A 57671-nucleotide genomic window follows, 5' to 3' on the forward strand; every position below is an offset into this window, starting at 1 on the left:
CCGGCGACTGGCTGACCGTCGACGACACCTTCCAGGTCACCGCCGTCCCGGACGGATGGCTCTACGCCGTCGGTGATGTCAATCACCGCGCCCTGATGACGCACCAGGGCAAGTACCAGGCCCGGATCGCCGGCGCCGTGATCGGAGCCCGCACCCACGGTGAGCCGGTGGACGACAGCCGATGGAGCGCACACGTCGCCACCGCCGACAGCGAAGCCGTACCGCAGGTGATCTTCACCGACCCCGAGGTCGCCGCCGTCGGCCTGACCACACAGGACGCGGAGCGCACCGGACGCCAGGTCACCGTGGTCGACCACGACTTCTCCTCCGTCGCCGGCGCACAGCAGTACGTCAAGGGATACCGCGGCAAAGCCCGCATGCTGATCGACACCGACCGCGGCACCATCGCCGGCGTCACCTTCGTCGGTCCCGGTGTCGCCGAACTGCTCCACTCGGCAACGATCGCCGTCACCAGCGAGGTGCCGGTCGAACGACTCTGGCACGCCGTCCCCGCATTCCCCACCATCAGCGAAGTCTGGCTACGGCTGCTGGAAACCCACCGCGGGTAGGCGAGGGTGCCGCCATCAGCGGCAGAAGACGTTGCCCGAGAAGCAGGCGCAGGCCGTCGTCGACGAGGTACGCGGCAAGGGAGCAAAGACCGTCGCCTTCCAGTCCGACCAGGCGGACACGAGCAGGGCGCCGGCGCTGATCGACGACGTGATCGCGCACTTCGGCGGCCTGGACATCCTCGTCAACAACGCGGCGATCTCCGTGGAGCAGGGCCGCACGGTGGACGACCCGGACGCCGACACCGCCGCACTGGACCGGATGCACGCCACCAACTACCTCGGCGTGATCGCCGTCATCCGGGCAGCCTCCCGAGTGCTGAGCGCGGGCGGCCGCATCATCACGGTGAGTTCCGGACTGGCCTCCCGGGTCGGTGTCCCGGGCCTTGCCGACTACTCGGCGACCAAGTCAGGGATCGAGAGGTACACCATGGGGGTCGTACGGGACCTCGGGCCCCGGGACATCACGGCCAACGTCGTGGAGGCCGGACTGATGGAGAGCGGCATGGAACCGCCGGACCCCGAGGTCCTCAAGGCCATAGTCAGCTCGCTGTCCCTGCAGCGCGTTGGCCACCCCGACGAAATCGCCGCGGCGATCGCCTTCCTGGCGAGCCCCGCCGCCTCATACGTCACGGGCTCGGTGCTGGACGCCCACGGCGGCTACAACGCGTGACCGCCCAATGATCACGATGGCACGCGGATGGTAGGCAACACCGAGGTCGGGTGTCGGTGAAGGCCTGGGTGACGCGGTTTGCGTGCGGGCGCGGTGACCTTGTCAAGAAAGCGGTGGGGCCACCGCGTACACCCAACCGGCTCCGTCGCACAGCACGACGGTGTCGTTCACGACCAGCGGCGCGCACAGGCCGAAAACCTCCGGCCTCGACGACCACAGCGGTGCTCCCGTACCGGCGTCGAGCGCGGTCACCGTCCAGGTGCCGCACACATATACGACACCGTCCGCCACCGCGAGGCCTTGGCCCGCGTCGCCGACCTCCGTGCGCCAACCCTGCTGTCCGGTCGCCGGGTCCAGCGTAAACGCCGTGCCGCCTGCCGCTGTTGCGTACAGCACTCCCGCATCCACGATCGGGGCACTGCCCACGTACCCGTCGGTGTCGGCGTGCCACAGGGTCTGGCCGGACGCGGCATCGAATGCTCGTACGCCCAGCGCGCCGCCGGACTCCGACTGGCTCATGCCGATGAACACCCGTCCTTGCACGATCGTCGGGGCCGTGACCACCGCGCCGGTGGTGTCCGCCGTCCATCGACGCGTCCCCGTGGACGCGCAGACGGCATGAACCCCGCCGGTGCGGCTCACATAGAAGACGCCGTCGGCGAAGCGTGGCTCGGCAGCGGGAAATCCATCGAGCGCGGCATGCCAGCGGTCCTCTCCGGTCGCAGCGTCAAACGCGCGCAGGGTGGTGGGGCCGGCGCCTGCGCAGATCATCCCGTTCGCGTATGTCGCGCCGTGGAACCCGCCTTCGGGTGCGGGCGGCCGCCGCCAGCGCACGCTACCGGTCTCCGCGTCGACGGCGAGCAGATCCCCACCGGCCGCGAAGACCGTGCGGTCGACAACCACGGGCGTGCAGTCGGCGATATCGTCGGTTTCGCATTCCCACAACAGATGTCCGGTGGCGGGATCCAGCGCGAACAAGGATGCGCCGCCGACGTACACCTTCCCATGCCCGGACGAGGGCGTCACCGCGTTGGTGCCGTAGCTCTCGAACGACCAGCGCACGGTGCCTTGGGGCAGAGACACAGAGGAACTCCCTATCGGTATCGGTGACGTGCGCTCTATTCGGCCACCTCGCCCGCCTCCGCAGCCCGCGGCGAGAGCGCCCACCCCACCGAGCACGCCCAGCAGCAACCTCCGCCGGGACAGGGCACGCTTCGCCGCATGCGCGCGGGCCGAATCGGCGGAATACGCAGACCCGGCACTCGCGGCAGGCTCAAAAGGGGTCACGGCCGCCGACCGTATCAAGCCGGTCCCGACACGGCCGACGGCCGGGTACGACTGGGCAAACTGGGCGTACGGGCCTTCCTCGAAGGGGCGGCTGCAGATCAGCTCCCAGCCATCGTGGTACAGGTCGACCTCCCCTTCTCCGAACCCCTCCAGCTTCAGGTCTCCTCGGTCAGCGGGTCCCGTCGTCAAACCGGATGACCGCGCTGACCAGCGGCACGTTCCGCAGCGGACTGACCTCGTAGGACGGGACGATCGAACGGGCGTGGCGAACGAGTTCCTCTTCCCGGGCGTTCAGGCTGAAGTATGCGGAGATCTCGTCGTGCGCGGGCTCGACGCCGGCTCCGTCTTCCTCCGCCTCTGGCGCGGTGGCCGTCGCTGGGGAGGCGCGGCGGCCCCCGCGAAGAGGTGGGGGCAGTCGGTGTCATGGGTGACCGCCGCGGCGAGGAGGGCGTCCAGCGCCGCCTTGAGGGGGTCGGGGGGAGCATCGAAAAGTGCGGCGAAGGCGGCGGCCTGGGCAAGCCGGGGGTTCCATCGTCGGACCGTGGAACGAGTGCTTCGGAGAGCGCGGCGTCCCGCAGCCTTCGTGGGTTGTCCAGCGGCGGTGAGTAGGTCTCGCCCCGGTCGAGCTCGGCCAGGCCGCGCGCTTCCCGTGGTGGGGGAAACGGCAACGCGCCCGGCCGCGACAGGGCGGAGCGCACGTCGGCAGGCATCTGCTGCCACCAGCAGGGCCCTCGTCGTAACTCATGGGGTTGCCGAGCATGACGGCGGCAAGGACTTCCGAAGTTGCTGACGGTGACCGTGATGAAGTCGGCACCGGCTGTTGCGGCCACGGAGATGGTGATCCGCCCGTGGTAGCTGGCTTCTTGGACACCTCGCCCATAATCGCCCCGCTGGGACCACACCCAGTGGGGCGATTCCACTTCCGCCCTCGGCACCTTGAATGCCGCCCCCGTCGGCAATTTCAGCGTCGCCCAACAGCCCCACGCGCAGGTGACCACGTCGGCCCCTTGGCAGGCTTCTTCAGCCGGCTGAACAGCGTAGGAGCGGACAGGGCGAAGGAGGTGCCGTCGACCGGTCATGACATCGCAAGCGCCGCTCCAGTGGTAGATGGCCTAGCCCCGCCGTCTCGGTTGAGATGAGGCCGGAAGCGGGGAGGAGTGACGAAAGTGCCTTCTGGGCTGGGACGATGAACCTTGTCGAGGAGTTCTGTCGGTCCAAGTGGAAGGCACTTTGTAGGTGCAGGGTATCGAGAACACGAGCTGCGCGATCGACTCGATCCTCCGGCGGGCGTAGGGTGCGGCGGCGCGGGCACCCTCGCATAGGCTGGCCGTCTCATCCGACGCGCCGCGACGAGGATCAGCCCATGCGCAGCAGCACCAGGATCCGCCTGATCGAGCCCGCCGACGCCGCCCCGATAGCCGCGCATCGGGTGCGGGACTTCGAGGCTTTCCGGCCGTGGGAACCGGCCCAGCCGGCCGACTTCTTCACCCCGGAGGGCCAGGCGGAGCGGATCGACAGTCTGCTGGCCGGATACCGGGCCGGCTCGGTCTGGCCGGGCGTGGTGCTCGCCGACGACCAGGTGATCGGGCAGGTCACCGTCGGAGGCATCCTGCCGCAGCCGCACCTGCGCCGCGGCTCCGTCGGATACTGGATCGCCAGCGTCGCCCAGAATCAAGGGCACGCCGGGCACGCCGTCGGGCTTGTACTCCGGGTGATGACGGACGAACTCGGGTTGCACCGCGCCGAGGCGTCCACCAATCTGGAGAATCTGCCGTCGCAGCGGGTGCTGCGCCGCAACGGGTTCAGCCCGTACGGCGTCGCGCACTCCTCGATCTTTCTCGACGGGAGCTGGCGGGACGGGCTGCTGTGGGAGCGGGTCCTCGGCGACTAACCTCGCCGTTTCGGTTGAGATGAGGCCGGAAGCGGGGAGGAAATACGAAAGTGCCTTCTGAGCTGGGACGATGAACCTTGTCGAGGGGTTCTGTCGGTCCAAGCGGAAGGCGCTTTCTGCGTGCAGGGTCCTGGCCCTGGACGAGCGGATCGAGGACGACGACCGGAGATCCGCGCGACTTTCCGGGCCGACGACCGCGCCGAGATCACGCGCCCCTTCCGGGGCGGGATCGACGACCACCGCACGGTCTACGGGGCTTGCACCGGGCCGGTCCGGTCCCAGCCGGGGATCAGCTCCTCCCGGTGGACGTCCTCGCCATGGACCTGCTCGCCGCAGGTCTCGCAGACCGTGTGAGTGACGAGCTCGTGGTCCCGGTGACGGATCCGGCCGGGCGGCGCTGTGACGGCCCAGCGGTCGCCCCAGCCGATGAGCTCGCGGGTGATGCCCCCCAGATCGCGCCCCGCCTCCGTCAGGTAGTAGCCGCTGTAGCGGCCGTCGTCCGGCAGCGGGCGCCGTTCGAGGACGCCGCTCTCCACCAGCGCCTTCAGGCGCGCCGCCAGGCGGTCCGTGGGGGCGCCGGTATTCCTGGCGATCTGCCGGAACCGGTGGTTGCCGAGCATGACCTCGCGGATCGCCGGCAGGGCCCATCGGTCGCCGACGATCTGCAGGGCGGCGGAGAGCGAGCAAGGGCGTCCGGCCATGTCCTGGGGATCGATGCGCGTGGTCATTGCCCCATTATGGCCCGACAGGGTTTGATTTCCAAATCACCCTGTGCTTGGCTTGCGCCATGGCTTCCATGCTTCGATTTTCAAAGCACCCTCGAACGGCCGCCGCAGTCGTCCTGGTGGCCGTCTTCATGACCAACCTGGATCTGCTGATCGTCAACGTGGCGCTTCCGGCCATGGGAGAGGACCTCTCCGGGGGCGGCAGGGGCGCCAGCCTCGGTTCGCTGTCCTGGGTCCTCAACGCCTACACGATCACCTTCGCCGCGCTGCTGGTGGTGGCCGGGCGTGCCGGTGACCGCATAGGCCAGCGGCCGGTCTTCCTCACCGGGATCGCCGTCTTCACCCTCGCGTCGCTGGGGTGTGCCCTGGCCCCGAACCTGGAGACCCTCGTCGTGGCCCGCGTGGTGCAGGCCATCGGGGCGTCCGCCCAGATTCCAACGTCCCTGGCCCTGCTGCTGGCGACGGTGCCGGCCGAGCGCCGCACCCAGGCCACCCGAAGCTGGGCTGCGGTCGGCGGACTCGCCGCAGCCGCCGGGCCCGTCGCCGGCGGCCTCCTGACCGAGGTGGACTGGAGGTGGGTCTTCGCCGTCAACCTGCCCATCGGCATCGTGGCGCTCGTCGCCGGCCGATCGGTCCTGCCGAAGCTGACCGCACGGGAGGCCGGACCGCTTCCCGACCTCCTCGGCGCCCTGCTGGTCATCTTCTCGGTCGCGGCGCTGTCCGGGGCGCTGGTACAGGCACCCGACTGGGGCTGGACGAGCGGCAGGTTCGTACTGCTCCTGGTCGTTGCCGTGATCAGCGGCGCCGCGTTCGTTCTCAGGTCCCTGCGGCACCCCCGCCCGCTGTTCGAGCTGGACCTGATGCGGCTGCCGCGCTTCGGAGCGGCGAACGCGGGCAGCCTCGTGTTCGGCGTCGCCTTCGCAATCATGCTGCTGTCGAACGTGTTGTGGTGCCAGGAGGTCTGGCACTGGAGCGCACTGCGCACCGGTCTCGCCCTGGTCCCCGGTCCCGCCCTCGTGCCGGTCGTCACCATTCTGACCGCCCGCGCCGCGCAGCGCTTCGGGCAGGGGCCGCTGATCGCCGCGGGCGGGTTGCTGTTCGCCGGCGGCATGGTCTGGTTCGCGTGCTTCGCGTCCGTCACACCGGACTATCTGCGTGGCCTGCTGCCCAACCAGCTGCTGACCGGTGCGGGTGTCGGTCTGGCCCTGGGCACACTGGTGGCCGCCGGTGTGCACGCCGTGCCGGGACACCGTGCGGCAACAGGGTCAGCGCTGGTCAACTCCGTCCGCCAGATCTCGACCACGGTCGGCGTCGCCGTCCTGGTCGCGGTGGTCGGCTCCCACGTCGATTCCGCCCCACTTCACGACTTCCGGATCGTCTGGTGGGTAGCCGCCGTACTGGGCCTGGCGACGTCGGCGTTCGGTGTGCACCTCAGCCGTGGCGGCGGCTCGGGCCGGACGGCGTCCGCCGCGTCGAAGGAGCCCGAGGCGGATGCGCAGGCTCTGACGGACGCGTCCTGACCGACCCTTCCCTTCGTTCTGCGGCAGCTGGGCCAGTACCGACGTTCGGACACGACGGGCGTCAGGAGGTCACGGAGCAGGACGATACGTCGGCCGGGCTCGACGGGAATCTTCCACACCCGCTCGACCTCCGGCAACGGCGCGGGGAGCGGGTCCACGGCAAGGCCGCCTTTGGTGAGTTCGGCTGCGAGGGAAAGGAGTTCGGCGAAGATGCCGGCGGTGGTCACCGAACCCTGGCTCCTGCCCATGATGTTCAGGTCGGCCGCGCGCAGCAGGAACGAGGGCAGGGTGATCTCCTGGCCGGCGATCGAGCCGATCTGACCCAGGCCAGGGGCTTGGAGCGGTCGGGGCGGGCGCTCAGCAGGGCGGGCATGGCCTGCTGGTGGGCCGGCCCCACAGGTGGTCGAGGACGATGTCGACGCCTCGTCGGCGCCGAGGTCCGCGAGCAGGTCGAGACGTTGCGGGCCGCGGGCCGCGCCGCTCACGCGGGCGGCGCCGAGGTTCTTGACGATCTGTACTCGACTCCATGGCCTCGTGGCGCAGAGATACGACAAGCTCGCGGCCGGCCAGCAAGTGCGGGGCCGTGCCGGCGAGTTCTTCCAGCGCGGCACGTACCGCCTCGGTGACCAGCTCCAGCCGGCCGATGGGACATCCGCCTGGGCCAACGACGCGTACCCGTACACGGTTCGCCACCGCTTCGCGAGAAGCTTGTCAGTTCCATTGGACGGCAAAAGGCAAAGGCAAGGAGAGCCCTCTCCTTGCCACTCTCAAGATATAGCGCGCTGGGGGGCTTGCCGCAAGACCCCGGGGGTGGCGCAGAATCGTCGGCCGATGCCACAACCTGTGGAAATGGGGGCGCGACGTGCGTGTGTTGTTGTCGAGGTATGGGGGACGCGGTGACGTCGAACCAGTGGTGGTGCCGGCAGTGCAGTTGCGGGTGCTCGGCGCGGGGGTGCGGGGGTGCGCTGCGCACGACTGGGCGCAGCGGCCGGCCGACTCGTCAGAGGGAAAGCAACCAGGGATAGAGGACGTGCTCGACAAGAGGTTCGACGGAGTTGGAGGCGCCGGTGATTCGATCGGCCACCGCAGTGCAACGGAGCACGGCTGCCTCGGAGGTGTCGCAGTGACTGAGCGGTACGTGTTGGATCTTCAAGAGGTTGACGAGATGCAGGTCGCCGTCGTTGGCGGCAAGGGCGCGCACCTGGGCGGGCTGTCGCGGATCGAAGGCATCCGCGTGCCGGGTGGCTTCTGCGTGACGACGGACGCCTTCCGGCGGATCATGGCGGAAGCGTCGTCGATCGACGATCGGCTCGATCAGTTGTCGCGCTTGAACCCGGACGACCAGGAGGCGATCGGCACGCTCAGCGCGGAGATTCGTCGGACCATCGAAGGAATGGCCATCCCGGGCGATCTCGCGGCGGCGATCACCCGCGCGCTCGCCCAGCTCGGCGAGCAAGCCGCCTACGCCGTCCGATCCAGTGCGACGGCAGAGGACCTGCCGACGGCCTCCTTTGCCGGCCAGCAGGACACGTATTTGAACGTCGTGGGGCCGGCGGCGATCCTCCAGCACGTCAGCCGGTGCTGGGCCTCGCTGTTCACGGAGCGGGCCGTGACCTACCGCCAGCGGAACGGCATCGACCACCGTACGGTCCACATGGCCGTGGTCGTGCAGCAGATGGTCTTCCCGCATGCGGCCGGCATCCTGTTCACGGCCGACCCCGTCACGGGCAACCGGAAGGTCGCCACCGTGGACGCCGGCTTCGGCCTCGGCGAGGCCCTGGTCTCCGGCCTGGTGAACCCTGACGTCTTCAAGGTGCGACACGGCGAAGTCGTCGCCAAGGCGATCGCCGCCAAACAGCGTGCCGTTCACGCCCTACCGGCCGGCGGTACGCAGGAAGTGGCGATCGACTCGCAGCGGCAGGAGCAGCCGGCGCTGACGGATGCGCAGGTCGTGCGGCTCGTGCAGCTCGGGCGGCGGATCGAAGCGCACTTCGGCCGCCCGCAGGACATCGAATGGTGCCTGGTCGATGATGGCTTCCAGATCGTTCAGAGCCGGCCGATCACGACGCTGTTCCCCATCCCCGAGACCGGCGACCAGGAGAATCACGTCTACGTCTCCGTTGGTCATGGGCAGATGATGACCGACCCCATGAAGCCTCTGGGGCTCTCCGTGTGGCAGCTGACGGCCATGGTGCCGATGCACGAGGCCGGCGGGAGGCTGTTCGTCGACGTCACCCGGCGCCTGGCCTCGCCCGCGAGCCGCGCCGGCCTCCTGGACGCCATGGGGAGAGCCGATCCGCTGATCAGGGACGCTCTGGAGACCGTCCTCGACCGCGACGATTTCGCCCCGTCGCTCCCGGACGCGGGTCCCGGCGGGCCGCCAGCCGGTGCGTCCGCCCCGATCGAGACCGATCCGGCCATCGTCACCGAGCTGATCGAGCGCAGCCAGGTGTCCATCGCCGCCCTGGAGCGCGACATCCGGACGAAGACCGGACCGGCGCTGTTCGACTTCCTGCTGGAGGCCTTCGAGGAGCACAAGCGAGTCCTCGGTGATCCGCTGAACCTCCAGGCGATCATGGCAGGGATGGAGGCCACGTGGTGGCTCAACGACAAGCTGCAGGAGTGGCTGGGCGAGAAGAACGCGGCTGACACGCTGACGCTGTCCGCCCCCGACAACGTCACGTCGGAGATGGGACTGGCGCTGCTCGACGTCGCGGACGTGATCCGCCCGCAGCCGGAGGTGGTGGCGTTCCTGCAGGGCGTCGAGTACGTCGAGGACGATGCCTTCCTGGACGAGCTGGCGAAGCTCGCGGGCGGGACCGAAGCGCGCGACGCCATAGAGGCCTACCTCGACCGGTACGGCATGCGCTGCGTCGGCGAGATCGACATCACGAGGCCACGTTGGCGCGAGCGCCCCACCACGCTCGTGCCCGTGATCCTCGACAACGTCAGGAACTTCGAGCCGGGCGCCGCCGAGCGGCGCTTCGAGCAAGGGCGGCAGAAGGCTCAGAAGAAGGAACAGGACGTGCTGTCACGCTTGCGGGCCCTGCCGGACGGGGACCAGAAAGCCGACGAGGCCAAGCGGATGATCGACCGGGTCAGAACCTTCATCGGGTACCGGGAGTACCCGAAGTACGGCATCGTCAGCCGCTCCTTCGTCTACAAGCAGGCCCTGCTGGAAGAGGCCGAACGCCTCGTGCAGGCCAACGTGCTTCCTGAGAAGGACGACATTTTCTACCTCACGTTCCAGGAACTCCACGACGTCGTGCGCTCGAACCAGGTAGATGACCAGCTCATCCAGCAGCGCAAGGACTCCTTCCGGTCGTACCACGCGCTCACACCGCCCCGGGTGCTCACATCGGATGGTGAGGCCGTCACCGGGGCGTACCGGCGCGACGACGTGCCGGCCGGCGCCCTGATCGGCCTACCGGTTTCCGCCGGGACCATCGAGGGAAGGGCCCGCGTCATCCTTGACATGGCGGAGGCCGTTCTCGAAGCGGGCGACATCCTGGTCACGACCTTCACGGACCCCAGCTGGTCGCCGCTGTTCGTCGGAGTCGCGGGCCTGGTGACGGAGGTGGGCGGCCTGATGACCCATGGCGCAGTGATCGCCCGGGAGTACGGCTTGCCGACCGTCGTGGGCGTGGAGCAGGCCACCAGGCTGATCCGGGACGGGCAGCGGATCCGCGTGCACGGAACCGACGGGTACGTCGAGATCCTGCCTTGACCGACCACACCGAGAAGCCCCATCCGTAGCGTCCGACCAAACAACGCCAAGCAGTTGATGACCAGCCCACGACCGCCGCCCGCAACGCGCACACGACCCGTAGCTGTGCTTCACCTGGGAAGTGCCTGTTCCGCTACCACGTACAGGACCCTCAGCACATCCTATCGTTGCAGCTCAGAGGCACTTTCTACGTTCTCGATCACCTACCGGACAGCGCCCCTCGTGAAAGCCCGAGGCGAGCAGCTGGACGACAAGCGCGGCAGCGATAGCCAGGTCCTCGATCAGCCAGGACAGCGGACCGCTGCCGAACGGCCAGCCGCTGGTGGCCATCTGAACCCAGCCGCCACCCGATTCATCGGTTCCCGCGCGCCACCATCAGCTGCAATCGTCACCGCCCCTCCTCGGTCGGGTCGAAGTAGTACGGCCGGCCCGACATCGTCCACGGTCCCTGACTGACGGCCGTCCTCTGCTCCGGCAGGGGGGATTCCGCGAGCCACGGTGTCTCTCCATCCGCATCGGGACGGCCGGTCTGGGATTCTGAACTGCCGGGACTGGTGGGGACTGGTGCGGCGGGCTGATGCGGGTCCACGGACTCGATGATCCCGGTGATTGAGGGGTGCGTGTGCGCGGCTTCCAGCAGTTGGGCGGCGCCTCGGACGGCTGCGGTGTGCGGGGCGGGCACGGGCTTGACAGGGGCGTGCAACTGGCCGGCGAGTCGGTGGGTGATGTCGGGGCGCAGAGCGCCCCCGCCGGCCAGGAGTGCACCTCGCTGGAGGGCGTCGAGCGTGTGAGTGGTGTGGTCCTGTTCCAGCATCGTGGTCACCATCGCGACTACTGCGTCGGTGATCTGCGCGGGTGGGGTGAGGTTGTCCAGGTCGCTGGTGCCCAGGGCGGTATGGCGGGCGTCGGTCACTGCGCCATCGGTGAGGAGCGTGACCTCAGTGAGGTGGGCGCCGATGTCGATGACAAGCTGGGGACGGGCCAGGTCGGCGCCCGTGGCCAGCGCGACGGCTCGCGCGGTGGGGATGGTCAGCACGGCGTGCGGCCGCAGCACCTGGACGGCGATGCGGGCCTCGGTCCGGAAGGCGACTCCTCCGAGTACGGGGGCGGTCAGGACGATCAGGCGGCGGCCGAAGCGGGGCAGGCGGTGACCGAGCAGGCGATCGAGCATCCGGGCGGTTCCCGGGGTGTGGACGATGGTGCCGCGCTGGATGGGGTGGATCGCGCCGTCGCCGGGGAAGGTCACCGTGGGCGCGTCAAGGATCGTTCTCCGGCTGGACATCCAGGCCCGGGTGCGGGCGCTGCCGAGGTCGAGGGCGATGCCGAAGCTCTGGCGGTACAAGGGCCAGGGCCGCGGCGGGGCGGTCACGGCGCCGGGTCGGGCTGTGGTGGTCATCGTCCTGCCTCCCTGACCTGCTGGCAGCGGGCGCAGTAGCGGGCTTGCGGCACGATCATCAAACGCTCGCGGGCGATGGGCCTACGGCACAGGTGGCAGGCGCCGTAGCGGCCCTGGTCCATGCGTTCGAGGGCCGCTACGACGTCGGCGAGGACCATGCGGGCGGAGGCGGCGAGCTTGACCCGTACCTCGAACTGGGAGGCGGCCTGCCGGTCGAGGAGCGCGTACGTGCGAGGCGCGGCGGCGGCTGCGATCTGCTGCAGCTGCTCCTGGCGGAACAGGCGCTGCTCGTGCAGGTTGTCGCGTAGCGCCGCGAGGTCCTCGATGGACAGGGTCGTGTTGCGGTCGCCGATGATCTGATGGTTCACCACTTCACCCCTTGGGCAGGGCGGGAGACGGAGACTGGGCGGGCAGTTGTCAGGCTGCGGTGAGCTGGCAGGGGACGCAGAACCGCGTGTAGGGCAGGATTTCCAGGCGCTCGACCGGGATGGGCGTGGAGCAGCCCAGGCAGATTCCGTAGCTTCCGTCCTCGACGCGGGTGAACGCGGCCTCGATCTCCTTGAGAACCCGCTCGATGGTGTCTTTCTGCGCCGACATCATCTCCTCCGCGCCCTGCCGGGCCTCGCCGACGGCACGCAGTTGCGTCAGTCGGGAGTTGCGTTCGTGCTCGAGACGCTGGCGGGCCTCGTGCGCCGTCAGACGCTCGGGACGAACTCCGATGCGGGGCGTATCAAGCGACATGATGGGTCCTTCCTTCACACAAGAGGGTGTACGGGGACGGGGTGTGATGGGGCGGGGTGCGGCTCGGGGCGATGGCCGGGATCACGGTCGGTGTGTCATGCCCCCACCGTGAGCGATACGCCGCGTAAATCCCATCGGGCGCGATACCCATCTGCGGCAGATCGCAGGGCCCATCCGCGGTGTGGGCAGTCCAAGGTCAGGAAATGGGCATTGGAGCCCATCGACGAGTGGAGCGCCTGACGGGCAGGCTGGAGGCAGGCCGGTCAAGATCAGTGGCCGCAGCTCACGCTTGGGGTGCGCGGTGACCGACAGTAGAGGCAAAGCCGTGTCACGAAGGAAGGCGTCATCCCGGTGTCCCTGTTCTGGCGGATCTTTGCGCTCAATGCGATGGTGCTGGGTACCGCCACCGCGCTGCTGCTGTGGGCTCCGGTGACCGTCTCGGTTCCGGTCCTGCTGACCGAGGCGGTCATCCTCGTGGCCGGCCTTGTGGTCATGCTGGTCGCCAACGCGGCCCTGCTTCGGATCGGGCTGGGCCCCCTGGACCGGCTGACGAAGCTGATGACCACCGTCGACCTCCTGCGCCCCGGCCAGCGGCTGCCTGCGCACGGCCGCAGCGAGATCGCCGAAGTGGTCCGCACCTTCAACGCCATGCTCGAGAGGCTGGAGCAGGAACGGGCCACCAGCAGCGCCCGCGCCCTGCTCGCGCAGGAAGCCGAACGGCGCCGCATTGCCCAGGAACTCCACGACGAAGTCGGTCAGAGCATGACCGCGATCCTGCTCGCGCTGAAACGGGCCTCCGACGAGGCCGAGGCGAACGAACCACTGCGTGACGAGCTGCAGCAGGCCCAGGAGATCACCCGGGAGAGCCTGGACGAGGTCCGCCGCCTGGTGCGCCGGCTCCGTCCGAGCGTGTTGGACGATCTCGGCCTGATCAGCGCCCTGACCTCGCTGACCACCGAATTCGCCACCCACACCGAACTGCGCGTGCTGCGCCAGTTCGACCCCGACCTGCCCGCCCTGGATCAGCAGACGGAACTGGTGCTGTACCGGGTCGCCCAGGAGGCCCTGACCAATGTGGCCCGCCACGCCGAAGCAGACCGGGTCGAGGTAAGCCTGCGCCACGCCAAGGGCGTGGTGGTCCTGTCCGTCACTGACGACGGCCGCGGAACAGGAGTCGCGCCCGAAGGCGCAGGAATCCGCGGCATGCGCGAGCGGGCCCTGCTCACCGGGGCCACGTTGGACATCACCTCCCAGCCGAAGGCCGGTACACAGGTCCGGCTGACCGTGCCCGTCCCCAGAAAGCCATGACCATGACCCAGACGCCTACGATCCGTATCCTCCTCGCCGACGATCATGCGCTGGTGCGGCGGGGTGTGCGGCTCATCCTCGATCGCGAACCAGACCTTGAGGTCATCGCCGAGGCCGGGGACGGCGCGGAGGCCATCGCCCTGGCCCGCACCCACGACGTCGACCTCGCCGTACTGGACATCGCCATGCCCCGCATGACCGGTCTGCAGGCCGCACGGGAACTCCTCGCGCTCAAGCCGGACGTACGCGTGCTGATGCTGACGATGCACGACAACGAGCAGTACTTCTTCCAGGCGCTGAAGGCAGGCGCCAGCGGATACGTGCTGAAGTCCGTGGCCGACCGCGACCTGGTCGCCGCCTGCCGGGCCGCCATGCGCGACGAGCCCTTCCTCTACCCGGGCGCGGTCACCGCCCTCATCCGCAACTACCTCGACCGCGTCCGCCAGGGCGAGGAACCCCCCGACCAGGTCCTGACGCCTCGAGAAGAGGAGGTGCTCAAGCTCGTGGCCGAAGGCCACTCCTCCAAGGAGATCGCCGAGATCCTCTTCATCAGCATCAAGACCGTCCACCGACACCGGGCGAACCTCCTGCAGAAACTCGGCCTGCGGGACCGACTGGAGCTCACCCGCTACGCCATCCGGGCCGGCCTCATCGAACCCTGACCCTTCCTGACCGCCTCAAGGTCCAGCTGCCCACTCCCCAGCCGAGACCTTGAGGCTTCACGGCCCGCCGCCGGCCGGCCATACCGACACGCACCGAAATGAGAGGGACGGGCATGGCACGCTCCACGCACACCGTCCCGCGCACCGGTGGCTTCGGCCCGGCAGCGGTGATCGCTGTCCTGCTCGGCGTCCTCACCGCCCTGCTCATCCCACCGGCACACGGCAGCACATGCCCTCATGCACCGCACGGTGCGGTACTCGCTTCCGGGGCGCTGCAGGCCGGCAGCGGACCTTACGCGGACGACGGACACTCCGCCATGGGCAGCGCCGCGTCCCGAAGCCACCGCGACACCACCGGCGAACAACCTGCTCCGCCGGCCCCCGCCAGCCTCGCCCCATGCTGCACAGCCGACAGTCCACCGCAGTCCGCCTCCTCACCGCTGCCGGCGCTGCGCCTGCCCACCTCCACACAGCCATCGGACTGTCACCCGATGCGTGCACCACCTCCACCGCCAGGCACCTGAAACACACCCTTCTCTCCCTATTCCTGACCGCCGCCACTGACCTGGCCGCGGTGTGCCTGCCGGAGGCCCGCTTTGAACCGATCCCTGCGCATCAGAGGGCTGTTCGCCCTCGCTGCCGTTGCCCTGTCCCTGTACATCGCGCTCACCGTGCCCGTCCAACTTGGGCTTGATCTGCGCGGCGGCACGCAGATCGTGCTGGAAACCCGACCCACCGCCACCTCCCACCCCGACAGCGAGACCACCGACCGCACCGTGGAAGTGCTGCGCGGCCGCATCGACGCGCTCGGCGTCACCGAATCCACCATCGCCCGCTCCGGCAGCAACCGGATCGTCGTCGAGCTGCCCGGCGTCCAGGACCCGACCAAGGCCACCGACGTTCTCGGCCGTACCGCTCAGCTCACCTTCCACCAGGTGCTCGGCACAGCCAACAGCGCCGACGACACTCCCGATCCACTGCCCAAACGACCCCGCCAGCACGTCCTTGCCGACGAGTCCGGCCAGCTCCTGCGCCTGCAGGCAGCCTCGCTGACCGGCAACGACGTCAAAGAAGCCGCCACCCGCTTCGACCAGCAGGGCGGCGCCGGATGGCACGTCATCGTCGACTTCAAAGGCCCCGGCCGTGACGGGTGGGCCCGCCTGACCGGCCAGGCTGCCTGCCACCCGGCGGGCGACCCGGCCCGCAGGGTCGCCATCGTCCTCGACGACAAGATCATCTCCTCGCCGCAGGTCGACCCGTCGGTCTCCTGCGGCTCCGGCATCAGCGGTGGCTCCACGCAGATCACCGGATCCTTCAGCGCCGACGAAGCGCGAGAACTGGCCCTGCTCATCAACGGCGGAGCCCTGCCCGTGCCGGTCGAGACCGTCGAACAGCGCACCGTCGGCCCCACCCTGGGCGCCCAAGCCATCACGGCCAGCGCCTGGGCCGCCGCCATCGGCACCGCGCTCACCGCCCTGTTCATCATCGCGGTCTACCGACTCATGGGCGTCCTGGCCACCGTAGCCCTGGCCTGCTACGGCCTCATCTCCTACGCCGCCTTGGCCGCACTCGGCGCCACCCTCACCCTGCCCGGACTCGCCGGATTCGTCCTGGCCATCGGCATGGCCGTCGACGCCAACGTACTCGTCTTCGAACGCGCCCGCGAAGAGTACGCCGTGCGCCACCGCGCCACCACACGCTCGTCCCTGACCGCCGGCTTCCGCGGCGCCTTCAGCGCGATCGCCGACTCCAACATCACCACCCTCATCGCCGCAGGCCTGCTGTTCTTCCTCGCCTCCGGACCCGTCCGCGGCTTCGGGGTCACCCTGGGCATCGGCGTCCTCGCCTCCATGCTCAGCGCCCTGGTCACCACCCGCGTGCTCGCCGACCACGCAGCCGCCCGCCCATGGGTGCGCCGACGCCCTCGCCTCACGGGCATCGCTCACACCGGCACCATCCGCGACCGCCTCAGCCGCAGAAACCCCCACCTGATGCGCCACCCCCGCCGGTGGCTGGCCGCCTCCGTCGCCGCGCTCGTCCTGGCCGTTTCCGGCATCGCCCTGCGCGGCCTCGACTTCGGCATCGAATTCACCGGCGGCCGCATCATCGAATACTCAACCGCCACCCCCGTCGCCCCCGACCGGGCCCGCGCTGCCCTCGCTGAGGCCGGATTCCCCCGAGCCATCGTCCAGACCTCCGGCGAGAACCAACTCACCGTCCGCACCCACCAGCTGAGCAACGCACAGGCAACCGAAATCAGCGAAACCGTCAGCGATCTGACACGGAGCGCGAACAAGCTGCGCGACGAAGCCATCGGCCCCAGCCTCGGCAAAGAACTACGCCAAGGCGCCGTCATCGCCCTGGCCGTTGCCCTCGGCGCCCAGCTGATCTATCTCGCGGCACGCTTCCACTGGCTGTTCGGAACCGCCGCGGTCGCCGCCCTCGCCCACGATGTGGTAATCCTCATCGGCATCTTCGCCTGGCTCGGCAAACCCATCGACGGCGTCTTCCTCGCCGCGCTCCTGACCGTCATCGGCTACTCCGTCAACGACTCCGTCGTCGTCTTCGACAGGATCAGAGAACTCCGCCGCCGCGACCGCAAAACGCCCTTTTCCCGCATCACCAACCAGGCACTCCTGCAGACCCTGCCCCGCACTGTCAACACCGGCATGGGCGCGGCATTCATCCTCACTGCATTGGCCGTCCTCGGCGGTGAGTCCCTCACCGACTTCGCGCTTGCCCTCCTCACCGGCCTCGCGGTCGGCACCTACTCCTCCATGTTCACCGCCACACCACTGGCCATCGAACTGCACAACCGCACATAGCGGGACTCACCACGGCCCGTGGTCCAGGCATCCCGTCCACCGCTCACGCAGAACACGGTCTGCTCCTGTCGCCTGAGCCGATCAGGCGACAGGCTCCGGTCGGACGCAGCATCGGCCGGGGCTGGGCAGGCAGACCGCACCGTCCTGACTGGGATCCTCCGATGACTCTCCGGCCGCAACGACACCGCGCCACCCCCACCGCTGACATCGCCCCGCTCCCAACAGACAAGCACCCGCCGGGCCCAGGTGCCAGCACCCCACCAACATCACCGACAGAGTCCCGGTATTGCGTCCAGGACAGGACTCGCCGCGTTGTTGTGATACCGCACCACCGGCACAAGGGTGTGGACGGCGCGACCCGCCGTCGCCGATGTCACGGATCCACCGCGTGCTCGGTCATGGTGAGTAAACGGTCTTGAGACCGGATACGCGATCACGTGTCCGGCGGACGGTGTGCCACCCACGACGTGGTGGACCTATGGAAGGTGAGACACAGTGTCGGAGAACTCACAGCACGGGCACGACGGCCACGGTCACGGTCACGGGACCGGCGGCGAGGACGGCCCGAGCTGGACCAGGGCGGCGAAGATGCTCCAGGACGCCTCCCCGATCACCGTCCCCGAGGGCGCCTCGGCGATGACCATCCATGTCGAGTGGGAGCCCGGCGACCCCGGCACCCCGCCGCACCGCCACTTCGGCCCGGCGTTCGGCTACGTCATCAGGGGCGCGGTCCGCTTCGAACTCGAGGGCGAGCCCGAGCGCATCATCGAGGCCGGCGGCACGTTCTGGGAGCCGGGCGGCGACGCCATCCACTACCAGGACGGCAACGCCCTCACCGACGCCAAGACCGAGTTCGTGGTCACCATGATGTGCGCGCCGGGCAAGCCCATGCTCGAGCTCGTCGACGAGGAGGAGCTCAAGCAGCGCGCCCACCTGCGCGCCCCGCGGCCCACCGCCTGACCCGCACATCCACGCCGGTTCCCAACGGAGCAGGTCGCTCCGGAGCGAGAGGGCACGATCAGGCATGAGTGCCTCCGATGTCGTGTACTGCTTGCTGACCGCGCTGTTCACGGCCACCGCCGTCCACGGGCTGCGGCGCGGCGTGATGTCCCGCAACACCGGATGGCGCGGACGCGGCGACCACTTGCTGCACGCCGCCATGGCCCTGGTCATGGCGGTGATGCCGTGGAGCTGGGGCAGGTCGCTGCATCACACCGCACAGGCGGCATTCTTCGCGGCCGCCGTCCTGTGGTTCCCGCTCACCGCCGTCTGCCGGCACCAGGAGTCCCGGCTCGCCGCCACCGTCAGAAGACTGCCGTACACGGCCGGCATGGCCGCGATGGCGTGGATGGCGTGGACGGCCCACACCGCGGCGAGCCCCTCCCACGAGGACCTCGCCGACACGTTTCCCGCCGCGCACCACACCACCCGTCTCGGCCACACCGCCGGCCCGTCGGCAGCCACCGAGGCGATCACCGCCGTGCTGGCGCTGTACCTCCTGGCGTGCGCTCTGTGGTCGCTGATCCGCGTCATGCCCCCTCTGCGCACCCCACCGCACCCCGCGGCGGGCCCGCACACCGGGCAGGAACCCTACGGACACTTCTGGGACGGGTCGATGGCCCTGGGCACGGTCATCATGCTGCTCATGCCGCACTGACCTCCGCCCACCCGCCACCTCAACCGCCTCCAGGGGGCACACGCTGTCAATCCCTCACCACATAGGTGATGGCTCATGCGCCAGGCCGGCCTGGCCGGGATCAGCCCCGCCGCGGCAAGGGCTTCACCCGACGTGACCCGGACGCGGATCTCGCCCCTGACCTGGTCAGGCGCGACTTAAACCGGCGTAGATCGTGCCGGCGCGGGCGTTGAGGTAGACGCTGGTCCAGGACGCGGACGAGTTCGGCGCGCCGGGGTCGTCGGTGTGGAACCAGTTCGGCGAGGGCCGCCCGGTCGGAGTCAGCGCGTCCAGGCCGAGGACGTCCACGGCCAGCTCGGTGGCCCGCTGGTGGTACTCGCTCCAGAGCAGCTTGAACGCGGCGGCGGCGGGGCCAGGTTCCTCTCCGGCGATCAGTGTGGCGGCGGTGCGCAGCCCGTGGCAGCGCAGTTGCCCGACCTGGACATGGCACCAGGCGACCCGGCGGCGGATGTCGGGGTCGCGGTGCAGGCCGCGCTCGCGGACCAGCTCGATCAGCCGGTCCAGCTCGTTGCGGAAGCGAATCGGCGCCTTGAGCGCGGTCGCGCCGCGCTCGAAGCCCAGCAGCGTCATCGCAACCGTCCAGCCGCGGTCGACCTCTCCGACGACCAGGCCGAGTTCGGTCGTCGCGTTGTCGAAGAAGATCTCGTTGAAGTCCGCCTCGCCGGTGAGGTTGCGGATCGGACGGATGTCGATGCCGGGTTGGTCCAAGGGGACCAGGAGCATGCTGATGCCGCGGTGCGCCGGGGCGTCGGGCTTGGTCCGGGCCAGGACGAACGTCCAGTTCGCCTTGTGTGCGCCGGAGGACCACAGCTTCTGCCCGTTCAGTACCCACTGGTCGCCGTGCGGTTCGGCCCGCAGGGAGAGCGAGGCCAGGTCCGAGCCGGCGCCCGGCTCGGAGAAGCCCTGCGCGAAGACATACTCGCCGGAGGCAATCCTTGGCAGAAACCGGCGCAGCAGGGTCGGGTCGCTCCAGCGCAGCATGGTGTTGCCCAGCATGGTGATGCCGAACTCGTCGTTGTCCGAGCCGGAAGGAATACCGGCTGCGGTCAGCTCCTCGATGACGACGGCCAGTTCCGCCGGTCCGAGGCCGGCGCCGCCGTACTCCAGCGGCCATGCCGGGGCAACCCAGCCGCGCTCGGCGAGCGCGGCCCGCGTCTTCTCCTGGAACGTCTCGCGCTCGATCGGGTCGAGGGCGCCGATGCCCCGCCAGTCCGGTGGGACCAGGTCCGCCACGAATGCCTGCACCGAAGCGCGGAAGCGCTCGGCCGACTCGCTGCCCTGCGGTTCCACCAAGACCTCCTGGTGTCTTCGGTAAGCGAATGAGCAGAACAGTTGCGTAGATAGACTCACTAGTCAATGCTGGGCGCCGTGGATTTCCCCCGACGTGAGGAGGACCCCGATGCGCTTCGCGCCAACCGACGAACAGCTCGAACTGGGCCGAACCGCAGAACGGTTGCTCGCCGTCCACGCCCGCAGGAACACCCTTCCTCCGCCTTGGGGCGCCATCCCCCAGACCCTCAACCGTGAGCTAGGGGCATCGCTCGCGGAACTCGGACTGCTCGGTCTGGGCGTGCCCGAGAGACTGGGGGGCTCGGGTGGCGGTGTTGCGGAGCTGTGTGTCCTGGCCGAGCGGGTGGGGTCGGCCCTGCCAACCTTCCCGTTCGCAGCCACCGCGACCGTCGCCGCAGTGCTGGCCGAGCACGCCGACAGTCCCGGCACGCGGGCCGCGCTCGCCGGCGTCGTGGACGGCTCCACCGCCGCCGTACCGGCCTGGGAGACCTTCCCCGCCGACATGGTGCCCGGCCGGCGGGCGGGCTCGCTGACGCTGAACGGCGCGGCGGTGGACGGCGTGCTGGCAGCGGTGCCGTTCGGCCTCGACGCCGAACTGCTGCTGGCCTTCGCTGACGAGGGCAGCGCCCCGGCGCGGCCGGTCCTCGTGGAACTCGCCGAACCGACCACCGCGCGGACCTCCGTGGAGTCGCTGGACGTCACCGAGCCGATGGCGAGCCTGAGGCTGACCGGCGCGCCCGCCGTACCGCTCGGACCGCTCGGACCGCTCGGCGCGCACACGGTCGCCCGCCTGCTCACCGTGCTGGCAGCCGAGCTCATCGGCACCGCGCGACGCGCGCTGGAGGGCGCCGTCGAGTATGCCGGGCAGCGTCGGCAGTTCGGCCGGCCGATCGGATCGTTCCAGGCCATCAAGCACGTACTCGCGGACCGGTCCGTCCAGTTGGACGCCGCCTGGATGCTCGTCCAGGGGGCGGCCCACGCCCTCGACAGCGAGCGTGCCGACGCCGACGTGACGGCTCGTACCGCACTCGCGGCGGCGGCCGACGCGGTCGAGGCGGTGACGGCCGACGCCCTGCAGACCCATGGGGGCATCGGCTTCACCTGGGAGCACCGGTCCCACGTACTACTCAGGCGCGCCCGGGCGCGGCGCTCACTTCTGGGCTCGCCGGCCCATCGGCTCGACGTACTCGCCGACCGTCTCCTCGGATCGGCACATCTGTCCTGACGTCGACCTAACGGGCTGTCACATCGCGGCAGGCAGCCTGCGCCTGCGTGGTTCGCGGGCTGCAGCAGTCTCCCGGTAGCGCCGCAGCCCACGCTCGACTCATAAGTCCATCTACACAACTTTACCGCTCAGACCCTTCTATACGGGGATCTTCACTACTGAATGAGGAGGCTGCCGGGCCATGGAGTGGACGGGTGCGCGCTACGCGGACAAGCCGACGGTCAAGGTGTCGATCTGGATCGCCGCTCCGCCGGAACGGGTATGGGGGCTGGTGTCCGACATCGAGCTGATGCCGCGCCTGAGCGCGGAGTTGCAGTCGGTGGAGTGGCTGGACGGGGGAACACGACCCGCGCCGGGGGCCCGCTTCGTGGGCCGGAGCAGGCACGAGGCGCTGGGTGAGTGGGCCACCACCTCCCACGTTGTGGAGTACGAGCCGCCCAGGGTGTTCGCCTGGGCGGTTGAGGACCCCAAGCAACCCGCGGCGATCTGGCGATTCACCCTCGAACCCAAGGACGGCGGAACGCTGTTGCGGCAGTGGATGCAGCTGGGACCGGGCCGCTCCGGTCTTTCCGTCGCCATCGACCGCATGCCGGAGAAGGAACAGAAGATCGTCTTCGTGCGGATGCGGGAGTTCGAGACCAACATCAGCGCCACACTCACGGCGATCAAGAAGCTTGCGGAAGAGTCCGGAAAGGCGAGTGTGTGATGCGTACGTCGACCACGATCGAGGCATCCGGGGGCAGCTGGCCGGAGACGGTGGACTTCGTCATCGAGGCGGAGAAGCTGGGCCTGAACATCTGCTGGGTGGCGGAGGCTTGGGGCTCCGAGGCACCGTCGCCGCTGGGATATCTCGCCGCCCGGACCGAGCGCATGCTGCTCGGCTCCGGGATCATCCAGCTCGCCACCCGCACGCCGATGGCCATCGCCCGAGCGGCGATCACCCTGTCGCAGATCTCCCAGGGGCGCTTCCTGCTGGGACTCGGCCCATCCGGCCCGCAGGTGATCGAAGGACTGCACGGCGTACCCTTCGACCGGCCGTTGTCACGGATGCGGGAGACCGTCGAGATCGTGCGGCAGGCCGCCGCGGGTGAGAAGGTCCTCTACACCGGGCGGGAGTTCCAGATCCCGCTGCCCGGTAGGGATGCCAAGCCCATGCGCCTGTCAATGCGCGCCGAGCACGACATCCCGATCTACCTGGCGACCCTCTCGCCGAAGATGCTGCAACTGACCGGCGAGATCGCCGACGGCTGGCTCGGCACCAGCTTCGTGCCCGAGGGCGCCAAAGAAGCCTACTTCGACCACCTGGACGCGGGCCTCACCGCTTCCGGCCGCTCACGCGCAGACTTCGACATCTGCCAGGGCGCCGAGGTGGCCTTCGCCGAGGACGAGGACGCACTGCGAGCGATGGTGGCCGGCCGGAAGAAGGAACTGGCCTTCAGCCTGGGCGGCATGGGCTCCGCGAGCACCAACTTCTACAACAACGCATACAGCCGCCAGGGCTGGGCCGACGTCGCCGCCGAGGTCCGCGAGCGTTGGCAGGCCGGCGACCGGGACGGCGCGGCCGAACTGGTCACCGACGAGATGGTCCTGGGCACCACGCTCATCGGCACCGAGGACATGGTGCTGGAGCGGCTGCGGGTGTGGCGCAACGCCGGCGTCGACACCGTTCGCTTCTACCCCGCCGGCGAGACACTGGACGCCCGGCTCACCACCCTGGGCCGGGCCCTCGACCTGGTCCGCACCATGGAGCGCGAGGCCGGCCGGTAACCCGAGCACTCGAAGACGCTGCCCGTCCGGCCGGCGCTCGAGCCGGACCGGGCGCGGCACGGCGGCGGCCGGTCCCCAGGACCTGGCGCATCGTGGTTTGCCTCCTTCAGCACCTCGTCATCACAGCGGCGAACCCACGGTGCCGCCTCCTGCCGCAACCCGGCTTCTCCCCCTTGTCGTCCCCATGCTCAAGGAGCAGATTGACCAGCTACGAGGTCGCCGTCGTCGGTGGGACAGGAGGCCCCTGGGGCAGGGGCCCGGCCTACCGATTCGCCAAGGCCGGTCACACGGTCGTCATCGGGTCGCGATCGCCGGAACCGCTAGAGCAGGCGGCGACCGACATCGCCAGGCGGGTCGGCGACGTCGTCCCGGATCAGCGGAGCGGACAACGCCACCGCGGCCGGCTCTGCCGACGCAGTGCTGCTCACGATGCCGTACGACGGCCATGCCAGTGGGTCGCGTCGCTGCGCGCCCAACTGGCGGGCAAGGTGGTGCTCATCTGCGTGACCCTGCGGCTTCGACAAGCTGGGTCCCTACGGCCTGAACGTCGGCGATGGCAGCACTACCGAGAAGACGCAACGGATGGTGCCCGGCGCCCGACCGACGGGTGCGTTCACCACCTGTCCGCCTCAGTCTCTGGAGCGAGATGGAGCTGCACGGCTACGAAGACGTCCTGGTCTGCAGCGACGACGTGCCAAGACCGTCGCCATCGATCTGGCGCTCGATCACCGGTCGCGATGGCATCGGCGCCGGCACGCTTCGGCCGGCCCGGAAGCTGGAACCACTCGCCGCCGTGCTGATCAGCATCAACAAGCGGCACAAGGTCCGGTCCGGTACTCGCATCCCCGGCCTGGGCACGCTGGATGACCACCGACGCGGGTACCGGAAGCACGACCACCGTTGCGTGTCGCCGTGGCGGCAACCACCACTGCGGCTACCACCGCTCGGCTTGCGGTTCCACAGGTCCGAAATGCCGAGTCCTATGGTGAGACCTATATGCTGAGCTCATGAGGCGGACCTCTTTCGCGAACTGGCCGTGCTCAGTCGCGCGCACCATGGACATGCTCGGGGACTGGTGGACGCCGCTGGTCCTGCGGGAAGCCTTCTACGGGATCAAACGGTTCGACGCGTTCCAGCAGGAGCTCGGCATCGCTCGCAACACCTTGACCGACCGTCTCCGCCGCCTGGTCGATGAGGGCCTCATGGAGAAGAAGGCCTACCAGCACGAGCCGGTGCGCTACGACTACGTGCTCACGGAGAAGGGGCGCGATTTCTTCGGCGTGTTGGCTGCCATGAACACCTGGGGCAACCGCTGGCTCAGCGCCGAGCAGGGACCGCCGGTGGTCTTCCACCACGACCGCTGCGGTCACCAGAGCGACGCCGAGGTCGTTTGCGCCTCTTGCAAGGAACCGATGACAGCCGACGACACCCACCCGCGCCTCGGCCCTGGCTATCCCCAGCACCTCGCCGAGCGCCCGGACATCCAGAGCCGCTTCACCGCCTGAGAGGGACCCAGGCCCTCATCGACACCGAGGCGGCCGCGCGCGTCTGGGTGCGTTCCCTCGCAGACCGCGCGTCTTTTCACGGCGGAGCGTCTCGCTCAGGGTGCGGGCTCGTAGACGACGGTTGTGGTCAGGCATGCCTCGGCGAACTGGGTCAGCACAGCCGCCTCGTCGGTACCGACGGTCAGGCCCCATCGCTCTTGGTGCCGACCCACTCCGACCGAGAGCGGCACACACTTCCGGACTCGGCAGCTACTCTGCCGGGTCTTTGTCGGCCTTGCTGCGGTTCGATGCGGCCGTCACCGCGACCAGCGATTCGGGGTGGCGAGGTCGTTGCGTAAACCTCCCGCACTCGGCCCCACATCGTCCCGCAGGCAGGACACGCGGCCCGCTCCGCACAGCGCCAGCCCGTTGAGTCGGCCCAGGCACTCCAGCCGGGCCTGGGAGTCCCGGATGCGGCCGGACGGTCGTGAGCGGCAGGGCGTCGACGGAGGACACCGACCAGGATTCGCACCGTGTGCTGCGGACCTTGCTGGCTACCTGGCTGTTGATCCGGCAGCCGGCGGACGCACGCAAGGCCCTCCATGCGAAGGAGGAGGTTGCAGCTTCCCGGGCGGCACAGAAGTTCATCGCCCGCGGCGGAGGCGACCCGACACGGACGTCCGCTACGTCACCCTCCTCCAGGCGCTGCGCCGGACGGACGTCTCCCGGGGCGGCAGCCGGGACCACGCCGGCAAGCTGTACCGCACCGCTGGTTCGTACGCCCGCATCGCCGGACCTACCCGGATCGCGAGCACCCGGAGGAGGCCGTGTTCGGCGAATCAAGGACGGACCGGGAGGCGGCGAGCCGGGAAAGAACCGTCAGCCGGGATGAAGCCGCTCGTGCCAGGATCTCTCGTGTCCGCGAACTCCCGGCAGGTCGCGTACGTCCCGCCGAGAGGCCATTCGGCGCGGACGACCGGGCGGCTCACGGTCGTCAGTTCTGGCGCGCCTTCTCGGCGGCCATGGGTAGTTCCAAGCGGGGCCCCTGGAAGCGCTCGCGCAGGAGCCGGTCGTGCGTCACCACCACCAGCGTGCCGTTGTAGCGGGCCAGGGCTGCCTCGATCTCCTCCACCAAGGCGGGGGCCAGGTGGTTCGTCGGCTCGTCGAGCAGCAGCAGATCGAGTGGGCCGGCCATCACGAGCCGGGCCAGTTCGAGCTTGCGGCGCTGCCCGACGGACAGCTCCCGCATGGGGACAGCGAGATCGACGGCGTGGAACAGGCCGAGCGCAAGCAGTTCGTCGGCGTGCTCGTCGGGCTGCCCCGCCCTGTCGGCAGCGTATGCCGCGAGCAGCGTTCGGGCATCGAAGGCGGCATCGGGCGCGCTCTGCTGACGTAGGAATCCGACCCGCCCCGGTCGGCGAACGATACCGGCGTCAGGCGTCAATTCCCCTGCCAGCAGTTGGAGAAGGGTGCTTTTGCCGACACCGTTGGGGCCGGTGACGAGTAGTCGGTCGCCAGGGGCGAGTTTCAGGTACGGGACGTACAACCGTCCTTTGACCAGGACGCCTTCCAGGTGCGTTGCCGTCAATGTTTCCTCGACGGTTGGCGTGCCTTCGATGCGGCCGCTGAACCGCAGCGGCTGCGGAGGCGGCGCCACGGGGTGCTCCGTGAGCCGTTGCAACCGCTCGCGTGCGTTACGGATGCGGCTTTGTGCGCCGTGGGCCCGCGAGCGCGCTCGGAAAGCGCCGGCGCCGCTGAAGGCCCACGGCCCCTTGCGGGGGATCTCGGCCAGCAGTCCGATACTGGAGTCGGCGAGGTGTTCCTGTCGGGCGACCTCATTGCGCCATTGCTCGTGATCCCACGCCCAACGGGCCCGAGCCGCCGCCTTGGCGGCGAGGAAGCCGGCGTATCCGTTGCCGTAGCGCCGTACCGTGTGCTGATCGTGGTCCACTTCCAGCACGGTGGAGGTGACGCGATCCAGGAACGCCCGATCGTGCGTGGCCACGATCACCGTGCCTCGATGGCGGCGCAGGTGGCCTTCGAGCCAGGCCACGGCCTCGTCGTCCAGATCGTTGGTCGGCTCGTCGAGCAGCAGTAGTTCGGGGGCGGAGGCCAGGGTCGCGGCGAGCGCGAGCCGGGAGCGCTGCCCTCCGGAGAGGGTGCTCAGCGGACGTGTGCGGTCCAGTGGCGCGTGCTCGCCAAGTCGGCGCAGGCTCACCTCGACGCGGCGATCCGCTTCGTGCCCACCCCGCGCCTCGAACTCGGTCACCAGGGCGGCGTAGTGCTCGAACTCGGCGGGGCCGGCCGTGCCCAGCGCCGCCTCCGTGATCCGGATACGGCGTTCCAGGGCGCGCAGTTCGCCCAGCACGTGGTCCACGGCATCGCCCACGCGCGCCGAATCGGGCAGATCGAGAGTCTGGCAAAGGTGGCCGATGCCGCCTGGTGCAGTGACGGTCAGGCTGCCGTTGTCGACCGGCTCCTGCCCTGCGAGCAGCCGCAGAAGCGTGGACTTCCCAGAGCCGTTGTCCCCGACGATCCCGACCTTCTCGCCCGGCCGGACAGTGAGAGACACGCGGTCCAGCACAATGCGGTCGCCATAGCGCTTGGTCACCTCGGCAAGAGCGAGCTGAGACGTGGTGAGAGGAGGAGCAGTCACGGTGGTTCCGGCAGGAGCAGGGTGCAAGAGCAGTCCTTTGCTGTGCGAACAGGATCGTGCGGCAAGCAGAAGGAGCACCGGCTGCTCGCCGACGAACCAGAAGCTAGACGATACGTACCGTCTCGTCAACCTTGGCGCAACCCCAGCGCTGAGTCCCCTACCCGGCGCCGGGCTCAACCCCGCGGCCCGACAAGCTGTCCGGCCCATCAGGTCGTCGGCGCGGACGGCGCGGGCCGGGGCATGCGGCGCGGCTGTTGCGGGGGCGCTGCGAGGCCGGCCTCGTACGCCGCGGCCTGGGATCGCGACGCCGCGGAGCGGGGAGCGGCTGGAGCAGGAGCTCGCGGTGATCGCGCGGCTGGAGTACGACACGTATTTCCATACCGTCGCGCAGGTGGTGGCGGATGTGCGGGAATTGGGGATCCGGGTTGCCGCCCGCGGCTCGGGGCAGGGTCGATGGTCAACCACTGCCTCTATGTCGCCACGGCCAACGCTCTCGAGCATGGTCTGCTCATCGAACGCTTCCTCAGCGTGCGCCGGGCGTCGCTGCCGGACATCGACATCGACGTGGAGTCCGCCCGTCGGCTCGAGGTCTACCGGGGGATCTTCGATCGGTTCGGCCATGAGCAGGTCGCGGTCACCGGCACGCCCGAGACCTACCGTGCCCGGCACGCGCTGCGCGACACCGGGCTTGCGCTGGGGATCGCGCCCCAGGACGTGACCGGATCGCATAATCGTTCCCCACATCCGGGCGGTGGACATCCGTGCCGCCTTGGCCGAGCTGCCCGAGCTGCGACGGCTGGCGAGCGAGGCTGAACGCTTCGAGCCGCTGTTCGAGCTCGCCGAGGGCCGGGACGCCCTGCCACGCGGCATGGCGAGACACCCGTACGGGGTGCTCCTCACCAACACGAGCCTGCTGGACCGGCTGCCGGTGCACGGTCCGCGATTCGATGCGCACTGGCTCCTGCTGGAACGGAGAAATCCGTTCGATGCGCACTCGTCGCGTCGGTAGAGAACGCGCAATCCGGGGGCGACCTGAGCACTCTGGTGGTCACGGTCGGTGGGGGCTGCCAGCACGCGTTCATCGGGAGGACCAGGAGTCGACCTACGGCGGGGTCTGCGCAGGTGGGTACGGTGCATGGTCATGGATGGCGGGCTCGACGCCGTCGATCTCGACCAGAAGGTGGCGGGGGCCGCGCAGGCCGGGGCTCGCGCGGTAGGGCGGTGGGTCGGCGACAAGTCGGGGGTTCTTCAGCCGGTGTGCGAGCTCGGTGAGAGCGATCTGCGTCTCGGGACGGGCCAACGGGGCACCGAAGCAGTAGTGGATGCCGCCGCCGAAGCCGAGGTGCTCGCTGTGCTCCCGATCGGGGTCGAAGCGGTCGGGGTCAGGGACGAAGCCCGGGTCGCGGCTGCCGGCCGCCAGCACGAGGGTGACCGGTGAGCCCTTGGGGATGGTGGTGCCGCCGACCTCGATGTCGTCCAGGGTGTTCCGGCTGTTGGCCAGAAACTGCACCGGTGGTTCGTAGCGCAGGAGTTCCTCGACCACCCGGGCGGCCAGACCGGGTTCGTCGCCGCGCCGCAGCCGGTCGAACACCTCGGGGTGCCGCAGGAGGGTGAGCATGCCGTTGGTGATGAGATTGACGGTCGTCTCGTGGCCGGCGACGAGCAGCAGGGCCGCGTTGCTCAGTATCTCCTCGGGTGACATCGGCGCCTCGTCGCCGTCGCCGCCGAGGAGTCCGGAGAGCAGGTCGTCGCCCCGTTGGCCATGGCGGGCCTCGAGGAGCCGGGCGAAGTACCGACCGAGGTCGGCGATCGCCTTCGCTCGTCGGCGCTGCCGCTCCGCGATCCCTCCGATGGTCGGGTCGGCGGCCTGGACGACCGCGTCGGACATTGCCTGGAATCGCGGCTCGTCGTCGCGGGGCACGCCCAGCAGGTGGCAGATCACGGTGACCGGGAAGGGATAGGCGAAGTCGTCGACGATGTCGACCCGGGCCGGGCCCGACCGGTCCTTCCCCGCGAAGCCGTCGATCTCGTTGGTCACGATCTCGAACAGGTGGGGAAGCATGCTGTCGATGCGATCGGGACGGTGGGGCGGGCCGAAGTTCCGCGTCAGCAGGCGCCGGAGCCGGTCGTGCTCGGGAGGGTCGGTCTGGATGAAGCTCGGCGGGGGTGCGGGAGTGCCCTCCTCTGCCTCTTGGGCGAGTGCGTCGGCGGCCAACTCCGGGACGTTGCGCATGTCCGAGCTGAGCCGTGGGTCGTGGAGCAGGGCGACGATCTCCCGATAGGTGCTCACGACATAACTCCCGTCGTCCAGCCGTACCACGGGTGTCTTGCGCAGCTCGGCGTAGAGCGGGTACGGGTCGGCGCGGTGGGAATAGTCGAGGATCTGCTGCCAGGTGCTGATCTGGGTCATGGGGGATCTTCCGCAACTGGGAGGTCCGGACATGTAGTGGCTCGGGCATGGGTCACAGGTACGTTCTGCGGACCAAGGTGGCCCGCCGCTCGCTGGGTCCGTGACCGGTCACCACGACGGTGGCGTGAGAGGTGGGCCGGTCCGGGACCTCGGCCGCGACCGGCCGTGCGTCGGTGGGCTGGTCCATGATGCGGAAGGACGGCGGGAAAGGCGCCGCCCGGTCGATCAACCCCGCATAGAACTCCAGCCACTTGGACTGATTGAAGGCGACTGCGGCGGTGATGCGCCCGTGGTAGCCGTAGACGGCGACGAACCTGCGCTGGGCCACCGATCCCTGGGCGATGACGAGCTGGTCGGCATAGGTCGGAACGCCGACCGACTTGATCTCGGTGCCGAACTGAGTCGACCAGAACTCCGGCAGTGCCAGATGCGGCCATCGTTCACCCTCGGCACTGATCATGTTGTGCGCGGCGATCTGTGACTGGGCCACGGCATTGCCCCAGTGCTCCAGGGAGAGGTACTGGTAGTCGTAGACGGGGTGCGGGCAGCGGGCCACGTCGCCCGCGACGAACACATCGTCGGTGACCACGCCGTTGACGTCGACAGCGCGGCAGCCCGCATCGCACGCCACACCCCATACACCCGCCGCAAGTCCCGAGCCTTCCAGCCATTCGACGTTGCGGACGCTGCCGAGCGCGGCCACCACCACATCGACGTCCAGGACGCTGCCGTCGGACAGCCGGGCCTGCCGCAACCGCCCGGCCCCATCGCCCTCCAGCGCCTCGACCTGAACCCCGCACCGCAGATCGACCCCGTGGTCACGCTGCATCTGCCCGGCGACGCCGCCGATCACCGCGCCCAGCGCCCCAACCAGCGGGGTCGGGCCCCGCTCCGCGACCGTCACCGGCACATCCAACTCGCGGCAGGCGGAGGCGACCTCACAGCCGGTGAAGCCGCCACCGATGACCAGCACCCGGCCGGGTCGTGCTGCCAGCCGCTGCCACAGCCCTTCCGCGTCGGCGGGGGTGCGCAGCGCGAACAACCCGTCGAGCCCGGCCTCTGCCTGATTCGGCCACGGGCGGGCCCGCACCCCGGTGGCTATGAGCAACCGGTCGAACCCCACCCTCTCGCCGTCGGCCAGAACCACCTCCTTGCCGCCCAGGTCAAGCCCCGTGGCCGCGACCCCCAACCGCCACTGTGCGTCGAACTCCTCGCGACGGGGAAGCGCGGTCCGACGCGCATCAACCTGCCCCATGAGGGCCTGCTTGGACAGCGGCGGCCGATCATAAGGAGGATCAGGCTCGTCCCCGATCACGGTCAGCGAGCCACTGAAGCCATCCCGGCGCAGCACCAGTCCAGCCCGCAGCCCAGCCAGAGACGCCCCGACAATGACGATCTTGCCGACCCGCTTGCACGCCTCCTCAGCGCGTGGGGCGGCCACCTGCGCCCCGGGCACGGGCCGCCGGTGCCCGGCGTCCTCACGGTCGAGGAAGATGGCCTGGACCGGGCAGGCCGCCGCCGCTCGCGCGATCTTCTCCCGCTGCGCGTCGTCCGGATCCGGGTCGTACAGCAGCGCCTCGTCCCCGCGCATCGCGAACACATCCGGCGCGGCAAAAGCACACTGGGCGTATCCCTGGCACCGCGTAAGATCCACAACGATCTTCATGTGGACGCCCCTTCCGACACCCTACGGGTCGGCTGTTTCGTCCCACGCCCCTCGCACCAACACCATCACGTCTGCTCTTTCAGTGGATCACGGCACACCCGAGACCGCATCCCGCCGCAGACCAGCGGTCACGTTCCGTAGTCGTTGCGCACCGAAACCCGGATTTGCGCATCCAGTGCGCATCGACCGCCGACAATGCGCATCACATCGCGGACCCTACGGCCGGTGAGCCCACCCCCGGCGGACAGTTCCCGACGGTGCAAGCGGCGAAAGAGGAGGTCGAACAGCTTGGTTTGACCAAACTGGATGTGCTGGGGGCGACACCCCCGGGATGAGCTTCACCGGCCGAGGCAACTCTTGGTCGTGGCGGGAACGGCTTCGGCGCTGTCCTCGGCGCTTTCAAAAGTGGGTCGGTTACATGAAGGAGCGACGCGCAGGATCATCATGGCGGTGTCGTCGACGGCGTGGCCGCCCGAGTGGGCGGACGCTTCCTGCCACAGCCGGTCAAGGGTGTCGGCGGCATCGGCGCCGTGGGTGGCGGCCAGAGCGCGGGCGAGGCGGTCCCCGCCGAACAGGGGGCCGCGATTCTTGTCGCGAGCGTCGGTAATGCCGTCGCTGTAGAGCAGTAGCGCGTCACCAGGGCGCAGGTGGAAGGCGGTTTCGTCGAAGTCGTCACGGTCGGCCGGGATCAGGGGGCTCAGCAGGATGCCGTCCGCGTTCAGTTCCTCGACGGTGCCGTCCACGCGGCGGACCAGGGCCGGGGGGTGGCCGGCGCTGGCATACAGGCCGGTGATCCCGTCGGCGTCGGGCTCGAAGACGGCTATGGCGGCGGTGAGGAAGCGCTCGCTGACATGCTGATCGACCAGCGCCTCGTGCAGCCGGTGCAGGACGGTGGCCGGGTTCTTGTGCTGGTTGGCCTCGGCACGAACGGTGTATCGGGCCAGAGATGTGACCTTCACCGCGTCGATGCCCTTGCCGCACACGTCGCCCATGACCGCGGACCACCTCTTGCCGCGGGTCTGGAACAGGTCGTAGAAGTCGCCGACCACCTCGGCCCCGATAGCGCCGGTGGCGTCGGCCGGCAAGTGCACCGCGGCCACGTCCAGTCCCGGTGCCTTCGGCAAGCGGGGCGGCAACAGGCTCTCCTGCAAGGTGCGGGCCAACGCCGCAGAAGCATCGCCCGCGGCTTGGGCCTCGCGCAGCGCTTGGCGTAGCGCGATCTCGGAGGACACCGACCGCGCGAGGATGCGAAGCGCCTCGGACTGCTGCGGGGTGAAGGGGCGGGCGTCCTTGTCGATCACGCACAACCCGCCGAGCACGTGCCCGTCCGGGGAGACCACCGGGTAGCCCGCCATCGCCCCGATACCCAGCGCGTCGACAGCCGCGAGGTCCTTGATGCGCAAGTCGGTAGTTGCGTCCGGCGCGATGAGCTCCTGGCCGGTGCCGATCAGAATGTGGCACGGACTGTCGCGGATATCGCTCTCGTGCCCGGCCGCAGGATCCACGCCGATCGCGCTCTTCCAGAACGACCGCCGCCCGTCGACGACAGTGAAATACGCCATCTGCGCGCCCGTGATCGCCAGGGCGAGCTGCGCGAGGTCGTCGAACGTACCCTCCGGCTCGGTGTCCAGCAGTCCGGAATCCGCCACCGCCGCCAACCGCGCCGGATCGAACACCGCTTCCGGCAGTTCTCCGGTCGGGGCCTCCTCCACTGTCACGTGCTGTTTCCTCTCTTGTTCGCGGGTCCGCAACCAACTACTGTCCCGGCACCAACCAGGAGCCCATATATCTGTGGACGACCTCGAGGGCCGCAGACTCCTGCGCACCCGAATCCTTGGCGGTGTCCCCATGAGCGAACCACGGCCGTGCGGGAGGACGACCAGCGGGCGCTTCGTATCGATCCGAGCCACCACGGCCGTGCTCCGAACCGAGCGTGGGATGGTGCTGACCCAATAGTCGTGATCGGCTCCTCAACCGGTCGGGCCGAGCAACGCCCACCCGGACTGCCACGGCCATCCCTGACCCGCGTTCAGCGAAATGTTGAGGAAGGCCATCTCCTCCAACGAGCGCGCCATCCGCAGCCCACCAGCGTCAATCGGCCGGAAGCCGAGCGAGGTGAGGAACTCGGAGACGGTCTTCTTCGCCTCGGCGTCGTCCCCGGCACAGAACGCATCGAGCCTTACGCCCCGCTCGGTGGGGCTGTTCAGACGCCCGGCCAAGATGGTGTTGAAGGCCTTCACCACAGGCACCTCGGGCAGGTGGCGCTGCACGGTCTGCGCCGCTGCGGTCTCCTCGATATCGAGGTCGGTGAGAGTGCCGTTCAGCGGGTTGGTGGCGTCGACGACGATCTTGCCCCGCACGGCCGACGCCAACTCGTCCGCTACGGCGGTCACCACGCTGCCGGGCACGGCCGGCACCACGATGTCCGCGTCGACCACCGCGTCCAGGTTGTACTCGGCCGCCCGCGCTCCGGTTTCAGCCGCAGACGCGACGGCCTTCCTGCGGTCGGTCGCCGACAGGCACACGGTGTGCCCGGCAGCCACAGCAGCCATGCTCAGAGCGGATCCCACGTTTCCTGCTCCGATGATCGCGATACGCACGACGATCTCCGCTCTTGAAAGTTCTGGCTTCAATGAAGACAGAACACCAGCCATGTCTGTGACACGTCGTGCCGTCGGCCCACCTTCCCCGTGGGCAGGCGGTGGGCGGCCCGGTCGTCGGGCTGTCCGTACAGCAGGACGGCGCGGAACGGGAAGGGCCGGGACCGCTGGAGCACGCACATGCCGGCCTGCGCCCGGTCCAGCCCGGCTTCGACATCCCCGATGAACTCCCGGCGACGTCGCTTTCTCCGTCGTCCTGGACGAGGCACGCCTCCTCGTAGGCGATCGCCGCGTAGGCGTCGAGGCAGCGCGGGTGCAGCATGCGGTCGCCGATCTCGACGCAGCCGGCCTCGAAACGGGCGTCTTCTCCGGGTGAGGACTCGGAGTCCGGCAGCCACACGCGTTCCATGCGCCACTCGGGGCACGGCGGCAGCTCGGCGATCCGGCGCTCCAGGCGGGACAGTCCGCCGGGTTCGTCCATGAAGTCGGCGTAGGCCCCTCCAGCGGCGTCGCGCCCTGTGCGAGCCGCCGTGCCCCGCCACGCTTGGCTACGCCCGGCCTACCGTGAACGACGGAAGGCAGCCTGTTCCGTACCCTGGCGGCATGCGCATGCGCCCCACTCTGAGCTGGACCCCTACCGAGGACCTGCCGCCCGGCACCACGGATCTGGAGCCGGTCGCCGACGCGCTGAGCACCGGCGGTGTGCTGGTGCTCAGCGGGGCGGGCATCTCCACGGAGTCGGGCATCCCCGACTACCGGGGCGAGGGCGGGAGCCTGAGTCGGCACACCCCGATGACCTACCAGGACTTCACCACCAGCGCCCAGGCCCGGCGCCGATACTGGGCGCGCAGCCACCTCGGCTGGCGCACCTTCGGCCGCGCCCGCCCCAACGCCGGGCACCGGGCCGTGGCCGCGTTCGCGCGGCACGGCCTGCTCTCGGGCGTGATCACCCAAAACGTCGACGGCCTGCACCAGGCCGCCGGCAGCGAGGGCGTCGTGGATCTCCACGGAAGCCTGGACCGGGTCATCTGCCTCTCCTGCGGCACCTTCAGCCCGCGCCGCGAACTCGCCCAGCGGCTGGAGGAAGCCAATGCGGGCTTCGAGCCGGTGGCCGCCGCGATCAACCCGGACGGTGACGCCGACCTCACCGACGAACAGATCGGCGACTTCCGCGTGATGCCCTGCACGGTCTGCGACGGCATCCTCAAACCGGACGTGGTGTTCTTCGGCGAAACCGTTCCGCCGCCGCGCGTCGAGCACTGCCGCACGCTGGTCCACGAGGCGGCCTCGCTACTGGTCCTGGGATCCTCACTGACGGTGATGTCAGGGCTCCGGTTCGTCCGCCAGGCGGGCCAGGCCGGGAAACCTGTGCTGATCGTCAACCGCGATCCGACCCGGGGCGACCGGCACGCCCTCACCCGGGTCGCGCTCCCGCTGGGAACCGCCCTCACCACCGTGGCCGATCGGCTGGGCATCCCCATCGACGGCCCGGCGGCGCCCAGGGTGAGATCGTGACGGTGGTGGGGCGTCATCGGCGTTCACCGCACCAGCCCATTGGAGCGATGTAGAGCCGCAAGGCCAAGCCGGCCTCCACCCGCGACACAGAGCCCGATCCGTCCGCACCGGTGTGCCCTGGTGACAAGATCGACCCATGTTCCCGTTGCCGGCGCAAGACCCAAGTACGGCAGCGGGGCCGCCCGCTGTGCCAGCCGCCCGGCCCGGGCGCGGGAGCGGCGGGGCCGACCGTACACGTCGTCACACGCGCGACTGAGCAGCATGTGCCCCGGCACCCCGATCGGGTGACAGTGCCCGGACCGGAGAACTCCTGCCGTGCTCCGACGGGTGGTGCCGGGCATGAGGCAGATCAGCAGGGCGCACGTGCCGCGGGCGGGCCGGGCGGTGGTGGAGGTCGCGGCCGCCGATGACGCGACCGCCTTCACGGTCCAGCAGCTGCTCGCCGCGCGGTGCGCGATCGCTCCGACGGACCGGACGACCCGGGAGCCGCTGCGCTTCTTCCTGGACCTGCACAAGGACGCCGACGCGTAGGGCCGGCCCGCCGGCCGCGTCGGACATCAGGCCTGCGAGCCGCCGGCCGAGCTGTCATCCCCAGCCCGGTGCGTGCCGGGCTGGGGATGCACGTGAGTGTGATCGTGAAGGGCGGTCGCCTACGCGGCGAAAGGCACTGCAGGGCTTCAGCCGAACGATCGTCCCTGCAGGCAATAGGTGAGGCCCGGGGACACATTCCCCTTCACAACCACGCCCAGCACAACGCAGGCGACCACGTCGGCATTCCCCGCTCTGAGGACCGTCAGCGTGCCCACGACCGCTCGGGTGCGCAGTGGTTACGGGCGAAGGTGACCTGCACCGGGGTGTTCGGACAACCCGCGGTGCCCTGCGTCAGGAATTCGCGTTCGCGGTCGTCGACGGCGAGCTGCCGGCGCACTTTGGTGGCGACCCAGTCGGTCAGGTACTGGCAGCGGTACGCCTCATACGGCGGCAGCCACTCGGCCGGGTCCTGATCGGCCACCGCTCGTCGACAGTTGCGAGCTTGAGCGAGCAACCACACCAGGGCGTACGGGCGGTGAGTGCTGTGCGTTGATCGGGATGGCCCGGAATGCCGGGCCATCCCCGGCAGGTCAGGCCCCGTCCGCCGCCGGCGCCTCCGAGTCCCGCAGTGCCGGAACGGGGCGCGGTCGGCCGTCGGCGTCGATCGCGACAAACGTCAGCTGCCCGGTGGCCACGTCGGCGACCGGCCCGGAAGCATTCCACCGCTCGGCAGTCACCCGGACGATCACTGTCATCGAGGTCCGGCCCGCACGCTCCAGTTCGGCGTGCACGCTCAGAAGGTCACCGGCACGGACCGGGGCGAGGAAGGACATCCGGTCCACCGAGACGGTCACTGCGGGCCCGTCGGCGTGACGCCCAGCGGCGGCCGCGGCCGCGTCATCGATGAGCTTCATCACCACGCCACCGTGGATGGTGCCGTACAGGTTGGTGTCGTGCTCACTCATGATGTGGGCGAGCGTCACCCGGGAATCGGCAGGGACCTTGGTGACAACGTGCAGGGTGGCAGTGGTATCGGCCACGTCAACTCTCCTTCGCGAGTCACGGGAAGCGGCCCGGCGGCACAGCCAACGAAGGCCGCCCGGCTCACCGCACGCACCAGCTGCGTACGGGCAGTGGCAGGTCTTCGGACTCACGGGCACGTTCTGCCGGGGGCAGACTCCTACTGGCCGTCGCTTCCCAGACCCGGTCAGGTCCAGTGCTGATGACGGCGGTCGTTCCCGCTCACCGCTGCGGGGCAGTCCCGGATTCCCACCGGGTTCCCTCTTACGACGCACCCGCCTGGCTGACGGGGCGAACCAGCTGCACGGCCAGCGTAGCCGCAACCAGGCGGCACATCGTCCCCGGCCGGACGACCGGCATCCCCGGACGGCACCCCCAGCAGCGACTCCCGAATGCGGTTGAGCAGCATTCGCCCAACCGGATCGAGGGAGAGCCGTTCCTGACAGATACGCAGAAGACCGCACTCATACGCCCATTTTGGGTGGTTCACTCCCCCTCTTCCCCAAGAGGGCTCCTGTACAACCCTGCTCACGTTCTGGGTTGTGCTGGAACCACGCCTGCCGAAGAACATTGGCCGAGGCGGGCATTGGCACTGTCACCGGCACGTGATCAACGGGATTCTCTTCCGGCTGCGAACCGGGCTGCCGTGACGAGACCTGTCAACTCACTTCGGGAATGGCAAACGGTCCATGACCGGCATCCCAAGTGGTCCGCAGATGGCACGTGGGAGAGGATCTTGCGTGCCGTCCAAGCCGCCGCCGGCGCCGTGGGCCGAATCGGCCGGCGGCAGGGTCCGCCGGTACGGTGACATCGGGTCGCACGATAACGACGGGACAGCTTGCCCGGAGCGCGCAGTACTGGCCACCGACCCGAACACCAGCCGGGCGAGGTTGCGACGGCCCCGGCTGCCACGACCAGCGCCTCCGCGCCGTGCGACTCTTCCACCAGCACCCCGGCCGGATCGTCGCGCAACACCTGCTCTCTCACCTGGGTAGCTGCCTCCAAGCCGAGCACTTGACCGATCTCGGAGACAAGACCGCTCAAGGCAGCTTCCGTATCGACGTGGTCCAGCTCGGGAGCCGGCGAGCCGCTCTCCCCGGCAGCTCGTAGACCGCCGTCTCCACCGTCGCCCCGATCAGACCGGCATAGGGAACCGCCCAACGAAGCGCCGACCGCGACGAGGGCGACCAGTCGATACCCACGACGACTCGCGAAGCCGAATCGTGACAGTCCACGCCGTCCACCTCCCGCGGGCCCCGCTCACCACGCTGCACAATCGCCGGCCTGTCCGCCACACAAAGACCGCGGGAGGCGAAGCGCGGACCCTCAGCACGAACCGTTCCGGCAACGGCACCAGGTGCCACGCTGTGCAGGTGAGGCCAGGTCCGGGGCGGCGTATGCTCGAGGAAACCCGTGAGGCTGGTCGGCGCTCATCACGGTGGTGCGTGCCTTCGCCGGACGCAGTCCGGTCAGCCCTCAGCGATGTCGCGCGACCCGCTACCCTGGTGTCTACGGCAGCCGATGCGGCTGCCGCACGGCAGTGGGGCTTGCCGTACCCAAACCGCGGCCAGGGCGCCGCCAACAGTCCCTACTTGCGATCGGCAGGGCCCGTATGCCCGGGCGCCGCGGCGAGTAGGAGACGTACGTTCATGAAGCCCCCGCGCTCCTCCCCGGCCACGGCTGAGGCAACCCATAGCCGCCTGTCCAGGGCCGCGCGGCGGCGCGATCTGCTGCGGACCCAAGGGCCGATCGTCGCCGTCGTGGCGCTCGGCGGGGCGATAGGCACCTCGGCCCGCTACGCAGCCTCGCTGATCTGGCCGGTCGCGGCCCACGATTTCCCCTGGACCACACTCGGGGTCAACGCCCTGGGCTGCGCGCTGATCGGCGTATTCATGGTGGTGATCAGCGAGGTGTGGGCGGCGCACCGGCTGGTGCGCCCGTTCTTCGGCACCGGCGTCCTGGGCGGGTTCACCACCTTCTCGACGTACGCGGCCGAGGTCGAGCGACTGGTTGACGGCGACCAGGCAAACGCGGGGCTCGTCTATCTGGGGCTGACGCCGCTGGTGGCACTGGCGGCGGTATGGATCGCGGTGTGGCTGACGCGCCGCACACTGGCATGGAGGCACGCATGACCGCACTGACAGGCCGCGCACTGCGCATGACGATCTTTGTCGAGGAGTGCGACACGTGGCACCACAAGCCGCTCTACACCGAGATCGTCCACCGGGCTCACAAGGCCGGACTGGCCGGAGCCTCCGTGTTCCGCGGGGTAGAGGGGTTCGGCGCCTCGTCGCTGATCCACACCAGCCGGTTGCTGTCCCTCAGCCAGGACCTGTCGGTCGCGATCCTGATCGTCGACAGCGACGAACGGAGCCGCGCGTTTCTGCCCCAGCTGGACGAACTGGTCACAGAGGGGCTGGTCACCCTCGAAGACTGCGAGGTCGTGCGCTACGTCGGCAGGGACAAGAAGAAATGAACTGGCTTCTGGTCATCATCGGCGGGGCGGTCGGTGCCTCGCTGCGCTATCTGACCGACTTGGCGGTCCAGAAGCGACATGACACGGTCTTTCCCTGGGGCACGTTCACCGTGAACGTGGCGGGTTGCCTGGTGCTGGGCGCACTGACAGGCGCCGTCACCTACGGGGCAGCCTCGCAATCGATGCAACTGCTGATCGGCACCGGGCTCTGCGGCGCGCTGACCACCTACTCCACCTTCTCCTACGAGACACTGCGGCTGGCACAGACCGGAGCGAAGTTCTATGCCGCGGCCAACGTGATCGCCAGCGTCATCGCCGGCATGGGCGCGATCTTCATCGGCCTCTCACTCGCCCAGTCGATGTGGGGCTGAGCGCCTCGGCAACTTTGCCGGCCAGCGGCCGGGAAGGACGACAACTGGCCCCACCTCACGCCCGTGCTGTCCATCAAGACGATCAACTGGCCCTGATCCGCCAGCAGTACCACCAGATCGAGAGTATGCCACCGCCCTGCGCCTGGGCACCGCCGAGGCCGAGCAGGTCCTGCGCCGCTGCACCGCGGCGGCCCCAAGAAAGCGTTCGATGGGGGAATCCCCCAACTGTCCGGCTTTCTACGTCGCGGCGTGGACCAGGTTCGATGATCTCGTGGCGGTCGGGTCCATGCCAGGGGTATTGATCAGCTGTGACAGAACGACGGCGGTACCCCGATGAGGAGGACCAGGTCGGACTCGAGCTCCCTACCCGGCCTCGTCCACGCGGAAGGCGCGCCGGTAGGCGGCGGGCGTGGTGCGCAGGGCCTCGTGGAAGCGCCGTCGCAGGTTGACGGCCGAGGAAAGGCCGCCCCGACGCGCGATGGTCTCCACCGGCAGGTCGGTCTCCTCCAGCAGCGCCCGGGTGGCGGCGATCCGCCGGTCCAGCAGCCAGCGTCCGGGACTGATGCCCAGTTGTTCGGTGAAACGCCTGGTCAGCGTGCGGGCCGACACCTGGGAGCGGACCGCCATCTCGGCGACGCTGACCGACTGGTCCAGCCGCCCGGCAAGCCACTCCAGCAGCGGGGCCAGTGAGTCGTACGCGTAGCGGGCGGGGATCGCCGGGCCGTGGTCGCCGAACACCTCGGTCGCGCAGGCCAGCGGGAAGGTCGACTGCGGGGGTTGCAGCAGTGCCACGACCCGAGTGCCGGGGACTTCGGCAGCGAACAAGGCGTCATGTCGGGAAAGTACCCCATCATGTCGTTCAGGACACTGGGGTGACTGATTGGTCCAGTCCAGCATCTGGCCTGTCGAACGCTTCACGTCCGCCCTCCCGAGGCCCGTCGGCACCATCCGTCACCTCCGCGCGCACGTTGTCACCCGGTACGGCCAAGGCCCCAACCGACCACATTCACAAGTGAAAACGTCCCACGCCGGCGGACCGCGGGCGCTCCAGCTCCCAGCGGGCCGGACGAAGCGATGTGCAATCCGCCCTGCAACAGCCGTACTCTGCAATCACAACAGCGAGCATGTCCCAAATGCCCGCCCCCCACTTCCCAGGAGCACATCATGACAACGGCAGCCTCCGCAGCGAACAGTATGGAAGCAACAACTGCCCTGCTCCAGGAGGAGCTTCCAGAGCTCGAGAAGCACCAGCAGGCACTCCAGGAGGAGCTTGCTGCCGTTTCGGAGCGTCTGGAATCGGTCCGCGGCGCCTTGACGGCGTTGAGCGCCCTGTCAGCCACTACGATCCCGCAGCCCCGCGCCGCCGAGACTCCTGCACCTGCTAGCGCCGAAGCAGCCTCAGCCTCGAACGAACCTGCCGCTGCCACCGAGACGAACCCGGAACCCGAACCGGCCACCGTCGAAACTGCTGCGACCGACGAGCCCGCGGTGGCACCGCAGAAGACAACAACCCAGCGCAAGGCCCGCAAGACCAACGCCGGCACCACGAAGAGGGCCGCACCCAAGCCTGCCGACAAGCCGGCCAAGCGCCGCCCGGCGACAAAGCCCGCCCCTGCCAAGACAGCGAAGAAGACCAAGCAGTCGCCAGGCACCACGCCCTCGGACACCGTTCAGGACACCGGCAGTCTCACCGAGCAGGTGATGGCCGTCCTGGCCCGCAATGCCGACGCCCCGCTGCGCGCCAGGGACGTGGCCGAGGCCCTCGGCCGCAGCGACACCACTGGCGGCATCAACACCGTCCGCAGCACCCTCGACCGCCTCATCGCCACCTCCCGCGCGCACCGCGCCGGGCGCGGCCTCTACCAGGCACCCACCGTCTGAACCTGCAGCCGACGGACCCGTACGCTGCGGCCCGGCCTGGTGAGCACATGGTCGACCGAGCAGGCCCTAACCGGCGGCCAGGGCTTCTCCGGGAGGTCCGTCGTCGTGCCCGGCACCTTGCTCGGGCTGATGGTCAGCCGGTAGCGGACGTACCTTGCGCAGGCGGGTCGTTCGCCCGGCCGGCCGGTCGGGCAGGCGCAGCAGGTCATGGAGCGGGGTTCCATTCCTGGCCCAGGTACGCAGCCAGTCGCGGTCGACCCAGTGGACCTGGTGGCGGTCTCCCCAAATTTTGGCGTCGCGGGTGAAGGAGCCGTTGGTGACGACGACCGCGACGTCGACTCGGTGGACGGGGCCGGCGGCGCCCTTCACCTGGTGCATCACGTGCGAGCCGACCTTGCCGCCGACTTTGGTGTGCTTGGCCTGCAGGACGATCAGGCCGCCTCGGTGGTGCTCGCCGATGACGTCGGCGGCCTGGTCTCCCTGCTGCCCCACGCGCCGTGCGGTCCAGCCGTCCCGGACGAGGAGGTCGCTGAGTGCGTACTCGAAGTCCTGGTCGTTCATGGCATCGATCCGGGCCAGGGTGATCCGCAGGCGGACCAGAGTCTCGGCCTGCACACGCCCGGCCCTGGCCGATCGCCATGCGCGCCACAGGACGTACAGCAGGCTGGCGGCTGCAAGCACGACGAGGACAGGCGAGGCGCGTACCGCCACCTCGGAGCAGGAACGCCGATTCCACGGGCCTGAACCCTTTGACCGGCGATCCTGGCCCCTACCCAAACATGTTCGCCTGAACAGGCAGGGGACCTGAGTTCTGCCCTATCCTTGAGATCGAGCCGTGAGCAGGGTTGCGCCTGAGCGGGGTGTACGCGCCCGAGGGCTGTGGGTCACGGCACCCTCCGTGAAGGGGCGTGGCTGCTTCCCCTGGTCCCGGGCAGAGGCGAAGATTGCACGGCAACCGCCGCACCCGGAAGTTGCTTCGCCCCCATGAAGGAGATGGAAAAATGGCTACCGGCACTGTGAAGTGGTTCAACACGGAGAAGGGCTTCGGCTTCATCGAACAGGATGGCGGTGGCCCGGACGTGTTCGTCCACTACTCGGCCATCGCCAGCACCGGATACCGCGAACTCGCCGAAGGTCAGAAAGTCCAGTTCGATGTTGTTCAGGGCCCCAAGGGTCCGCAAGCGGAAAACGTCACACCCGCCTGACGTTCCGCCGTCCGTTATGCCGTTGGGCCTTCCGCTGTCGTGCATTCACGGCTGCGCCGGGCCTGGAGGCGCCGCATGACATGGCCCAGGCCCCGCCCCCCTCATCGTCCTCGCTTGCCTGCGGCTTGGTGGCGTGCGATGGCAGGCGCCACGCCACCGCGCTCGCCTCTCCCGGCCCCTGTCCCGAGTCTGGGCGAGGCACCCGTGGTCACGCAGGTGATCGGAGAGCAGGTTGTGCGATGTGCTGTGCTTTCGCAGGCACCGGACCACTATCGCGGACCCGGCCGCGGCGAAGGCACCGGACCTGATCGGCCGCAACGTCACCGCCGAGACCGTGAACACGAAGATCTCCCGCTCGACGGCGGGAAGCTCCCCTGCTTGGCCACGGTCATCGACCTCGCCTCTCGCCGCCTGGGCGCTCGCCGAGCACATGCGGCCGGACTCGTCACCGACGCCCTGGCCGCGGCAGTACGGACCCGCGGCAGCCTCGCTGGGGCCGTCATGTTGCGCAGTGGCAGCAGTGCGGACAACGCGCTTGCGGAATCGTTCAACGCGACCTTCGAACGGGAGGCGCTCCGGGGCCGTATGAGCTGGTCCAGCGCGCGTGAGGCCCGTCTCGATGCGTTCCGCCGGCTCCAGCGCCACAACAACAGACGCCGTCACTCCCACCTCGGGCAACGCAGCCCCATCACCTACGAAACGGCACTCAAGGCAGAACCGACCACTCTGACCCAGGCCGCATGAGCCGTGTCCAGGATTCGGGGTCAAGGCCCGTGACAGGTTGAGTGGCGACCCACGGAGGACGAGACAAGCCGTCCCGGAAGGGCAGTGGCCAGCGTCGAATGTGTATCTCATCGATCGTGGCGGGGGCGACACCCCTGAGCTGAGCCTCGTCAGAATGGTGAGACGCATGGTTCCATAATTCGCACCGAAGGTGGCAGCTTCCGGGCTGGAAGGTTCATGCAGATCTTGTTGTGGGGCTGTCCGGCTGTCAGGACCTTGCCGGCAACGTCTTCGGCAGCACGGACAGCGGCACTCCGCTCGACTTGGCCACCCACGTCGCGCTGTAGGTGAAATGTGGACCGGCAGCGACGCGGTGGCGGGCCTGCTCTGTTGTCTGTGGTGCGAACCCCTGCCGGCTCAGTACGCGACCGAGATCCGGGTGCGTGGATGTGCGTTGCTCTCGAGTTCGTCTACGAAAGCGGCCGCGTAATCCTCGGCGCTGATGCGGCTGTGGCCTTCGGCGTCACTCAGCAGCTGGTCGCCGCCGATGCGGAAGTTGCCGGTCCGTTCGCCCGGGCTGATCTCCGCCGGCGGGGAAACGTAGGTCCAGTCGAGATCGCCGACCGTGCGGTAGAAGGCGAGGACGTCGCTGTGCGCGAGCGCTTCGCCGAGGGTGCCGGCGGGGAAGCCGGGCTGGTCCACCAGCGCCTCGCCAGGCGCCACCTCCAGACTGCCCGCACCGCCGACCACGACGAGCCGGGAGATGTCGGCGGCCCGTGCGGCGTCGACCACGGCGCGGTTCAGGGCGAGGAAGGGCTCCCTCGGGTCGCTGCTGTCGCGCGGCGGTACCAGGGCGGAGGCTACCGCGTCGTGCCCGGCGGCGAGGGCGGCGACCCGGTGGGTGTCCGCCGCGTCTGCGGCGGTCGAGGTCACGCCCGGGACGGGAGCCTTTCCGGTGCGGCTGACGCAGGTCAGCTGGTGGCCTCGGGCGGCGGCCTCGGCGGCGATACGGCTGCCGACCATGCCGGTGGCTCCGAGCAACACGATCTTCATGTAAGGCTCCTGTTGTGCGCGCCGGAGACTGCGTCCAGTCACACGGCTGTTCGGTGACGTGCTCTCAGCGACCGGGGAACCGCTCCGTGATCTCCTGCAGGACCCAGCCGTTGCCGTCCGGGTCGCTGAAGGCGGCGTAGGAGGAGTAGGTGTTGCCCTCGGGGTGCCGGCCCGCCTTGCGCTCCTGGCCCGGCAGGCGGTGGGTGACGTCTCCGTTCTCGTGACCGTGGAACAGCACGCCGCCTTCGTCGTGGAACACGTCGCTCACGTCGATGCCCCGGTCGGCGAGCTCCGCTCGGGCCGCCTGGATGTCGGGGACGATGAGGTACAGGCCCTGCGTGGAGCCGGGGGCGGCAGCGGTCATCCCCTCGCCGAACATGATCGAGCATCCGGAGCCGGGCGGGGTGAAGTGCACACACCGGAACTCACCGCTGGGCCCCGTGTCGAGGTCCAGGCGGAAGCCCAGCTTGTCGTAGAAGGCCTTGGCCCGGTCCGTATCAGAGACGGGCAGCACGATGACTTCAAGCCTCAGGTCCATGCGGTTGTCCTTGCGTGTGAGCGGTGGAGCTTTCCGTACCATGTCCGTCCGCCGCTCAAACTGAAGCGAGACATCCGGCGGAAGGTGACGGCCCGGGACCCTGCTCCGTTCGGGGACCCTTCGCCACGACGGCGGCACTGACACGGGCACACTGCATGACGGCCTGCCCAATCGCGGGCTCCAGCCGCGACTGCGCCACGGACTTGTTACTGACAGCACTGACAGCACTGACAGCACTGACAGCTTGGTGGCTCGACGCGCATACGGTGGGGGCCGAGGAGTGAACCTCGGCCCCCACCGTAGGCATGCCTTGTAACCGGCGGGGCACAAGATCTCCCAGGCGTGGACTCGGTCGAGTACGGACTGAAGAGCTCGATGGTGCAGCAGATGATCTTGGCGGAAAGCCCGTCTGCCAGCAGCTTCGTCGCGCGTACAGACCTTGACCCCCAGCAGCTCAGTATCGCCCCCGGGTTGGCATTGGGGCAGTGAACTCGCTTGCCGTGCGGCCTTGTTGGTGATCCGTTCCGATCAATACTCTGCTCTCGTTGAGGACTTACTTTTCTGTTGAAGGAGTACCGTGGCCACGGCACCGTCGATACCCGATCTGCTGTCCGCCGAGTTCGCCCAGAACCCCTACCCCGTCTACGCGGCCATGCGCGAGCACGTTCCGCTGCTGTGGCACGAGGCGATGCAGAGCTACGTCGTCTCCCGCTACGAGGATGTGGAGCGGGTCTTCAAGGACAAGGAGTCGGTGTTCACCACTGACAACTACAGCTGGCAGCTGGAGCCGGTACACGGCAAGACGATCCTCCAGCTCAGCGGCCGCGAGCACGCGGTGCGTCGGGCACTTGTCGCCCCGGCCTTCCGGGGGAGCGACCTGCAGCAGAAGTTCCTCCCGGTCATCGAGCGCAACTCCCGCGAGCTGATCGACGCCTTCCGCGGCCGGGGCTCCGCGGACCTGGTGGCCGACTACGCCACCCGGTTTCCGGTCAACGTCATCGCCGACATGCTCGGTCTCGACAAGGCCGACCACGCTCGCTTCCACGGGTGGTACACCACCGTCATCGCCTTCCTCGGCAACCTCGCCGGCGACCCCGACGTCGCGGCGGCGGGCGAGCGGACCAGGGTCGAGTTCGCCGAGTACATGATCCCGATCATCCAGGGGCGGCGCGAAGCCCTGGGCGACGACCTGCTCTCCAGTCTCTGCGCGGCGGAGGTCGACGGTGTCCGCATGAGCGACGAGGACATCAAGGCCTTCTGCAGCCTGCTCCTCGCGGCCGGCGGCGAGACCACGGACAAGGCCATCGCAAGCATCTTCGCCAACCTCCTGCGCCACCCCGACCAGCTGGCCGCCGTGCGCAAGGACCGCTCCCTCGTCGAGCGGGCCTTCGCCGAGACACTGCGCTACACCCCGCCCGTCCACATGATCATGCGTCAGACGGCCGCCGAGGTGGAACTCGGCGGGGGCACCGTCCCGGCCGGGGCAACGGTCACCTGCCTGATCGGTGCCGCGAACCGGGACGGCGACCGCTACGCGGATCCGGACCGCTTCGACATCTTCCGCGAGGACCTCGCGACGACCAGGGCGTTCTCGGCCGCCGCGGACCACCTCGCCTTCGCGCTCGGCCGGCACTTCTGCGTCGGTGCCCTGCTCGCCAAGGCCGAGGTGGAGACGGGCGTCAACCAGCTCCTGGACGCCATGCCCGACATGCGTCTCGCGGACGGCTTCCACCCGGACGAACAAGGGGTGTTCACCCGCGGACCGCAGGCACTGCCGGTCGTCTTCACGCCCATCGGCTGACACGGCGGCGGGGCCGGGAGCGCACGCGCGCTCCCGGCCCCGTTTCCCGGCGGACCGTGCGTCACTGCACCACGGGCGTGAACTGCACCGGCAGGGCGGTCAGTCCCCGCATCCACACCGACGGCCGCCAGCGCAACTCGTCTGGCTCCACCCCCAGGACGAGGTCGGGGAGCCGTTCGAGGAGCGTCTCCACCGCGGTACGTGCGATCACCTCGGCGAGCAACGGGGCCGGGTAGGGGCATCGGTGCTCACCGTTGCTGAACGACAGGTGCGCCGAGTTCTCCGACGCCGCAGCGCTGTCCGGCCAGATCTGCGGATCGGTGTTGGCTGCGGCGAGCCCGAGCACGAGGCAGTCCCCGGCCTGGATGCGCCGCCCGCCGAGCTGGGTGTCCCGGGCCGCCCACCGGCCGATGAAGTTCTGCGTCGGGGTGTCCATCCACAACACCTCGTTCAACGCCTGACCGACGCTCAGCCGCCCGCCCGAGACGTTCACCGCGAAACGCTCGTCCGTGAGCAGCAGCCGCAGCGCGTTGCAGATCCAGTTGGCGGTCGGCTGCTGGGCGGCGGCGATGACCGAGATCAGGTCCTGCACGATCTCCTCGTCGCTGAGGCCCGCCTCGTGGGTCAGCATGCGCGAGGTGACGTCGGCACCCGGCCGCTTGCGCTTCTCCTCGATCAGCCGGTTCATGCGCTCGCCGACGCGGCCGTACGCGGCCACCGGATCGTCGCCCTCCGCGGCGTCGAGCGAGATCCGCAGGTCCTCGACGAGGGACTCGGTCTCCGCCGACCCGGCCGGCATGCCGCACATGTGCACCGCCGCCCGCATGGCCAGCGGATGGGTGTAGGCGGACATCAGCTCGGCCTGGCCGCTGCCCGCGAAGGCATCGATCAGGTCGCCCGCGAGCAGTGCGCACTCCCTGGCCAGTTCGAACTGGTCGACACCCTCCAGCGCCTCACTGATCACCCCGGCCCGGCGCCGGTGCTCGGCGCCCTCGGTGAACAGGACGGACGGCTGGTACCCGACGAAGGGCAGCAGCGGCCAGTCGTCGGGGATGTTCGGCCACTGGTTCCAGCGCCGGGAGTCCCGCGCGAACAACTCGTCGTTCGCGGTCACGTAGGAGACCTCGGAGTAGCCGAGCACGAGCCACGCGGGGATGTTGCCGTCGAGAACCACGGGAGCCACCGGCCCGTGCGCGAAGCGCATGCTCCGGTACAGGTCGAGCGGCGTCTGCTGGTACTCGATGCCGCTCAGGGACACCGCGTTGGCGTGGGCGGGGCAGCCCGGCGGGGGCGCCGCCTGCGGCGGCGACGGGTCGGTCACATCGTTCATGGCGTCAGCTCCCGGGCGCGGGCGATGTCGTGGAGATGGTCGACGAGGGTGATCAGGACGTCCTTGCCCGAGGAGCGCACCCGGGCGTCGCAGTCGACGAGCGGAACGTTCTCGGGCAGTGTCAGCGCCATCCGGATCTCGTCCAGGGAGAAGCGGGCCTCGTCGCCGTCGAACCTGTTGACGGCCACCACGAACGGGATGCCGTGGTGTTCCAGCCGGTCGATCGCGTACCAGGAATCGTCCATTCGGCGCGTGTCGACGAGGACGACGGCCCCGAGCGTGCCGGAGAACAGCCGGTCCCACACGAACCAGAAACGCTCCTGGCCGGGTGCTCCGAACAGGTAGAGGACCAGCCGTTCGTTGAGGCTGATCCGGCCGAAGTCGAAGGCGACGGTGGTGGTGTTCTTGCCGGCGACCTCCGTCGTCTCGTCGATGCCGACGCTCGCGCCGGTCATGATTTCCTCGGTGTTGAGCGGCCGGATCTCGCTCACCGAGCGGACGAGGGTGGTCTTGCCGACGCCGAAGCCGCCGACGACGACGATCTTCAGGCCGGCTTCGGCCGTGTGACTGAGCGGCGTCCGGGAGGAAGGCAGCTCAGAGATTGCGGAGCCCATGGAGCACCTCCGTGAGAAGAGCGGACTCGGGGAGCGACACGGCGGACCGGGACGCGTGCGGATGGCGCGCCGTGATCCCTCCCGTGGCGAGGAGATCGTCCAGCAGGATCCGGACGACGGTGATCGGCAGCTTCAGCTCGGCCGCGATTTCCACCACCGCCGTGGGATGCCGGCACAGTTCCAGGATCCGCACGTGTTCGGACTGCAGACCGGGCGTCGGCTCGCGCTCCGCGACGATCAGGGTGACGAGGTCGAAGGAGTTGCCGTCGGTACGGCTCCGCCCGCCCGTGACGGTGTAGAGCCGGTCGGGGTCACCTATGTCGACGGGACGGCGGCTCATGACGCCGCACCCTCGTCGGCATCCGCCCTCGGCTCCGCGCGCAGGTGCTCCCCTATCTGCGTCACCAGCTGCGTCATCTGATGCCCCACCACACCCGGGTCGGCGTCCTCCGCTGCGATGACCGCGAGGTGGGCGCCTTCGCCGGCCTCGACGATGAACAGCAGGCCGCCGTGGAACTCGGTCATCGAGTGCCGCACGCCACCGCTGCCGTCACCGAACTCGATCGAGGCTCCCTGGGCGAGCGCCTGGATCCCGGAGCACACGGCGGCGAGCTGGTCCGCCTGGTCCACCGTCAGGTGAGGGCTCCAGCAGAGTTTGAGGCCGTCCCGGGACAGCACGAGTGCGTGGCGCGTGCCGGGAGTGCCGTCGAGCAGGTTCTCAAGGAGCCAGGTCAGGCTGTTGTCGGTGGTCTGCATGCTGGTGCGGGGTCGCCTCCGGCCGGCCGGAGAACGCCCTTGCCTCCATTCGTGGTGTGAGCGGGGTGATGAGGAGGTGTACCGACGGGCCCCGGGCGCGGCCCGCCGGGACTACTCGGTCGCTTCCTGCGCCTGCTGCCCGGGTTCGTCCCCCGTACGCCGCGCCTGGTGAAAGGCCCCGAACCGGGCGCCGAGATCACGCTGACCGCTTCCTGCGCCGGACGACTCGGCCGCGTTCTCGGCCGACTCGCGCTGCCGAGCCCGCTGAGCGGCATGGGCGGTGGCCATGGTCCGCCCGGGAGCACGCACCGGCAGACCGCCCGGCGTCGAGGTCTCCGCGCCACCATCGCCGGCAGGCGCGCTGGAGCCGGCAGACGTGGCAGGGGCCGGAACCGGGGTCGGTGCCCCGGTGGCCCTGCGGCCTTCCGCCGCGGGCTGTCCTTGGGATGCGGCCCGGCGGGCGGAGGCCGGCGCCGGCGCGGCGACGGCTGCGGCGGCCTCGGACCCCGTGTTCCCGGGGCGCTGCGCGATGAGCTTCCGGGGCAGCAGCACGACGACACCGGTTCCGCCCCGCGACGAGGGGCGGAAACTCACACCCATGCCGTACTTGACCGCCAGCCGGCCGACGACGGCCAGGCCAAGCCGGGTGCCTTGGAGGGCCGCCAGGTCGTTCACCTCGCCGGCCACGGCCTCCCGCGCCCGGCGCATGGCCGCCTCGGACATCTTCAGACCGCTGTCCTCGATCGTGACGACAACACCCGCACTCGACTCCTCCACATAGACGTGGACCTCGTCGATCGGCGGCGAGAAGTTGGCGGCGTTGTCCATCAGCTCCGCGAGCAGGTGCATCACACCTTCGGCGGCGAACCCCACGACGGCCGAGGTGGAGGAGCAGTGCAGCCGCACCCGCTGGTACGCGGAGATCCGGCCCACCGCACCGCGCAGGATACTCTCCAGCACGATCGGCCTGTTCCAGGAACGGCTCGGACGGCCGCCCATCAGCAGCGCAAGTCGGTCGGTCATCAGCCCCAGCTGCGAGGTGCTGTGGTCAAGGTCGAGCAGGTCACCCAGCACGTCCTCGCCATGCCGGTCCTGCATGGCGCGCAGGTCGGCGAGCATGCTCACCGTGCGCGCCTGCACCCGGCTCAGCGAATTCGCGCTCGCAGCCCGCGCCGCGGCGCCCCGCCGCTCACTGGCACCCAGCTCCCGCACCGCCGCCTCTGTCAATGACCGCAACAGCGCGTCGTCCGGCAGATCAATCCCAGCCAGCACCCGGTCCGCTGACGAACCCTCGCGCAACCGGCCCACAGCCTGCGCCAGGGTGCCCTCGATCAGACGCTCCAGCTCACCACGGAAGTCCGCCGCCTCCCCCGCCGCGCGAAGCCGCGCCTCCTCCGCCCGGAGCAACCTCCCCTGCACCTCCGCCACGGCCTCGGCGAACAGGTGCAGCATCTGCCGCTGGACCGGATCGGCGGGCGCGGAAACCTCCGCGAGAGCCTCGTCGCCGGTCTTCCCGCCGGCGACAAGCCGCGTCACGGACGGCAGGGAGACGTCGACGAGATGAGACCCCTCGCGCGTCACCCGGTCCGCCTGCTCCCGCAGGAACCGCGACTCCTCCCCGGCCCGACCCGCCTCTGCCCGCCCGCGCCCCACAAGGACCGAACCGACAGCCACGGCCACAGTCACGCACAGCCAGCCAACCACCGCGGTGACCGCAACCCAGGTTCGCGCGGCAGCAGGCGCCAGCACCGCCGCCGCCCCGGCCGCCCCGGCAACAACGACCGACACGGCCACAGGAACAGCGAGAGACCTCCCGCCGGTACGGAGCGCTCGGCGAAGACGGCGTTCGGCAGAAGAAGGCATTCCGCAGTCCCTCGGTGATTCGCAACGACAGACGGGTCAACTGCCCGTCGGCACAGGCATGTTGGCCGTATCCGATGATCAGACCGCCCGTGCGACGGTCATGCTATCCACACGAACAACCCCCGAGCCGCATCCCACCCGACCACGACGCACCCCCATTGGAAACCAACAGCCGCACACAACAACAAAACCACCAACAGACAAGCTCTCCACCCAACACCACCCACGCGCACTACAAAGCACACACGCATCTCACCCACCCCCGAACAAGCCGCCCAACACCGGGTGACTGCCTTGGCGCCATGTCGTCCTTGCGACATGGCGCCAAGCCGACAGGCACGTGATCTCGACACGACCAGCCGGGGGCCGAATCATTCGTCTTTGGCATTCGCATACCCGCTTGTCCATGGTCAGTTCAGTAAGGAGCTCCCTTGCCCGGCTCACCCATACGCGGCCGAAGGGTGACGGCGCTCGGCATCGCCCTGGCCCTGCTGACCGCCATCCCGCCGTCATTCGCCACCGAGTCGGCCACCGCGCCCGGGGCGACGAACGCATCGCATGGCGCCGAAGCCCGTCCCGGCGCGCTACGCACCGTCACCCTGATCACCGGGGACACCGTCACCACCACCCCCGACGGCAGCGAGCCCAGGCAGGTCAAGGGACCGCACGGTGAAGCCGTTGGCTTCGAGATCAACAAGGTCGGAAAAGACACCTACGTCTACCCCAACTCCGCCCTGCCGTACGTCTCCGCCGGGCTCCTCGACAAGAATCTGTTCAATGTCACGCAGCTCCTCGCCGACGGCTACGACAACGCGCACACCGACCATCTCCCTCTGCTCGTCAGCTATACCGACAGCGGCGCCCGCGCCCGAGCGCTTCCCGCAGGAGTCGCAAAGGTCCGCACCCTCAGCAGCATCCAGGGCGCCGCGCTGACCGAAAGCCACGACCAGGCCGCCGACTTCTGGTCCGAGCTCACCGGAGGGACCAGCGCGCAAAGGACCGCACGCGCCACCGGCGGTGCCCAGCCCTCCTTCACCCACGGCATCGCCAAGGTCTGGCTGGACGGGAAGGTCAAGGCCACTCTGGCCGACACCACCGCGCAGATCGGCGCCCCGGAGGTATGGACGGCAGGCAACACCGGTAAGGGCGTCGACGTCGCCGTGCTGGACACCGGCGTGGACAACGACCACCCGGACCTGGCGGACCGCATAGCCGACTCGGCCAGCTTCGTTCCGGACCAGGGGGTCTTCGACGACAACCTGGGCCATGGCACGCACGTCGCCTCCACCATCGCCGGCACCGGCGCCGCCTCGGGCGGAAAGGAGAAGGGCGTCGCCCCCGGCGCCGCGCTGCACATCGGCAAGGTGCTCGGCACGGTGTGCGGTATCACTGGTTGCCAAGGCCAAGGCCAGGAGTCGTGGATCCTGGCGGGCATGGAGTGGGCCGCTCGCGACCAGCACGCCAAGATCGTCAGTATGAGTCTCGGAGGCCGCCCGTCCAGCGGCAACGACCCGATGAGCCAGGCCGTCAACAAGCTCAGCGCGGAGACCGGCGCGCTCTTCGTCATCGCGGCGGGCAACAGCGGCGCCCCGTCCACCGTCGCCTCGCCGGGCGCCGCGGACGCCGCGCTCACCGTCGGCGCCGTGGACGCCTCCGACCAGCTCGCCGGCTTCTCCAGCCAGGGTCCGCGCTCAGGCGACTACGGACTCAAGCCAGAGCTCACCGCACCGGGAGTCGACGTGCTTGCGGCACGTTCGCACCTATCCGCGGGCGAGGGCTACTACCGGACGATGAGCGGCACCTCGATGGCCACCCCGCACGTCGCGGGAGCCGCCGCACTGCTGGCCGCAGCGCACCCGGACTGGACCGGCCGGCAGCTCAAGGATGCCCTGATCAGCTCCACCAAGGCCACCCCGCAGTACACCCCCTATGAAGCCGGCGCCGGCCGCCTGGACGTCGCGGCCGCCGTGCGGAACACGGTGTTCGCGACCGGCAGCGCCTACTCCGGCCACCACCTGTGGCCACACCAGTCCGGTGAGAAGGACGCCAAGGAGGTGACCTACACCAACACCGCCGACACCCCGGTCACACTCAACCTGGCGATCAACGCGCCTGACGCGCCCGACGGTCTGTTCACCCTGTCCGCCACGCACGTCACCGTGCCCGCGCACGGCACCAGCAAGGTCACGCTCGCGGCCGACCTGGACAAGGCCCCCCTGGACAGCCACTACAGCGGCGTGATCAACGCCTCCGGCGCCGACGGGAAGGTCCTCGCCCACACCCTCATCGGGGTCGGCAAGGAGGCCGAGCGCTACACCCTCTCGATCACCGCCAAGGACCGAAGCGGCAAGCCGCTCTCCGGGCAGCTCACCGTGATGGGAAGGAACTACTTCAACGAGTACCTGCTCGATGAATCGGGCACGAGTGCCTTGCGGCTGCCGATCGACACGTACGCCGTGTGGCTCAACGCCGACGTGCAGGGCACGCACGGCCCGCACTCCCTGGGCAAGGCCCTGCTGAGCGCTCCTGAGATCACCTTGGACCGCGATCGCGCGGTCATGCTGGACGCCTCGGCCGCCCGGCAGGTCAAGGCCTTCGTTCCCAAGAAGACCACCGACTCCGAGGCCCACATGTACATCCACCGGGCCTTCGACACCTACCACTACACGACGGGCACCCTGGACGTCTTCACGCACGAGTACGACAGCATGTGGACGCTGCCCACCGGCAAAAAGGTCACCAAGGGTGACTTCTCCTTCGGCGCGCGCTGGCGCAAGGAGGAGCCCGCACTGACGGTGGCGTCCGACGAACGGAGCTTCGACGACCTGAGGGTTCAGCGGGGCGCGACGCCGCTCCCGGACGGACGGATGACCCTCGACACGGTCTTCGCCGGGCAGGGCGCCCCGGCCGACTACGCCGGGCTACGGGCCAAGGGCAAGATCGCCGTGGTGCGCCGCAACGACACGGTCGCCTTGTGGCAGCAGGCGGACGCGGCCGCACAGGCCGGCGCACGGCTGCTGCTGGTCGTCAACGACGGGGTGGGCCGACTGGACCCCTGGTACATCGGCTTCCAGTCCTTTGCGTCCCTTCCGCCAGTCTCGGTGGCCACCCTTACCCAGGACGAGGGCGAGGGGCTGCTCACCCAGATCCAACACGGTAGGACCCCGCTGACTCTCGTCTCCAGCCGCGTCACGGACTACCTCTACGACCTGGTCCGTCACTACGTCGGCGCGATACCCGCCGACCCGACCTACCGCCCGAAGGAAGACGACCTGGCCCGCGTCGACGTCTCCTTCCGCAACTACCGTCCGGACAGGGCGGACGAATACCGCTCGGACGTCTGGCAGGGACTCGAGATGAGCGCCTCTTCCCTTCTCGAGTCTCCAGCCCAGGGTGAGCGCACCGACTGGGTCTCTGCTGACACGGACATCCAGTGGATCGAGCGGGCCCAGCTCCTCAGTGAAGTCAAGCAGTCGGGTCCGGTGGTGCGCTACAAGGCGGGCACCACCAGCGACCTTCACTGGTTCGGCCCGATCCAGCGTCCCCGCCTCAACAACCACACAGGGTGGCAGCGGAGGACTGACGACGAGATCCTTGTCGACATCCCGGCCTGGGGCGACTCCGGTCGCGACCACGTGGGCACGACCTTGGACAACCCAGGAGTCAGCAACACGGTCACGCTGTACCAGGGAGACCTACTCCTGGCCCAGAACTTCTTCGACTTCGTCTGGTTCTCCGGACTCAGCTCCAAGCGCCTTCCCTACCGGCTCGTCTCGGAAAATTCCCGGGGCTCCTGGACGAACCCGTACTCGACCAGTACACGGACCGAGTGGAATTTCACCTCAGCTGCCGGTGAGCCCGGCGTGGCCGCGGTCCTACCCTTGATCCAACTCGACTACAAGGTCGACACCGACACCGCGGGCAAGGCACGCCGGAATGCCAAGCTCGTGGTCACTCCCTCCCATCTCCCCGGAGGACCAAGCTCCGAGGCGATCAACGCCCTCACACTTGACATCTCCTACGACGACGGCACCACCTGGCAGAAGGCAACCCTCACCCACCGCGGTGACGGCTGGGAGACCAGACTCCGCGCCCCTGCCAACGCCGCGTACGCCACCCTGCGCACCTCCGCGCACGACGGCCAGGGCAACAGCGTGACTCAGAACATCACCCGCGCCTTCGGGCTGAAGTAGCCACCTCACCCCGTCACCCGGGCGGGGCCGCCCACCGCGGCCCCGCCCGGGTGACGGGCCTGGTTCCCGGCGGCAACTCAATTGCGCCCAGGCGGGATCCGCCGCAGCGGCACCCGCTCGCCCAGCGCCTAGGACAGACTCCGGACCGCAGCGAGAAGGCCGCACCGCTGGAGGGCGGGAAGGGTGGCAACCGCGACCAGTACGCAACGGGATGCAGGTCACCGCGCGCCCACACGACCGCGAGCACTATCGCCAGGAGTCGACGCCGGGTCGGCGGTATAGCAGCACTCTGCGCTCGCGTTCCGTCATGCCGCCCCACCCGCCGAACTCGATCCCATTGTCGAGGGCTTCGGCCAGACACTCGGTCCGTCCCGGCACCCGGCACAGAGGGCCTTGGCCCGCCTCTGCTCCGCGGGCTCCGCGAACAGCTCTTCCGAGTCGGTCGTCCGGCAGGCAGCATCCGGTGCCAGTGGGCACTCGCGCTGGCCATATCGTCCCCTCCCTTCCTTGACGCTCGCGACGACGATCTTGTGCCTCTGGCGGTTCCCGGCCAGTCGAGGATTGCCTCGCTGACACCCGTGACCATCCGGGGTGCGGGGCCTGTGGGACTTTGCCCGCCCAAAAGCCCACCAAAGTCCGCGCCGACCGGTCGCCGCGGCATCCACGACGACGGCACCGTCCGCAGCCGCCCGGTCCCCCCACTGGCGGGCGGCCAGCCTCCAGCCGCCGTACCAGGCCGGCAGAAGGACCACCAGTGGACCCTGAAGGAACACAGCCGCTCGCACTGACAGGAACCCGCGCGCGCACGCCGATGGCGACTGCACCCACAGGACACCGTCATCTGAGGATTCGTCAAAGGGCCGCCGGGGCACCCGTCCTACGCCCCGAGATCGTGCACATGCTCCGCAGACTCAAGGACCTGCACCGCCCCGTCCGTGCCGGCCACAGCCCGGGCTGCGGCCGGCACGGCATCGGCGGTGCCTCAGGGTGTCAGCTGGCTGTTGGCCAGGTCTGCAGCAGAGCAGCGATGTTCGCGGCGGTGCAGGTGGGGTCGGGGAACAGATCTTTGAGTGCGATGGCGTCGTCGCGGGTGGGCGCCCTCGCCCGCGCGGGGCATGTATTGCCCACCGTGGTGACCCGGGACGGAACCGTCGAACTCCTCGAATTGCCCCCTGGCCCGCCGCTGGGACTGGGCGGTCTGCCCTTCGAAGCAGCGGAGGTCGATCTGCCCGAAGGCAGCCTCATCGCCCTCTACACGGACGGCCTGATCGAAGCCTGAGACCATGACATCGACGCGGGCCTCACCAGGCTGCGCCAGGCCCTTGTCCGGCCGGCTCCGTCCCTGGAGGCCACCTGCGACACCGTGCTCGAAGCCCTGCTGCCCGCTCGACCAGATGACGACGCCGCACTGCTCCTGGCCCGCACCCACGCTCTCGGTGTCGGCCAGGTCGCCACCTGCGACCTGGACGCCGAGCCCGCCGCTATCGCCCAGACCCGGTCGAGCGTCTCCCAGCAGCTGAGTGCCTGGGGGCTGGAGGAACTCGACTTCACCACCGAACTGGTGGTCAGCGAACTGGTCACCAACGCCATCCGCTACGGTCGGCCCCCCATCCGGTTGCGACTGATCCATGACCACACCCTCCTGTGCGAGGTCTCCGATGACAGCAGCACCACCCCGCACATGCG

Annotated in this window: 45 protein-coding genes, 5 pseudogenes and 1 riboswitch (1 of these 51 running past the window's edge); of the genes and pseudogenes, 27 read left to right on the forward strand and 23 right to left on the reverse strand. The window is 69.3% G+C overall.

All coding sequences use genetic code 11. The features are described 5' to 3' along the window. Both ABT078_RS18620 and ABT078_RS18625 read left to right on the forward strand, forming a co-directional pair. Positions 1 to 569: oxidoreductase dimerization domain-containing protein (locus ABT078_RS18620; protein WP_502981247.1), on the forward strand; the 569-nt coding region annotated here is incomplete at its 5' end. A 31-nt stretch (positions 570 to 600) separates the two neighbouring features. Further along, complete coding sequence (locus ABT078_RS18625; RefSeq protein ID WP_351228956.1) at positions 601 to 1239, forward strand: SDR family NAD(P)-dependent oxidoreductase; 639 nt, start codon at positions 601 to 603, stop codon at positions 1237 to 1239. Positions 1240 to 1341: 102 nt separating this feature from the next. Here the strand turns inward: ABT078_RS18625 and ABT078_RS18630 are convergent, their stop codons facing one another. Further along, positions 1342 to 2322, reverse strand: coding sequence for an outer membrane protein assembly factor BamB family protein (locus ABT078_RS18630; protein WP_351228958.1), 981 nt, complete (start codon positions 2320 to 2322; stop codon positions 1342 to 1344). Positions 2323 to 3889: 1567 nt separating this feature from the next. Here ABT078_RS18630 and ABT078_RS18635 point away from each other — a divergent pair. Beyond that, the gene (locus ABT078_RS18635) at positions 3890 to 4417 is read left to right on the forward strand and encodes a GNAT family N-acetyltransferase (protein WP_351228961.1); all 528 of its coding nucleotides are present in this window, start codon (positions 3890 to 3892) and stop codon (positions 4415 to 4417) included. 248 nt (positions 4418 to 4665) lie between these two features. Here ABT078_RS18635 and ABT078_RS18640 read toward each other — a convergent pair whose 3' ends face one another. Next, on the reverse strand, positions 4666 to 5145 hold the full coding sequence (locus ABT078_RS18640; RefSeq protein WP_351228963.1) for a winged helix-turn-helix transcriptional regulator: 480 nt from the start codon (positions 5143 to 5145) through the stop codon (positions 4666 to 4668). Positions 5146 to 5213: 68 nt separating this feature from the next. On the opposite strand from ABT078_RS18640, the gene ABT078_RS18645 reads away from it, so the two are divergent. After that, positions 5214 to 6662: an MFS transporter gene (locus ABT078_RS18645; RefSeq protein ID WP_351228966.1), complete on the forward strand. Its 1449-nt coding sequence runs from the start codon at positions 5214 to 5216 to the stop codon at positions 6660 to 6662. Positions 6663 to 7785: 1123 nt separating this feature from the next. Next, on the forward strand, positions 7786 to 10389 hold the full coding sequence (gene rph, locus ABT078_RS18650; protein ID WP_351228969.1) for a rifamycin-inactivating phosphotransferase: 2604 nt from the start codon (positions 7786 to 7788) through the stop codon (positions 10387 to 10389). A 601-nt stretch (positions 10390 to 10990) separates the two neighbouring features. Here the strand turns inward: rph and ABT078_RS18655 are convergent. The 3 genes and pseudogenes from ABT078_RS18655 to ABT078_RS18665 form a co-directional block, all read right to left on the reverse strand. Continuing rightward, positions 10991 to 11785: pseudogene (locus tag ABT078_RS18655) on the reverse strand (rod shape-determining protein); the annotation flags it as partial. Next, entirely contained in the window at positions 11782 to 12156 is a 375-nt protein-coding gene (locus ABT078_RS18660) for a TraR/DksA family transcriptional regulator (RefSeq protein ID WP_351228971.1), read from the reverse strand. The pseudogene ABT078_RS18655 and the gene ABT078_RS18660, both read right to left, overlap by 4 nt. Positions 12157 to 12202: 46 nt before the next feature. Continuing rightward, positions 12203 to 12526, reverse strand: coding sequence for a TraR/DksA family transcriptional regulator (locus tag ABT078_RS18665; protein ID WP_351228973.1), 324 nt, complete (start codon positions 12524 to 12526; stop codon positions 12203 to 12205). Between the two features lie 351 nt (positions 12527 to 12877). Here ABT078_RS18665 and ABT078_RS18670 point away from each other — a divergent pair, with 351 nt between their 5' ends. The 5 genes from ABT078_RS18670 (at position 12878) to ABT078_RS18690 (ending at position 18978) form a co-directional block, all read left to right on the forward strand. Next, positions 12878 to 13834 (forward strand): HAMP domain-containing sensor histidine kinase, encoded by a 957-nt coding sequence (locus ABT078_RS18670; RefSeq protein ID WP_351228977.1) that lies wholly within the window; start codon positions 12878 to 12880, stop codon positions 13832 to 13834. Continuing rightward, on the forward strand, positions 13831 to 14496 hold the full coding sequence (locus tag ABT078_RS18675; protein WP_351228980.1) for a response regulator: 666 nt from the start codon (positions 13831 to 13833) through the stop codon (positions 14494 to 14496). The genes ABT078_RS18670 and ABT078_RS18675 overlap by 4 nt, the downstream gene beginning before the upstream one ends. A gap of 596 nt (positions 14497 to 15092) precedes the next feature. Further along, positions 15093 to 17321 (forward strand): protein translocase subunit SecD, encoded by a 2229-nt coding sequence (secD, locus tag ABT078_RS18680; RefSeq protein ID WP_351228982.1) that lies wholly within the window; start codon positions 15093 to 15095, stop codon positions 17319 to 17321. A 495-nt stretch (positions 17322 to 17816) separates the two neighbouring features. Next, on the forward strand, positions 17817 to 18281 hold the full coding sequence (locus ABT078_RS18685; protein ID WP_351228984.1) for a cupin domain-containing protein: 465 nt from the start codon (positions 17817 to 17819) through the stop codon (positions 18279 to 18281). A 64-nt stretch (positions 18282 to 18345) separates the two neighbouring features. Next, a complete protein-coding gene (locus ABT078_RS18690) occupies positions 18346 to 18978 on the forward strand; it encodes a DUF5134 domain-containing protein (RefSeq protein ID WP_351228986.1) in 633 nt (210 codons plus the stop codon). 165 nt (positions 18979 to 19143) lie between these two features. Here ABT078_RS18690 and ABT078_RS18695 read toward each other — a convergent pair whose 3' ends face one another. Continuing rightward, the gene (locus ABT078_RS18695) at positions 19144 to 20307 is read right to left on the reverse strand and encodes an acyl-CoA dehydrogenase family protein (protein WP_351228988.1); all 1164 of its coding nucleotides are present in this window, start codon (positions 20305 to 20307) and stop codon (positions 19144 to 19146) included. A gap of 109 nt (positions 20308 to 20416) precedes the next feature. Here ABT078_RS18695 and ABT078_RS18700 point away from each other — a divergent pair, with 109 nt between their 5' ends. The 4 genes from ABT078_RS18700 to ABT078_RS18715 all read left to right on the forward strand — a co-directional run bounded on the left by ABT078_RS18700 (position 20417) and on the right by ABT078_RS18715 (position 24804). Then, complete coding sequence (locus ABT078_RS18700; protein WP_351228990.1) at positions 20417 to 21532, forward strand: acyl-CoA dehydrogenase family protein; 1116 nt, start codon at positions 20417 to 20419, stop codon at positions 21530 to 21532. Between the two features lie 181 nt (positions 21533 to 21713). Next, positions 21714 to 22238: an SRPBCC family protein gene (locus ABT078_RS18705; RefSeq protein WP_351228992.1), complete on the forward strand. Its 525-nt coding sequence runs from the start codon at positions 21714 to 21716 to the stop codon at positions 22236 to 22238. Further along, positions 22238 to 23299 carry an LLM class flavin-dependent oxidoreductase gene (locus ABT078_RS18710; protein WP_351228994.1) on the forward strand — a complete coding sequence of 354 codons (1062 nt, stop codon included), beginning with the start codon at positions 22238 to 22240 and terminating at the stop codon, positions 23297 to 23299. Before ABT078_RS18705 ends, ABT078_RS18710 begins: the two co-directional genes overlap by 1 nt. Positions 23300 to 24306: 1007 nt before the next feature. Continuing rightward, complete coding sequence (locus ABT078_RS18715) at positions 24307 to 24804, forward strand: winged helix-turn-helix transcriptional regulator (protein ID WP_351228996.1); 498 nt, start codon at positions 24307 to 24309, stop codon at positions 24802 to 24804. 973 nt (positions 24805 to 25777) lie between these two features. On the opposite strand, the gene abc-f is transcribed toward ABT078_RS18715, so the two are convergent. Then, positions 25778 to 27439: a ribosomal protection-like ABC-F family protein gene (gene abc-f, locus ABT078_RS18720; protein WP_502981248.1), complete on the reverse strand. Its 1662-nt coding sequence runs from the start codon at positions 27437 to 27439 to the stop codon at positions 25778 to 25780. Between the two features lie 230 nt (positions 27440 to 27669). On the opposite strand from abc-f, the pseudogene ABT078_RS18725 reads away from it, so the two are divergent. After that, positions 27670 to 28370 (forward strand): annotated as a pseudogene (locus ABT078_RS18725) (DNA polymerase III subunit alpha); the annotation flags it as partial. A 171-nt stretch (positions 28371 to 28541) separates the two neighbouring features. Here the strand turns inward: ABT078_RS18725 and ABT078_RS18730 are convergent. From ABT078_RS18730 to ABT078_RS18745, 4 genes are all read right to left on the reverse strand, one after another. Beyond that, positions 28542 to 29849, reverse strand: coding sequence for a cytochrome P450 (locus tag ABT078_RS18730; protein ID WP_351228998.1), 1308 nt, complete (start codon positions 29847 to 29849; stop codon positions 28542 to 28544). 52 nt (positions 29850 to 29901) lie between these two features. Further along, positions 29902 to 31515, reverse strand: coding sequence for an FAD-dependent oxidoreductase (locus ABT078_RS18735; RefSeq protein ID WP_351229000.1), 1614 nt, complete (start codon positions 31513 to 31515; stop codon positions 29902 to 29904). 338 nt (positions 31516 to 31853) lie between these two features. After that, complete coding sequence (locus tag ABT078_RS18740; protein ID WP_351229002.1) at positions 31854 to 33233, reverse strand: PP2C family protein-serine/threonine phosphatase; 1380 nt, start codon at positions 33231 to 33233, stop codon at positions 31854 to 31856. A gap of 252 nt (positions 33234 to 33485) precedes the next feature. After that, on the reverse strand, positions 33486 to 34169 hold the full coding sequence (locus ABT078_RS18745; protein WP_351229004.1) for an NADPH-dependent F420 reductase: 684 nt from the start codon (positions 34167 to 34169) through the stop codon (positions 33486 to 33488). 549 nt (positions 34170 to 34718) lie between these two features. Here ABT078_RS18745 and ABT078_RS18750 point away from each other — a divergent pair. Beyond that, the gene (locus tag ABT078_RS18750; RefSeq protein WP_351229007.1) at positions 34719 to 35630 is read left to right on the forward strand and encodes an NAD-dependent protein deacetylase; all 912 of its coding nucleotides are present in this window, start codon (positions 34719 to 34721) and stop codon (positions 35628 to 35630) included. Between the two features lie 339 nt (positions 35631 to 35969). Beyond that, positions 35970 to 36161: a DUF6207 family protein gene (locus tag ABT078_RS18755; protein ID WP_351229009.1), complete on the forward strand. Its 192-nt coding sequence runs from the start codon at positions 35970 to 35972 to the stop codon at positions 36159 to 36161. Positions 36162 to 36423: 262 nt separating this feature from the next. Here ABT078_RS18755 and ABT078_RS18760 read toward each other — a convergent pair whose 3' ends face one another. Together ABT078_RS18760 and ABT078_RS18765 are read right to left on the reverse strand one after the other, a co-directional pair. Then, positions 36424 to 36642, reverse strand: a complete 219-nt coding sequence (locus tag ABT078_RS18760; protein ID WP_351229011.1) for a hypothetical protein — start codon at positions 36640 to 36642, stop codon at positions 36424 to 36426. 109 nt (positions 36643 to 36751) lie between these two features. Further along, positions 36752 to 37126 carry an acyl-CoA thioesterase gene (locus ABT078_RS18765; RefSeq protein ID WP_351229133.1) on the reverse strand — a complete coding sequence of 125 codons (375 nt, stop codon included), beginning with the start codon at positions 37124 to 37126 and terminating at the stop codon, positions 36752 to 36754. A gap of 153 nt (positions 37127 to 37279) precedes the next feature. Next, positions 37280 to 37498: riboswitch (cobalamin riboswitch) on the reverse strand. A 207-nt stretch (positions 37499 to 37705) separates the two neighbouring features. Here ABT078_RS18765 and ABT078_RS18770 point away from each other — a divergent pair. The 4 genes and pseudogenes from ABT078_RS18770 to crcB (ABT078_RS18785) form a co-directional block, all read left to right on the forward strand. Beyond that, positions 37706 to 37959 (forward strand): annotated as a pseudogene (locus ABT078_RS18770) (transposase); the annotation flags it as partial. 871 nt (positions 37960 to 38830) lie between these two features. Continuing rightward, complete coding sequence (crcB, locus tag ABT078_RS18775; protein ID WP_351229014.1) at positions 38831 to 39313, forward strand: fluoride efflux transporter CrcB; 483 nt, start codon at positions 38831 to 38833, stop codon at positions 39311 to 39313. Further along, the gene (locus ABT078_RS18780) at positions 39310 to 39657 is read left to right on the forward strand and encodes a DUF190 domain-containing protein (RefSeq protein WP_351229016.1); all 348 of its coding nucleotides are present in this window, start codon (positions 39310 to 39312) and stop codon (positions 39655 to 39657) included. Before crcB (ABT078_RS18775) ends, ABT078_RS18780 begins: the two co-directional genes overlap by 4 nt. After that, entirely contained in the window at positions 39654 to 40028 is a 375-nt protein-coding gene (crcB, locus tag ABT078_RS18785) for a fluoride efflux transporter CrcB (RefSeq protein WP_351229018.1), read from the forward strand. The genes ABT078_RS18780 and crcB (ABT078_RS18785) overlap by 4 nt, the downstream gene beginning before the upstream one ends. Positions 40029 to 40391: 363 nt before the next feature. Here the strand turns inward: crcB (ABT078_RS18785) and ABT078_RS18790 are convergent, their stop codons facing one another. Beyond that, positions 40392 to 40820, reverse strand: a complete 429-nt coding sequence (locus ABT078_RS18790) for a helix-turn-helix domain-containing protein (RefSeq protein ID WP_351229020.1) — start codon at positions 40818 to 40820, stop codon at positions 40392 to 40394. A 372-nt stretch (positions 40821 to 41192) separates the two neighbouring features. Between ABT078_RS18790 and ABT078_RS18795 the strand changes: the two genes are divergently transcribed. After that, the gene (locus ABT078_RS18795) at positions 41193 to 41909 is read left to right on the forward strand and encodes a hypothetical protein (RefSeq protein WP_351229022.1); all 717 of its coding nucleotides are present in this window, start codon (positions 41193 to 41195) and stop codon (positions 41907 to 41909) included. 66 nt (positions 41910 to 41975) lie between these two features. On the opposite strand, the gene ABT078_RS18800 is transcribed toward ABT078_RS18795, so the two are convergent. Further along, positions 41976 to 42620 (reverse strand): restriction endonuclease, encoded by a 645-nt coding sequence (locus ABT078_RS18800; RefSeq protein ID WP_502981249.1) that lies wholly within the window; start codon positions 42618 to 42620, stop codon positions 41976 to 41978. 290 nt (positions 42621 to 42910) lie between these two features. Here ABT078_RS18800 and ABT078_RS18805 point away from each other — a divergent pair, with 290 nt between their 5' ends. Then, the gene (locus tag ABT078_RS18805) at positions 42911 to 43114 is read left to right on the forward strand and encodes a cold-shock protein (RefSeq protein WP_351229027.1); all 204 of its coding nucleotides are present in this window, start codon (positions 42911 to 42913) and stop codon (positions 43112 to 43114) included. Between the two features lie 378 nt (positions 43115 to 43492). Continuing rightward, positions 43493 to 43858, forward strand: a complete 366-nt coding sequence (locus ABT078_RS18810; RefSeq protein ID WP_502981250.1) for an integrase core domain-containing protein — start codon at positions 43493 to 43495, stop codon at positions 43856 to 43858. Between the two features lie 396 nt (positions 43859 to 44254). Here the strand turns inward: ABT078_RS18810 and ABT078_RS18815 are convergent, their stop codons facing one another. Next, positions 44255 to 44890 (reverse strand): NAD(P)-dependent oxidoreductase, encoded by a 636-nt coding sequence (locus ABT078_RS18815; protein ID WP_351229029.1) that lies wholly within the window; start codon positions 44888 to 44890, stop codon positions 44255 to 44257. 64 nt (positions 44891 to 44954) lie between these two features. Further along, positions 44955 to 45428: a VOC family protein gene (locus tag ABT078_RS18820; protein WP_351229031.1), complete on the reverse strand. Its 474-nt coding sequence runs from the start codon at positions 45426 to 45428 to the stop codon at positions 44955 to 44957. Positions 45429 to 46005: 577 nt separating this feature from the next. Between ABT078_RS18820 and ABT078_RS18825 the strand changes: the two genes are divergently transcribed. Further along, positions 46006 to 47229 carry a cytochrome P450 gene (locus tag ABT078_RS18825; RefSeq protein WP_351229033.1) on the forward strand — a complete coding sequence of 408 codons (1224 nt, stop codon included), beginning with the start codon at positions 46006 to 46008 and terminating at the stop codon, positions 47227 to 47229. Positions 47230 to 47290: 61 nt separating this feature from the next. On the opposite strand, the gene ABT078_RS18830 is transcribed toward ABT078_RS18825, so the two are convergent. The 5 genes from ABT078_RS18830 to ABT078_RS18850 form a co-directional block, all read right to left on the reverse strand. After that, positions 47291 to 48559 (reverse strand): cytochrome P450, encoded by a 1269-nt coding sequence (locus tag ABT078_RS18830; protein ID WP_351229036.1) that lies wholly within the window; start codon positions 48557 to 48559, stop codon positions 47291 to 47293. Beyond that, a complete protein-coding gene (locus tag ABT078_RS18835; RefSeq protein WP_351229038.1) occupies positions 48556 to 49173 on the reverse strand; it encodes a GTP-binding protein in 618 nt (205 codons plus the stop codon). The genes ABT078_RS18830 and ABT078_RS18835 overlap by 4 nt, the downstream gene beginning before the upstream one ends. Then, on the reverse strand, positions 49154 to 49513 hold the full coding sequence (locus ABT078_RS18840) for a DUF742 domain-containing protein (RefSeq protein ID WP_351229040.1): 360 nt from the start codon (positions 49511 to 49513) through the stop codon (positions 49154 to 49156). The genes ABT078_RS18835 and ABT078_RS18840 overlap by 20 nt, the downstream gene beginning before the upstream one ends. Then, positions 49510 to 49929, reverse strand: coding sequence for a roadblock/LC7 domain-containing protein (locus ABT078_RS18845; protein WP_351229042.1), 420 nt, complete (start codon positions 49927 to 49929; stop codon positions 49510 to 49512). Before ABT078_RS18845 ends, ABT078_RS18840 begins: the two co-directional genes overlap by 4 nt. Before the next feature lie 111 nt (positions 49930 to 50040). Continuing rightward, a complete protein-coding gene (locus ABT078_RS18850) occupies positions 50041 to 51603 on the reverse strand; it encodes a sensor histidine kinase (protein WP_351229044.1) in 1563 nt (520 codons plus the stop codon). A gap of 620 nt (positions 51604 to 52223) precedes the next feature. Here ABT078_RS18850 and ABT078_RS18855 point away from each other — a divergent pair. Next, positions 52224 to 55985 carry a S8 family serine peptidase gene (locus tag ABT078_RS18855; protein WP_351229046.1) on the forward strand — a complete coding sequence of 1254 codons (3762 nt, stop codon included), beginning with the start codon at positions 52224 to 52226 and terminating at the stop codon, positions 55983 to 55985. A 246-nt stretch (positions 55986 to 56231) separates the two neighbouring features. On the opposite strand, the pseudogene ABT078_RS18860 reads toward ABT078_RS18855, so the two are convergent. Then, positions 56232 to 56455 (reverse strand): annotated as a pseudogene (locus tag ABT078_RS18860) (WhiB family transcriptional regulator). Positions 56456 to 57069: 614 nt separating this feature from the next. Between ABT078_RS18860 and ABT078_RS18870 the strand changes: the two are divergent. After that, positions 57070 to 57671 (forward strand): annotated as a pseudogene (locus ABT078_RS18870) (SpoIIE family protein phosphatase) (its annotated part continues 184 nt past the right edge of the window); the annotation flags it as partial.

This window comes from Streptomyces sp. NPDC002133, assembly GCF_040296405.1.
Taxonomy (GTDB): domain Bacteria; phylum Actinomycetota; class Actinomycetes; order Streptomycetales; family Streptomycetaceae; genus Streptomyces.

Coding starts and splice junctions, on each gene's coding strand:
- ABT078_RS18635 (WP_351228961.1), top strand. CDS start 3,890: ATGCGCAGCAGCACCAGGATCCGCCTGATCGAGCCCGCCGACGCCGCC.
- ABT078_RS18640 (WP_351228963.1), bottom strand. CDS start 5,145: ATGACCACGCGCATCGATCCCCAGGACATGGCCGGACGCCCTTGCTCG.
- ABT078_RS18645 (WP_351228966.1), top strand. CDS start 5,214: ATGCTTCGATTTTCAAAGCACCCTCGAACGGCCGCCGCAGTCGTCCTG.
- ABT078_RS18665 (WP_351228973.1), bottom strand. CDS start 12,526: ATGTCGCTTGATACGCCCCGCATCGGAGTTCGTCCCGAGCGTCTGACG.
- ABT078_RS18675 (WP_351228980.1), top strand. CDS start 13,831: ATGACCATGACCCAGACGCCTACGATCCGTATCCTCCTCGCCGACGAT.
- ABT078_RS18690 (WP_351228986.1), top strand. CDS start 18,346: ATGAGTGCCTCCGATGTCGTGTACTGCTTGCTGACCGCGCTGTTCACG.
- ABT078_RS18700 (WP_351228990.1), top strand. CDS start 20,417: ATGCGCTTCGCGCCAACCGACGAACAGCTCGAACTGGGCCGAACCGCA.
- ABT078_RS18705 (WP_351228992.1), top strand. CDS start 21,714: ATGGAGTGGACGGGTGCGCGCTACGCGGACAAGCCGACGGTCAAGGTG.
- ABT078_RS18710 (WP_351228994.1), top strand. CDS start 22,238: ATGCGTACGTCGACCACGATCGAGGCATCCGGGGGCAGCTGGCCGGAG.
- ABT078_RS18715 (WP_351228996.1), top strand. CDS start 24,307: ATGAGGCGGACCTCTTTCGCGAACTGGCCGTGCTCAGTCGCGCGCACC.
- ABT078_RS18730 (WP_351228998.1), bottom strand. CDS start 29,849: ATGACCCAGATCAGCACCTGGCAGCAGATCCTCGACTATTCCCACCGC.
- ABT078_RS18735 (WP_351229000.1), bottom strand. CDS start 31,515: ATGAAGATCGTTGTGGATCTTACGCGGTGCCAGGGATACGCCCAGTGT.
- ABT078_RS18745 (WP_351229004.1), bottom strand. CDS start 34,169: ATGGCTGGTGTTCTGTCTTCATTGAAGCCAGAACTTTCAAGAGCGGAG.
- ABT078_RS18750 (WP_351229007.1), top strand. CDS start 34,719: ATGCGCATGCGCCCCACTCTGAGCTGGACCCCTACCGAGGACCTGCCG.
- ABT078_RS18755 (WP_351229009.1), top strand. CDS start 35,970: ATGAGGCAGATCAGCAGGGCGCACGTGCCGCGGGCGGGCCGGGCGGTG.
- ABT078_RS18765 (WP_351229133.1), bottom strand. CDS start 37,126: ATGAGTGAGCACGACACCAACCTGTACGGCACCATCCACGGTGGCGTG.
- crcB (WP_351229014.1), top strand. CDS start 38,831: ATGAAGCCCCCGCGCTCCTCCCCGGCCACGGCTGAGGCAACCCATAGC.
- ABT078_RS18780 (WP_351229016.1), top strand. CDS start 39,310: ATGACCGCACTGACAGGCCGCGCACTGCGCATGACGATCTTTGTCGAG.
- crcB (WP_351229018.1), top strand. CDS start 39,654: ATGAACTGGCTTCTGGTCATCATCGGCGGGGCGGTCGGTGCCTCGCTG.
- ABT078_RS18795 (WP_351229022.1), top strand. CDS start 41,193: ATGACAACGGCAGCCTCCGCAGCGAACAGTATGGAAGCAACAACTGCC.
- ABT078_RS18805 (WP_351229027.1), top strand. CDS start 42,911: ATGGCTACCGGCACTGTGAAGTGGTTCAACACGGAGAAGGGCTTCGGC.
- ABT078_RS18815 (WP_351229029.1), bottom strand. CDS start 44,890: ATGAAGATCGTGTTGCTCGGAGCCACCGGCATGGTCGGCAGCCGTATC.
- ABT078_RS18820 (WP_351229031.1), bottom strand. CDS start 45,428: ATGGACCTGAGGCTTGAAGTCATCGTGCTGCCCGTCTCTGATACGGAC.
- ABT078_RS18830 (WP_351229036.1), bottom strand. CDS start 48,559: ATGAACGATGTGACCGACCCGTCGCCGCCGCAGGCGGCGCCCCCGCCG.
- ABT078_RS18835 (WP_351229038.1), bottom strand. CDS start 49,173: ATGGGCTCCGCAATCTCTGAGCTGCCTTCCTCCCGGACGCCGCTCAGT.
- ABT078_RS18840 (WP_351229040.1), bottom strand. CDS start 49,513: ATGAGCCGCCGTCCCGTCGACATAGGTGACCCCGACCGGCTCTACACC.
- ABT078_RS18845 (WP_351229042.1), bottom strand. CDS start 49,929: ATGCAGACCACCGACAACAGCCTGACCTGGCTCCTTGAGAACCTGCTC.